This is a genomic window from Corallococcus sp. AS-1-12 (assembly GCF_020036995.1).
GTDB lineage: Bacteria > Myxococcota > Myxococcia > Myxococcales > Myxococcaceae > Corallococcus.
In genome coordinates this window covers 57,320-113,196 of record NZ_JAIQDD010000024.1, presented here as the reverse complement: position 1 = coordinate 113,196, position 55,877 = coordinate 57,320, and the positions used below count along the sequence as shown (strand labels likewise).

Sequence of the window (55,877 nt, the reverse complement as noted above, 5' to 3'; positions counted from 1 at the left end):
CGACGAAGCGGCCGACGACGAAGCGGCTGACGAATCCTCGGACGACGAGGAGTCCGACGAAGCGGCCGACGAGACTTCGGACGACGAAGCGGCTGACGATGCTTCGGACGACGAAGCGGCCGACGAGTCTTCGGACGACGAGGAGTCCGACGACGAATCTTCGGACGACGAGGAGTCCGACGAAGCGGCCGACGAGTCTTCGGACGACGAGGAGTCCGAGGATGAGGGCTCGGAGGACGACGGTTCCGACGCTGCAGGGGCGGCGGATGAAGCCTCCGACGACGAGGACTCTTCCAAGGCGGCGGGTTCGGACGACGAGGACGCGTCGCAGGACTCCGAGGAGGACGACGCATTCGCGGCCGACATCGCAGCGGCGATCGGCTCCGAGGGGCTCCCTGACGACAAGGAAGCCGACGACACCGAGCCCGAAGAAGCCAGGACGGGAGAAGAGGCCACGGGCTCCGAGGAGGACGGCGCGTCCGAAGAAGCAGATGCGCGGGCCGCCGCCTCCAGCGAGGACGAAGCGCAGGAATCGGGCTCCGACGAACCCGAGGAGCAGAACCTGCCCTTCGTGGCGCCTCCGGCCACGAAGGCCCCCGCGCCCCGCAGGCAGGGCCGTGTACTCCGGTCCGCGCCCGAAGATGACGCGCCCCCGGAGTCCCACCGGAGCCGCAAGCCCGCCCCCCGGGCTCCCGCGCGCATGGACCTGTTCGTGCGGCTGAGCCCGGACGGTGACGCCACGCGGGTGGACGTGGAGCGCTTCACGCTGGGACGCGGCCCGCAGTGCAGCCTCGTCGTGAAGTCCGGCAGGGTCTCCCGCGAGCACGCCGTCGTCACGCGCGAGGGTGCGGACTACTTCATCGAGGACCTGGGCTCGTCCAACGGGACGTGGATCAACCACCAGCGCATCAAGCGCCAGAAGATCGCGGACGGGGACACCTTCAACCTGGGGACCGAAGCCGTGTACTTCTCCCTCCAGCCCGCCGGGGACTGACGCGCTCAGGCCTTCCCCGGAGGATTCCGGATGCCCAGGGCGGAGGTGACTCCGCCCAGCACCAGCAGCCCGGCGGAGACGAGCATCGCCCGGTGGAAGCCCGCGACGTCCAGTCGCGGGCCCACGATGAGCCCCGCGAACGCGATGGCGATGAGCCCCGCGACCCGGGCGATGGCGTTGTTGATGGCCGAGCCGATGCCCGCCTGCGCCTTGTGCACGGACCCGAGCACCGCCGCCGTCAACGGCGCCACCGTCGTCGTCAGCCCCAGTCCGAACACGAGCACGCCCGGCAGCATCTGCCTCCAGAAGTCCAGCGGCGTGCCGACGCGGAGCATGAGCAGGAACCCGGCGCCCGCGACACACGGCCCCACCGCCATGAACAGGCGCGGCCCGAACCGGCCCGCGAGCCCACCGAACGTCGACGACAGCAGCAGCATGAGGAGCGTCGTCGGCAACAGCGACAGCCCCGCCAGCGTCGCGCGAAAGCCTCCCACCTGCTGGAGGAACAGCGTGATGAGGAACTCGCTCAGCGCCAGCGCGCCATAGATGAACGTCGTGGCCAGGTTGCCCACCCAGAAGTTCCGCGCCCGGAAGAGCCCCAGGGGCATCATCGGGTGAGGCGAGCGCCGCTCCTGCCAGAGGAACGCGATGAACGCCGGAACGCCCACGCCCAGCGACGCCAGCACCGTGGGATGCGTCCAGCCCACCGTCCCCTGCTCAATCAGCGCGTAGACGGGACCGCCCAATCCCACGCACGCGAGCACGGCCCCCAGCACGTCGACGCGCGCGCCCTCCGGGCGGGTGGGCTCCTCCATGCGCGCGAGCAGCGCCAGCGTCAGCCCGATGGGCAGCACGTTGATGGCGAAGATCCAACGCCAGCCCACCGTGTCCACCAGGAGTCCACCGACCAGCGGCCCCGCGATGAACGCCCCACCCGTCCAGCCGGTCCAGGCGCCAATGGCCTTCGCCTGCTCGGGGCCGGAGAAGAACGACAGGATGAGCGCCAGCGAGCCCGGCACCAGGAGCGCGCCCGTGGCCCCCTGCAGCGCACGCGCGAGCACGAGCACCGCGCCCGTCGGAGCCAGCGCGCACAGCAGCGACGTGGCCCCGAAGCCCAGCAGCCCCAGCCGCAGGATGCGCTTGCGCCCGAACACATCCGACAGGGAGCCCGCGGCCAGCATCAGCGAGCCCAGCGTGATGAGGTAGGCATCCACCACCCACTGCTGGAGGGTGAGCCCACCGCCCAGGTCCCGCACCATCGCGGGCAGCGCGACGTTGATGATCGCCCCGTCCAGGAACGTGACGAGCGAGGCGAGCACGGCGATTCCCAGGACCAGCCGCTGTGGAGGCGTCAAGGTATCCGCCGACTCCTCCCAAGGTGTGCCCCAGCGCCCGGGGAGGTCGGGACGCGCAAGGCCTTGTAACGAGCCACCCGCCGCGCTGTCTGCCCCGGATGCCCTGGACTTGCGGCTCATCAACACTGCCGTCCATGGACGCCAGGAGCCGAGCCCTCCCCCAGGTCGCCTTGACTTACGAATTACGACGATAATATTACATCAAAAATCCAAGGAGCCGCGCATGACCGCCAGCTACATCATCGACGCCGTCCGGACCCCGCGTGGGCGCGGGAAGATGGGCAAGGGGGCCCTGACGGGACTGCATCCGCAGGAGCTGCTCGCCCAGACGCTCAACGCGCTCCAGCGGCGTGGCGGTTGGGATGCCCGGGAGGTGGGCGACGTCATCGCGGGGTGCGTGTCCCAGGTGAACGAGCAGGGCGCGAACATCGCTCGCAACGCGGTGCTCGCGGCGGGGTGGCCGCAGGACGTGTCCGCCGTGTCGCTCAACCGCTTCTGCGGCTCCGGGCTCCAGGCGGTGAACTTCGGCGCCATGGGTGTCGCGTCCGGTGCCATGGACTTCGTGGTGGCGGGCGGCGTGGAGAGCATGTCGCACCTGTCGCTGGGCGCGGACGGCGGCGGCCAGGACGGCGGCAACGTGCGGCTGCGCGAGCGCGTCTACCAGGTGCCCCAGGGCATCAGCGCAGACCTCATCGCGACGCTGGAGGGCATCACCCGCGAGGACGTGGACGCGTGGGCCCTGCGCTCGCAGCGCCAGGCGGCCCGCGCCATCGAGGAGGACCGCTTCGCGAAGGCCCTCTTCGCGGTGAAGGACCCGGCCACCGGCGCCGTGCTGCTGGAGCGCGACGAGTACCCTCGCCCGGACACCACCGCGCAGGGACTGGCCGCGCTCAAGCCCGCGTTCGTCGCCCTGGGCGAGACGGCCGTGGGCCCGAACGGTGAGACGCTGGACGGCATCGCGCTGTCCGCCTACCCGCGGGCGAAGCGCCTCCAGCACGTGCACACCGCGGGCAACTCCAGCGGCATCGTGGACGGGGCCGCCGTGGTGGCGCTGGCGTCGGAGCGCTACGTGAAGGAGAAGGGGCTCAAGCCCCGTGCCCGCATCCGCGCCATGGCCACGCTGGGCACCGAGCCGCTCATCATGCTCACCGCCCCCGCGCCCGTGAGCCAGAAGGCCCTGCGCATGGCCGGGATGAAGGCCGGTGACATCGACCTGTGGGAGATCAACGAGGCCTTCGCCGCCGTCGTGCTCCAGACGACGCGCGCGCTGGGCATCGACCCGGACCGGGTGAACGTCAACGGCGGCGCCATCGCGCTGGGCCACCCGCTGGGCGCCACCGGCGCGATGCTCCTGGGCACCGCCCTGGACGAACTGGAGCGCACGGGCAAGGGGACGGCGCTCATCACCCTGTGCATCGGCGGCGGCCAGGGCATCGCCACCATCATCGAGCGCGTGTAGCGCCCGGCTTGGAATCAGACAGGCGCCCCCTGTCTGATTCCACCCCCTCGGGCCCTTACGGCAGGTACCGCCACGGCGCCGTCACGGCCGGCTGGAAGCAGTGCACGTGGGCCTTGGTGGCGCTGGGGATCTCCTGCACGACGCCAGCGCCGTAGCCCTGCGCGCGGCACCACTGGCTCACCTCCAGGCGCGACCCCGGGGCGGTGTAGTCCCCCAGGCTGGACACCGGCCCCAGGACGGACTTCTCCACGTCCGTCTGGAGCCCGGAGTTGAAGCAGCCCACCCACGGCCGGGACGTCACCTCGAACACCTGCCCCGTCGTCCAGCCCTGGCTGTTGCAGAAGCGGTGCGCCGCCGCGGTGCAGTGGGTGCTCGTCACGCCCCGCTCGTCGGTGCAGCCCGAGTGGATGCGCGCCAGCTCCTCGAACGTCACGGCCACGCTCTCATGCTGGATGGGCGCGCACGCCACCGTCAGGTCCGTGGCCGTGGACGCCACCGGCACGCCCGCCAACGAGATGGGCGGGCGGTTGCTGACGAGCTGGACAATCGTGTCCCAGGTGTTGGTGCTGTTCGCCAGCGCGTCGCCCGCGCCCCGCTGCGCGCAGGCCCGGTGCATCGCGGACAGGCACGCCGCCGAGTTCAGCGCGCCGGTGCCCGTGCACGCGGGCGCCTGGGCGCTCATCACGAACTGGCCCGCGGAGGGCGTGTGCTGGATGGCCTCCTCACGGCAGTTGGCGCCGTGCGCGGTCATGCAGATGCTCCGGTTGGAGCGCGCGTGCGTGAAGATGCGCACCTCGTCGATGGCGCCCCGGAACGAGCCCTCGCCGTTCGCCGGGCAGCGCTGCGTGTCCAGGTTCGCGCCCGCGCCGATGTAGAGCGTCCCCGCGCCCAGCCGGGCCGTCCCCGGCGCGACGGGCAGCGCGCGCTTCGTGGGCACGCCGTTGAGGTACTCCTGGAAGACGCCGGTGGTGCCGTCCCACGTATAGGCCAGGTGGCTCCACTGCCCCACCGGCAGCACCGGGCTGCCGCCCAGCCGCACGCGCTGGCCGTTGACGACCAGGGAGAACTGCACCTGATTGCTGGCCTCGTGGATGATGTCCAGCCCGCCCGCCTTCTGCATCAGGTAGCGGTAGGGATTGCCGGTGGTGCACCCCTGCTGGATGTCCGCGTCCGGCCGCACCGCGAACTCCACCGACAGGCCGCGCACGAACGCGCCCACGCCGGGCACCGTGCCGGACGGGTCCGCCAGGTTCACCGCGAGCGCGCTCCCGCCGGGCACCACCAGCGCCTTGCCCTTGCCGTGCGGCTGCCACAGCGAGTCCGGCGACGAGCGCGTCAGCGCGTTGCCCGGCGAGATGGACGCGCCCCCCACCAGCGTGCCGGTGAAGAAGCGGCCGGACAGGTCCGGCGTGCGCGTCAGGTCATACGCGCCCGCGCGAGTGACCAGCTCGTTCATGGGCAGGAAGAGCAGGTGGAAGGGGTCCATCAGCTCGCCCAGGTCCACCTCGTTGTAGTCCGCGGTGTTGCTGCCGAAGAGGGCCAGCACGTCGTGCGTCTTCGTGACAGGCAGGTAGTGCGCGGCGTTGCTCTGCCCGGGCGGGAAGCTCTGTGACGGCAGGCGCTCCTGCTCGAAGTTCCACATGGGCCCCGAATAGAAGAGGTGCGCGATGTCCATGCGGTCCGTGTTGATGGCCCCGTCGATGTGGTACGCGGTCCAGTTGGTGTCCGCGCCCACCAGGCTCACCGCCTCGCGCCTCGCGCCGTCCGTGTACGTGACGGCGATGTAGAGGAGGTTGCGGCCCTCGTGGTCCACCCACGCGTAGGCGCCGCGCACGAGCGCGCCGGAGGCCGTGTCGCCGAAGTCCTCGCCCGTCGCCGCCTTCAGCCGCTTCCACGCCAGCGGGTAGCGCTTCACGCCCGCGTTCGGGTCGTTGAACATCATCGACAGCGGGCGCGGATTGCTCCAGCCCGTGGCCGCGCACGGCGTGGGGTTGTACGCGTACATCATGTGGTCGATGCCGCCGGTGTTCGCGGGCGCGCCCTGGTAGATGAGCAGCCGGCCGTCGGACGTCATCGTGGGCTCGATGCCGCGAATCGTGGCGCCGGTGACGGTGCGCAGCGTCTCCAGCGGACCGGTGGCGAACGACGCGATGTCCGCCGCCGTCGTGAAGGGCTGGGACACGCGGAGGTCCGTGGTGCGCCGCCGGAAGACGTTGTCCCCGTTGAACATCATCGAGTCGAAGAGGAACGGCTGGTACACCGCCACGCCGCTCGACAGCGCGTAGGGCTGGGCGGGGTTCGTGAAGCAGAACGCCAGCGCGTTCTCCCCGTTGCGCACGGTCGTCGTCTTGCCCGCGGAGAAGGCCCCCGCGAACGACGGCTTGCCGGCCGCGTCGTACGTCACCGCCTCCGGGCGGAACACGCGGGCAATCCACGTGGTCGTCGTGGTCGCGTGGTCCTCGCCGATGTTGCCCACGAAGATGCGCCCGTCCACCGTGGACGAGTGCCCGTTCGCCCCGAAGGGCGTCCCGATGCGCGTGTTCACCAGCGACGGCCGGCCCTCCGCGAACACCCCCACGGGCATGCCCGCGAGCCCCATCCCGAGCATCACACCCATGGCCCCACTAAGTGACTTTTGCATGGAAATAAGGCTAAGCCATTCTACCCTCCCCGGTCTAAGGGGGGCGGGTTCCCGCTCCCTGTCGGGGCCGGACACACCTCTTGAGGAAGACGATGGCGACGAGAGCCGGAGAGACGCTGTGGGCGCTGGCGGCGGTGCTGGGGTTGACGGCCTGTGGTGGGGGCGCCGCGCCCGCGCAGGACGCGACGCTGACGACGCCGGTGGTGGCGGAGCGGGAGCAGTCCGCCACGGCGGCGCCGGTGGGGCAGACGGTGTGGCTGAAGGCGTGCGCGACGCAGAAGTTCGTGTCGGCGGACCGGAACCTGGGGACCACCGCGCCGCTCGTCGCCAACCGGGACAGCGCGCAGGGGTGGGAGCAGTTCCAGGTGGCGGACGCGGGCAATGACTTCATCTCGCTGCGCGTGGTGGAGACGGGCCTGTACGTGTCCGCGGATCCGAACGCGGGCGGCCAGGTGACGGGCTTCCGCACGGCGGTGGGCGACTGGGAGCGCTTCACCTGGGTGCCCTTCCCGGACGGCAGCGTGGGCCTGCGCGCCAAGAGCACCGGGCAGTACGTGTCCGCGGACGTGAACCAGGGCGCCAGCGCACCGCTGTACGCCAACCGCGCCACGGCCGGCTGCTGGGAGTCGTTCTCCTTTGGCGTCGTGGGCGGGGCCGAGGACCGCTGGGTGCAGATCTGGAGCGACGAGTTCGACGGCACCAGCGTCAACACGGCCAACTGGACGCCCAACACGACCGTGCACGTGAACAGCGAGCAGCAGCAGTACACGAACTCCAGCGACAACATCTCCGTGAGCAACGGCACGCTGAAGCTCACCGCGCGCCTGCAGTGGAACAACGGCTACCCGTTCACCTCCGGCCGGCTGGAGAGCGCGGGCAAGCGCGAGTTCAGCCACGGCCGCATCGAGGCGCGCATCAAGCTGCCGGTGGGCGCGGGCCTGTGGCCGGCGTTCTGGATGCTGGGCAATGACATCAACTCCGTGGGCTGGCCCGCGTGCGGGGAGCTCGACATCATGGAGAACGTCGGCTACGGCGACTGGGTGTCCGGGGCGCTGCACGGTCCGGGCTACAGCGGCAACACGCCCATCAACGGCCGCTTCTACCCGTCGTCCAGCGTGAGCAACTGGCACGTGTACCGCACGGAGTACTCGTCCTCGGACATCAAGTGGTACATCGACGGGGTGCTGGTGAAGACCACCACGCGCACCGAGGTGCAGCGCTACGGCGCGTGGGCGTACGACAAGCCCCTCTTCATCATCCTCAACCTCGCGGTGGGCGGCGGCTATCCCTTCGGCGTGAATGGCGCCTCCACGCCGTACTACGGCGTGCCGCAGTCCACGGTGGACCTGGTGCGCAACGCGCCGCAGACCATGGAAGTGGACTGGGTGCGCGCCTACCAGTGGCGGTAGGCTGAAGGGCATGACGCTCCCGCCCCTCCTCCTGCTGGCTGACAGCGCTCCGCTGTTCTGGCGCGTGGAGGGGCGCCCCTTCCTGGACTACGTGCGTGTGCACACCGGCGCGGAGCTGCGCGTGCCGCCGGTGAAGGCCGCGTACCTGGGCGCGTCCAACGGCGACGAGCCGGCGTTCTTCGACATCTTCGTCGCGGCCATGGAGGGCATTGGCATCACGCGCTGCCGGAGCATCCCGGCCGCGCCGTCCGGCGAGGACCTGGCGTGGCTGAAGGACGCCGACGTCATCCTCCTGGCGGGCGGAGACCCGCGCGTGGGCTGGGACGCGTTTCAGGCCCACGGCGTGGACGGCCTCCTGCGCGAGCGGCACCAGGCCGGCGCCGTGCTGATGGGCGTGTCCGCCGGGGCCATGCACCTGGGCCTGGGCGCGTGGTGCGAGGACCTGCCCGGCGAAGGCGAGCCCTTCCCGGTGCTGGGCCTGGTGCCCTACCTCATCGGCGTGCACGAGCCCTCCGAGTGGCCCGGCCTCAAGCTCGCCGTGCGGCGCATGGGGCTGCCCACGCGGGGGCTGGGCATCCCGCGCGGAGGCGGCGTGCTCCTGCACGCGGACGGGAGCGTGGAGCCGGTGCGGCAGACCGTGGTGGACGTGACGGTGGACGTGGAGGGGCGGCTGCACGAATCGCTGCTCATGCCACCGGCCACGCCGTACCGGGGCGAGTCCCCCGAAGCGCCGGTGGACCGGCGGACGCTCCAGTAGCGGGCCCCCTTTCGAGGAACGACGATGGCGACGAGCACGTACAGGGCGGTGACGGCGTGGGCGCTGGTGGCGGGGCTGACGGCGTGCGCGGGGGCGCCGAAGCGCTCGGAAGCGGTGGCGGGCGCGGAGGGCGGCTGGGTCCAGGTGTGGAGTGACGAGTTCGACGGCACGCGGGTGGACCCAAGCAACTGGCGCATCCAGACCGACGTGCACGTGAACAACGAGCAGCAGCAGTACACGGCGTCACCGGACAACGTGTCGGTGAGCGGCGGCACGTTGAAGCTCACGGCGCGGATGCGGACGGCCAACGGGTATCCGTTCACGTCGGGCCGGGTGGAGAGCGCGGGCAAGCGGGAGTTCAAGCACGGCCGCGTCGAGGCGCGCATCAAGCTGCCGGTGGGCGTGGGCCTGTGGCCGGCGTTCTGGATGCTGGGCCATGACATCCACACGGCGGGGTGGCCGGCGTGTGGGGAGCTCGACATCATGGAGAACGTCGGTTACGGCGACTGGGTGTCCGTCGCGTTGCATGGGCCGGGCTACAGCGGCGACACGCCCATCAACGGCCGCTTCTTCCCGCGCACGCCGGTGAGCGACTGGCACGAGTACAGCGTGGAGACCTCCCCGGAGGCCATCCACTGGTACATCGACGGGGAGCGCGTGAAGACGTCCACGCGCGAGGAGGTGGAGCGCCACGGCGCGTGGGCCTACGACAAGCCCCTCTTCATCATCTTCAACTTCGCGGTGGGCGGCGGCTACCCGGAGGGAGTGAACAAGACGAAGGAGCCGTACTTCGGCGTGCCGCAGGCCACCGCGGACCTGCTGCGCGACACGCCGCAGACCATGGAAGTGGACTGGGTGCGCGTCTCACAGAAGCGCTGAGGCCCTCCCTCCAACGGGGGATGGTTCGCACCGCGACCGGGTTCCTAGGGTGTTCCTCCTCGGGAGGAACAAGCCATGGCGGTCACGGTGGTGGTGGTATCGGGGCCCATCGGCGCGGGGAAGACGACCCTCGCGCAGGGGCTCGCGCGGCGGTTCGGCGCGCTGCATCTCCACTCGGAGGATTTCCTGCGGAAGCACGGCGGTGCGGATTCCCGGCGCTCGCACCAGGACCGGAGCCTCGCGCTGGACCGCGAGACGGGTGGGCGCTGGCTGGCGGAGGGAGTGCTCACCGCCCTGCATGCACACGGGCCGGGCGCCTCTGGCCGAACGTCCAGGCTGCTCATCGTGGATGCCGCGAGCAGTGAGGCCCAGTTGGACGGCCTGCGAGGAAGCCCGGGGCTTCGCGTCGTGCACGTCCATCTGGACACGCCCGAGCCGACGCAGGCCTTGCGCTACGCGGAGCGGCGCTCGCGCGCCATGCACGAGCACGAAGCGCCATCCCCTGTCGAAGTGGCCGGGCCCTGCGAGGAACATCGGTGCGCGGCGTATCAGGACAGCTTCGAGGCGGCCTGGGCGCATCCCGCGGAACGCGCGGTGCACGCGCTGGCCTCGGCGGCGGAGCTCGTGGTCGACACGGCGCGGACACCGCCCGACGCGGTGCTCGTGCGGGTGGCCAGCCGGCTCGGTCTTTATGGACGGACGGGTGAACGGCTCGTGGACCTCGTGGTCCCAGGGGCCCATGACGGCGTGGACCCGCGTCCCCTCATGGCGCAGCTCGCGCCTCACTACGCCGTGCTGTTTCGAATGGACGGGCCAGACCCGAGTCCCTCACGCGAGGAACTGGAGGACGCCTTCGCCCGGGGGCACCGCGTGCTGATTGAAAGCGCAGGTCCCTCCGCCAGCGGCTGCATCCAGGCGCTGGGCATCGCGCCGGGGCGGGTGCGGCGGGTCGTCCTGGCGTGCCGCTCGGAAGGCCTCGCGTTCGACTGGGTGCGGCTGCGCGAAGCAGCCACCCTCAACGCCCCCACGGACCTGGCCGTCACACTCACGGGGGAGCTGACCCGGAGCAACTGGAACGCACGGCGCTTCGACCAGCTCACCGACGCGGCCCGTCATCACCTGGAGGAACTCGAGCGCGTCGCGGGTGCCCCCGTGTCCTTCCTCGCCCCCTCGCCCGAGGCGCGCCACCTCATCGAGCGGCGGCCGTGGTGAAGCCGGCGCGCACGAGGCTCCGAAACCTTTTCTGATTCTCCGGGTTGGTGTGTCCGTACAGCAGCACCCGTCCCCGGAGCCCGCGTGCCCCTCCCCTCCCCCACCCCGAGCCGATGGCTGCTGCCCGGGCTGCTGCTGCTCGGGTTCGCGACCCCGGCCGTGGCCATGCCCCCGGGCCCCGGCACCTTCTGCGCCGAGTACCCCACCGCGCCCGCCTGCCAGGGCACCCAGCCCGCCTGCACGTACTGCCATGTGGCCCCGCCCCAGCGGAACGGCTACGGCGCCGCGCTGGAGCCGCACCTCGCCCCCGGCAGGCCGCGCCCGCTCTCCGACGCGGACTTCGCCGCCGCCCTCCCCGCCGCGCTGCGCGCCATCGCCACCGAGGACACCGACGGCGACGGCGCCCCCAACCAGTTCGAGGTCGAGCAGGGCTCGCTGCCCGGTGACGCCACCAGCGTCCCGCCCAGCGGCATCTGCGGCGGCGGAGAGAACCCCCAGTTCAAGGTCTGCCAGTACGACCCGCGCTTCGCGTACCGCCGCATGCTCAGCGACTTCTGCGGCACGTCCCCCACCTACGCCCAGGGGGTCACCTTCCTGGAGTTGGGCAGCGAGGAGAAGCAGCGCGCCTTCATCGACCAGGAGCTGGACCGCTGCCTCCAGTCCGACTTCTGGCGCGGCAAGCACGGGCAGCTCTGGAAGGTGGCCCACCCCAAGATCCGCCCCGTCGGCTCCATCAAGTCCGGCGAGGACGCGGGCATCATCCCGTTGGCGGACTACTACGACGACTACGCCCTCTTCACCTGGTCCCAGACGGACGACCACGACGCGCGCGACGTGCTCACCGCCAGCTTCTACGTGAAGCGCTCGGGCTCGGGCCCCACCACGTACACGGCCACCAACAGCCTGTCCTCCCAGTTCGTGGAGGCCTCGCGCCGCGCCGGCAACATGACGAGCGCGTGGACGCTGACCTCCTTCGTCATGTTCACCGCGCTGCCGCGCAACGCCGCGTCGCAGATGTACCGCGCGTACCTGGGCCTGGACATCGCGAGGCAGGAGGGCCTGCACAGCGTCCCCAACGAGCCGCGCGACTACGACGCCAAGGGCGTCCAGGCACCCCAATGCGCCGCGTGCCACGCGACGTTGGATCCGCTGTCGTACCCGTACCGCAACTACAACGGCCTGGGCGGGCAGCCCAACCGCTACATCCCCAACCGGCTGGAGCTGCTGTTCCCCAACGAAGTGGCCACGCTGAAGAACACGCCCGAGCAGGGCGTCATCCTGGGCCAGCCCGTGAACAACCTCACGGAGTGGGCCCGGGTCGCCGCCAACAGCGACGCCTTCGCCATCTCCACCGTCACGGACTACTGGAAGCTGCTCGTCGGCCACGCGCCCCTGCCGGAGGAGAACGAGGAGTTCGTCCGCACCTGGCAGGCCTTCCGCACGACGCACGCGTACCGCGTGCAGAAGATGCTTCACGACCTCATCCGCACGGAGGCCTACGGTGCGCCCTGAACGCCTGCTGTTGACCTGTCTCTTGCTCACGGGCTGCTCCGACAAGATTCCCACCGCCGTCGACCTGGGACCGGACGCGAACCCCGGGGTGACGCCTGGATGGGACGGCGGCGTCGCGAAGTCCCAGAAGGGAAACCTGCGCTTCAAGGGCCCCGAGCGCCTGTCGCTCGACCTGGCCCAGGCGCTGGAGCTGCCCGCGTCTTCCGTGTGCAACGAGCTGGGCCAGTACCCCTGCCAGACCGTGCACGGCGTGGCGCTGGGCGGCGTGGACCCCTACCAGCACAGCGTCTACGAGACCGCCCCCGTCACGGGCGCCACCACGCCCATCGCCGTGGAGCGCACCGTGCTCTCCGCCTGCAACGCGCGCATCGCGCTGGACGTGAACACGCCCGCCGCCGGGGTGGTGTTCAAGGACGTGGTCCTCACCACGGACGGCAAGCTGGCGGACGCCGCGAGCCCTGCGGTCGCCACGGCGGTGACCTCCCTGGTGCGCCGCGCGTGGCTGCGGGACCCGACCCGGGACGAGCGGGACACGCTGGTGCGCCTTTACGACGAGGTGCAGGCCACGGGCGCCGCCACGCCGGGTGTCGCGTGGATGCAGGCCGTGTGTCTCGCCGTCTTCTCTTCCGCCGAAGCCGTCTTCTACTGAGGAACCCTCCCCATGACCCTCAAGACCACGGGCCGGCTGTCGCGCCGGGAGTTGCTGCGGGCACTGTCACTCTGCGCGGCGGGCACCACGCTCGCGCCCTTCCTCTCCGGCTGCCGGGACTCGCTCCAGACGCCCGAGTCCCTGGAGAAGCTGGGCCGCAAGCGCGACGCGCTCGACGGCAAGCCGAAGTTCCTCATCGTCATCGGGGCGGCGGGGGGCGCGTCCATCGTGGACAGCTTCCTCGCGGTCCGCCAGTCCGAGTCCGCCAACGCCGCCGCGCTCAACACGTTCCCGGACGCGCAGGTGCAGGGCGTGACGGACAGTCCCTTCCGCGCGGTGAAGTACAGCAACTCGCGCCTGGGCAGCATCAACATCCCGGTCAACACCGACCAGTTGGCGTTCGTGAAGAAGCACGCGAGCGAGATGCTCGTGGCCACCTCCGTGGGCACGTCCGTGAACCACGGCATCGCGCAGAAGCGCTCGCTGACCGGCAACGGCGCGTGGCGGGGCCGCACGCTCCAGGAGGCCGTCGCGCTCCAGTGGGGAGGAGGCATGCCGCTGCCCAACGTCAACATGGGCACGGGCGGCTACGCCGAGCGAGGCACCGACGACAGCCTGCCCCTGTCCTGCTTCGGCGAGCCCGTGGTCAACCCGTCCCTGTGGCCCCTGGGCCTGGATGGCTCGCGAGGCATCGCCGGAGCGCCGTCGAAGGACGTCCTCACGCTGGCGCGGAGCACGCGGGACGCCCTGGACCAGAAGTCCATCTTCGGCCGCACCTTCCAGGACAGCGGCGCGCTGAGGCGCTGGAGCGAACAGCGAGGCGTGCAGCAGCCGAAGCTGGAGGCGATGGACCTCATCACGAAGCTCAACATCCTCCCGGACCTGCCCTCCATTCCGCTGACGAAATACGGGCTGGAGAGCTCGCCGGACGGGGCGCGGCTGCGCGAGGTGTTCCCCGGCTTCTTCACGGACCCCGTGCAGGGTCAGGCGGCGCTCGCGTTCCTGCTGCTCAAGTACCGGGTGTCCGTGTCGGTGACATTGGGGCCGGACTTCAACGTCGCGGTGGGCGGGCCCAACGGCATCGCCAATCCGCCGCTCGCGTTCGACATCAGCCACAACGACCACCGGGGAGGACAGGCCTTCATGTGGGCGCGCATCCTGTCCACGGTGGACTCGTTGATCACGCTGCTCAAGGCGGAGCCGTTCGACGCGGGCTCGGGTGAATCCATGTGGGACCGCACGCTCATCTACGTGGCCACGGAGTTCGGCCGCACGCGCCCGCGCCCCTCCGGCGCCACGGAGTTCGGTTCGGGCCACGACCTCAACAATGGCTTCCTGTTGCTGTCGCCCATGGTGAAGGGAAACACCGTGCTGGGAGGCGTGGATCCAAACACCACCCTCACCTACGGCTTCGACGCACGCACCGGCGCCCCCCAGCCAGGCAAGGTGACGTCCAACGAGCCGGACATCTTCTCCGGCGTCCTCACCGCCATGGGCGCGGACCTGAGCGGCAGCGGTCTACCGGACGCGAGCGCCTTCAAGCGGGGATGAAGCCTCCAGCCGCGCCTTGCACCAGAACTTGTCCGACTGTCGGACAGGCTTTCGGCGCCTCGTCCGCGGATAGGGGGCCTACGGCGCGCTCAGCCGCCCTCAGTGGTTGTTCAATGAACACCTGCACTGTTAGGTTGTCCATGCGATGCGAATCCCACTATCCTTCCGGACCGGCCTGCTCAGCCTGTTTGTGGCCACCGCTGCAGTAGCCCGAGACGGCGAACCGGTCATTCGGCCCCTGCTGATCTCAGAGCATCCGAGCGACGCCACCCACCGGGTCTATGTGCGGGGACAGGTGGTCACGACGCTGCGGTTCGAGAAGGCCGTGGATACCAACAGGACGAAGCTGCTCGGGTGGGAGGGGCGCCTCGAACCATTGGCGGTGGTCCGCAACAAAGTCGTCCTGGAGCCGATCCATGACCTCGCAGACGACGAAGGCATTCCCCTGATCGTGACGCTGGTGGATGGGACGGAGGTGGCGTTCCTCCTGCGTCACCCGGGTTGGAAGCAATCAGACGGTGCGGACCAGCAGGTCGACGTGTTCAAGGATCCAGAAAGCTACGCGAGCATGCACGCGGCGCTGCTCCGAGCGCTCAAGGAGAATTCCGCGCTGACCGAGGAGAATGAACGCTATCGAAAGGAAGAGGTCTCCGAAGACCACGCGCTCGCGGCGCTGCTGGCTTCAGAGGCCATCGCGCAGACCCCGTTCAAGCTCGCGGACCGCTTTTCCGGCAAGGATGACGAGAGCGAGGTGGATGCGCAGGTGTTCCAGGGGAAAGGAAAGGTCGCGGTCGTCTTCAAGGTCAAGAACACCCATTCTCAAAAGCCCTGGAGCCTGAAGTCGGCACGTCTGGTGACCAAAGACGGCGGTCATGCTCGAGCGGTCGCGATTCGCGTCACGACACGCGAAATCACGCTCGGAGGCTCCGGCGTGGTGGCTGCTGTCGTGGACAACAGTGCCTTCAAGAATGAAGGCGTGTTGACGAGCCTTTTCCTTGAGCTCTACCGGCAGGACGGTTTGAGGCAGGCGATCGTCCAGCTAGATCCATCGCTCCTGACGAGATAAGAGCGCGAGTCATGGCATCCCGCACGTTCACGCGCTTGGCCTGCGCGGTCCTGCTCCTGACGGCACCTAACTGCGCGGCCACCGCGACGGGCAAGGTGGCCCTGCGTTCCGACGGCACGCCGGGACCCGAGGAATGTCCCGAAGAAGCGCGCAAGGCGATGAAGTACCTGCGGCTGTTCGTGGGGGACTCCGCCTGGGTTCAACTCGACGCGAACCAGTCCCGCGCCTATCCCATCACCCTGTACGCGGGTCCCATCGAAAGCGTCCTCGAAGACAACCTGGGCCCGCTTGACGCACCTGCCCGACTCTACGGCCGGGTCTGGGCAGACGGGCCGCAGGCCGTGGTCCGGTACTACGCCGCCCAACCCCTGGATGGAGGAGATCAGGTCCCCATCTGCGCAGTCGCGAGACTCGGGCTCGGACAACTCCGGAAGATGCCGGAGTCCAAGCCTGGAACCGCGGTGCTCGGTTCCCCCAGAGCAGGCGTCTACATCGTGAACGAGTTCCGATAAGGCCTTCCAGCAATACCAGGACGCATTCAGCCTCGATGGACCTTTCCTCGTGGGATAGGACGAGCACATGAAGCTCACCGTTCACAAGCTCGGTCGGATCACGGACGCCGAACTCGACATCCGGCCGCTGACGGTTTTCAGCGGGCACAACGGAACGAACAAGACCTGGTTGACATGGGCACTGTTCGAACTGCTGTGGCCTGTGTCCACAGGCTTGAACACCATGGGCATCCAGGCTGCCAGCACGACCGATCCGCTCTACTCCAGAGTTCGTGAACGCATTCAACCTCTCTTCGAAGCCTCAAGCCAGGGAACATCCAAGGCGGCTGTGACGCTGGGTGTCGACGAACTGGGCGTCTGGCCGGAAGGAACATTCGGGCCTTTGATGGACCAGGATCAGCTTGCATCGCTTCTTGGCGAGAGCGCGGGCATTGCTCCGGATGCCCGAGTCGAGCTTTCGTTAGGCATCCAGGAACTGCAAGCGCGGCACGACGCTGTGGTGGCTGAACTCGAACCCGAGTCGGGCCTGCTCAGCATCACGTCGTTCTGGACCTTCACCGACAATCTCAAGAAGGCAATCAAGCGTACCCAAACCAATACGCACTGGGACGAGGACACGCTCACAAACGCCTGTGCATGGCCACTCAGGCAGCTCTTGTTTAACGTGCTCTGCTTTCCTGCGGAGCGAGCCGGGCTCTTACTGGCTGCTGAAGGGGGGGATGACGATCTGGAGCTCCCGCATCCCATGACGGACTTCCTGGGCGTTATGCGGCGAATGCGCGGAGCGTCGCGGAGGGAGTCCGTCCTCAAAGAAGTCCTATTGCCGTTCCTCGCTCCCATTACCGGGGGCAACATCCATCTCACGGGAGATAGAGGTGAGGAGCGTCTTGTGTTGGAGGTCGGCGCCAGCCAGGAGCTTCCCATCTCCGTGGCATCCTCCCTCTCCCGGTCCCTGGCTGGGCTTGCGCACTACATCCGGTCCCTCGCATCGCCCGGAGACGTCCTCCTCATCGACGAGTTGGAGATGAATGCCCATCCCGTTGCACAACTCGCGCTCGTCGAGTTGATGGCGGTCATGGTCAACCACGGGATCCGAATCATCTTTACAACCCACAGTCCCTACGTCATCGATCACCTCAACAACCTGCTTGAGGCGGGGCGCGCTCCCGAAGCACAGCAAGCGAGACTCGCCAATGAGTTCCGACTCAAGACACGCGATGCGTTCCTGCCAGCGGACAAGGTCGCGGTCTACGCCTTCGAGACAACATCCGATGACGCTGAGGTGAAGGTCACGAACGCGATGGATCCCGGGACCGGTCTCATCACGAAGAGCACCTTCGCGCCCGTGACCCAGCGGCTCAGCCAGATCTTCAATGCCGCGCTCGACGCAACAGAGGGGGGCGAATGAGTACGACGGCGGGGGGCGCTTTTGATCGGCTCCTTTGGAACGGACTGCAGCCCGGTGACTACTCGCTCTCGGAAAGCGATGTCGGCGCGAAGCTCTCTCCCGAGGGGCAAGAGGCGGTGCTCCTGTTCCAGTTGGACGATCCGCACGACGAACTCCGCCACCAAGAACCGGATGGGACGTCAATCTGTGATGGGATGTTCTTCTACCGGCGCAAGCTGCGAGCCCAGCCTTGGCTCTTGTTCTTCGAACTCAAGCGCGGCAGCTACTTCAGCAAAGCCGTTGAGCAGCTCACCGCAGGGATTCTTCTGACCGCCAAGAACCTCCATTCTCGGTGCGCTCTTGATCGAATTCATGCGGTGGTCGTGTCAGGTGTCGAGTCGCCTCCCGACCAGCAAGTCCTCCAGAAGCAGTTCCGCGCGGAACTCAGCAAGCACAAGATTCGGGCCAGCCTCGGGTTCGTGACGTGTCCCCTCAAGGGGATCGCGGATCTCCGTGAGGAGCTACTGTCCAGGGTACGAGCCGTCAGTTAACTCCTACCATCCGTGATTCGAGCCGGGCGGGCCCCTTGGGAAACCTGTCCGACTGTCGGACAGGTTCCGGCGCTTCGTCCGCAGATGGCGGGCTCCAGCCCGTATCAGCCGCCGTAGCAGTTCAGGGTCGAACCGCCACAGTAGCTGGAGCCGGAGTTGCTCCAGGAGCCCGCCGAGTTGGTGCAGATCTGGTTCTGCCGGCGCTCCAGCGTCGGCGTGCAGCAGCCCACCTTGATGGTGCGCGTCTGACCGGGGATGCAACTGGCCTGCGCGGACACCTCCTGCGTGTCCTCCTGCGCCGGCGCGCCCTCCTCCGGCGCCTCCACGCCACAGCCCACGGTTCCCAGCAGGCAGCCCACCAGCAACAGTCCCCGCTTCAGCGTCTTCATGTGTCGCTCCCGGTTGTCGTGATTCACGGCGGCCCGGGACGCTATCAGGGAGTTCCTTCTTCACCAGGATGAACGGGATTGCCTGAGCCCGGCAGTCGGGCCCACAACACCGTGGCGTTGGGCCGGGCTGGCTCCGGGGTGATGCCCAGCTTCTTGAAGTCCTTCGAGTAGCGCGAGCCCTTCAGCACCACCAGCCGGCGTGCCACACGCCGGGCCTCGTCCACCGTCTCGCGCGTCAGCGGCGAGTAGTCAGCGTGGCGGCGCAGCGCTTCGAACGCGGCGGAGGACTTGCGCTCGCGCTCGAACATCGGGTCGAAGAGCACCACGTCGAACGCGCCGTCCGGCAGCGTGCGCAGCCGCGCCGCCGCGTCCGCGTGCACCACATCCACCGCGCAGGAGGCCGGGTGGCGCGGCAGCCCCGCGAGCCCGTGACGCACCAGCAGGTAGAGCGCCGGACTCTTCTCCAACGCGGTGACGTGGCCGCCAGGCCCCACCAGCCTCGCCGCCACCTGCGCATCCGCGCCCAGCCCCAGCGTGCAGTCCAGCACGCGCTCTCCTTCGCGCAGCCCCGCGACGCGCAGGAGCTGGTCCTCCTTCACGCCCGCGTCCAACTGCTTCACGCGCAGGTGCGCCAGGCCCGGTGAGAAGCGCAGCGTCCCTTCCGCGTCCACCAACGACACCGCCGTGGATTCGAAGACGACGAGCGCGTCCGCCGTGTCGGTGAGCAGCTTCTTCAGGGGCAGCTTGTGGTGACGCTCCACATACGGAACGCCCACCTCCTCCGCCGCGCACCGCGCACGGTGTGCGAGCTGTGCGTCCACCCGGTCCGACGTGGTGACCACCAACGGCTGGCGGGGGAAAGACAGGGTTCCAGACGGAAGGGGCATGGGGCGGCACAGCCTACCCCGCGCGCAAGCCGTCCCTCCGGGGACATGCCCCTGTCCACCGCCCGTCACCCCACCCGCCCCCGGGACACATGGCCCCGCCCGGCCCCCCTTCTTACTTCTTCGACACCGCGCGGGGATGTCATGGAAACCGCGTTCATATGGCCTTGCCGGTTCAGGGCCGTGAATCGTGAATGAAGAGGGGGATGGACATGAGACACCCACGAATGGCCCATGCGGGCGTGATGCTGTTCAGCGTCGCGGTGCTGGTCGCCATGGCGCTGCCGCGGATGGCGGCCAGCCCGGCCCGGCCTCTGCTGGACGCGCCTCGCGCCTCTCCCACGGGGATGGGGCCGCGCGCCGTGGCGCTGGGAGACTTCGACGAGGACGGGCACCTGGACGTCATCACGGCCAACCACACCGCGGGCACCGTGTCCGTGCTCCACAGCCTGGGGGACGGGACGTTCGCGCCCGGCCTGGAGCGGCCCACCGGCGCGCTGCCCGGCGCGGTCGCGGTGGGGGACTTCGACGGGGATGGCCACCTGGACGCGGTCACCAGCCACTTCGGGGGCACGGTGTCCGTGCTGCTGGGGCGCGGGGATGGGACGTTCGGGGCGCGGACCGACCACTCGGTGGGCGCGGAGCCCTCGGCCGTGGACGTGGGCGACCTGGACGGCGACGGCCGCCTGGACGTGGTGACGGCCAACGCGCTCGATGACTCCGTGTCGGTGCTGCTGAACCGGGGCTTTGGACAGTTCGTGTCCCAGAAGGACGTGACCACCGGCACCAACCCCTTCGCCGTGAAGGTGGGGGACGTCAACCACGACGGGAAGATGGACCTCATCACCGCGAACTTCGTGGACACGGTGTCGGTGCTGCTCGGCAACGGGGACGGGACGTTCCAGCAGCGCATGGACTTCGCCACGGGCAACGCGCCCTACTCCGTCGCGGTGGCGGACGTGGACGGCGACGGGAAGATGGACCTCGTCACCGCGAACTTCCGGGGCCAGAGCGTGTCCGTGCTGCATGGCACCGGCACCGGCGCGTTCCCTTCGCGCGCGGACTTCCCGGTGAAGGGCGGGCCGTACTTCGTCGCGCCCGGCGACTTCAACGGCGACGAGATGCTGGACCTCATCACCGCGAACTTCAACGAGGACACCGTGTCCCTGCTGCCCGGGCAGGGCCACGGCGCCTTCGGCGCGCCCACGCGCCTGCCCACCGGCGAGGGCCCCGCGGCGGTCGCGGTGGGTCTGCTCGACGGTGACCTGAAGCCGGACGTCGTCACCGCCAACACCCGGAGCCATGACGTGTCCGTGCTGCGCGCCGCCGCCTCGGCGGACGTGGAGGTGACGCTCACCGCCGTCCCCAGGCCGGGGGTGTCCGTGCCGCGCATCGACTACACGCTCACCGTCACGCAGCACGGGCCGGATCCGCTGACCCGGGCCGTCATCACCGTGGCGCTGCCCCCGGGCCTCCTGGCCAGCACCCGGGACTGCCTCATGGTCGCCGGCACGCTCCAGTGCGAGGTGGGACCGATGGCCGTGGGCGACACCGCCCTCCTGCGCTTCAGCGCACCGCTGCCGCGCTCCAGCGTGGGCCTGTCCTACCGCATCACCGCCACGCGGACGCTCAGCGTCCCCGCCGACCCTCACTCCGCCAACGACGCCGCGAGCCAGGACTACGTGTCCCTGGGAGGGCTCGCCGCGACGTGGTGGTAGCGGTCCGGATAGAGCGCTTCAGCGCGAGCGCTTCAGCTTGGACCACATGAGCCCGACGAAGGTGTCGGGGGCGGGCTCCGCGGTCATCAGCTCCTCGTCTTCGTGACCGCGCACGGGTTGCGGCAGGGGCTTGGGGGCCACGGGAAACGGCAGGGGCTCACTGGTGTTCAGCCCCTGCGCGTGGCGCTCCATCACCTCCGCGAAGGAGCGCTGGGGCGCGCTGCGCTCCGCCACCGGCGCGGCGCCCTCCACGCCCTGGAGGGCCCGGATGCGAAGGATGACGTTGGCGCCCTCCGCGCGCGAGATGCCCGTCACCCGCCCGATTGGACCTCGCGGCCCGCGTGCCCGGCTCATCGGCTCCCTCCCGGTCCGTGCCTGAAACCGTAGCCCTTCCAGCCCCCCGCCGGCCACTGCCCGTCCCTCCAGCGCGCCACGGAGAGGCCCGCCCGGCTGGCAGGTCTGCATCCCTCCGCTGTAACCGCGCTCGGGCGTCGCGCGTACGTTGAGGTGGCGCCCACTCTTCTGACGGCGCCCGGAGGCTTCACGACCCATGTCGTCCGCCCGAGCAGTGTCATCTTCCCCCCGCCTGTCGCTGGCGCGCCGGCTGTGGCCCGCCGTGCTGGTGCTGGCCACCGCCCTGAGCGCGTGCACCGAGGCGCGTGGCGCCCCGCCCGGCGGCAAGCCCGCGGCCACCGCGTCCGCGCCCGTGCAGGACGGCCGCGCGTACACGAAGCCGTCCGACGCGGAGCTGAAGCGCACCCTGTCCCCCCTGGCCTACCAGGTGACGCAGCACGAGGCCACCGAGCCTCCCTTCCGCAACGCGTACTGGAACAACCACGAGGAGGGGCTCTACGTCGACGTCGTCAGCGGCGAGCCGCTGTTCTCCTCGCGCGACAAGTTCGAGTCCGGCACCGGCTGGCCCAGCTTCACCCGCCCCCTGGACAAGGCCCACGTGGTGGAGAAGCGCGACAGCACCCTGGGCATGGAGCGCGTGGAGGTGCGCTCGAAGGACGGCGACTCGCACCTGGGCCACGTCTTCGAGGACGGCCCCGAGCCCACCGGCCTGCGCTACTGCATCAACTCCGCGTCGCTGCGCTTCATCCCCGTGAACGAGCTGGCCGCGAAGGGCTACGGCGCGTGGCTGCCCGCCTTCGGCCGCGCGGCCCCGAGCGAGCCCCAGGGCGCGCTCGCCCCCGCCGCGGGCGCCACCGTGCTGGCGAAGGCCACGGCCCCCACGCAGGCCTCGCGCGAGACGGCGTACCTGGCGGGCGGGTGCTTCTGGGGCATGGAGGACATCCTCCGCAAGATTCCGGGCGTCATCGACACGGAGGTCGGCTACACGGGCGGCGCGAAGAAGGGCGCTACCTACGAGGACGTGCACACCGGGGAGACGGGGCACGCGGAGGCCGTGCGCGTCGTCTTCAACCCGAAGCTGCTGACGTACGAGGCGCTGCTGGAGCAGTGGTTCTTCCGCATGCACGACCCGACGACGCTCAACCGCCAGGGCAACGACGTGGGCTCGCAGTACCGCTCCGCCATCTTCTACCTGTCGGACGAACAGCGCCGGACCGCGGAGGCGGTGAAGGCCCGCGTGGACAAGTCCGGCAGGTGGCCCCGGCCCGTCGTCACGCAAATCACCGCCGCCGGCGAGTGGGTGCCCGCCGAGGGCTACCACCAGGACTACCTGGTGAAGAACCCCGGCGGCTACACCTGCCACTACCTGCGCGACTGACGGCGCGCCCTCACGCGGCGCGGTCGTGCACCTCGAACGTCATGCCCGCCTTGCGCAGGCGATCCACCAGCACCATGCCCATGGCGGACGCGGGGGTGAGCACGCCACCCCGCTTGGGAATGGTGTCGAAGGCGAGGCACAGCGCGGACTCCGCCAGCATGCGCGCCGTGGCCGCGTAGCCCGGGTCCCCCTTCGCCGCGACCTTCCCCTCCACCTTCACGCGCTGGCCGCTCTTGGGCGAGTGGCCCTCGCCCAGGAGCCGCACCTCGAAGTGGCCGCGCTCGCGCACGGTGGCGGACGGGCCCTCGCCCGGCGCGGGCAGCACGTGCTTCTCCAGGAGCTCCCGCACGGGGTCCACGTTCGACAGGACCATGAAGCCGCCCAGCCCCGCGGTGGTCGCCGCGGCGAGCGCCAGCCCCCGGGGCCCGGGGCCGAAGTCGGAGACCTCCGAGTAGAAGAAGTCCCGGCCCCACGGGTAGCCCAACAGCGCGTTGGAGCGGCGCACGACGCGCGTGTTGACGGAGGCCATCACGAAGGGCGCGGTCCACGTGCCCGTGTCCGGGCTCTTCTTCACCGTGGCCAGGTCGCGCTCCTCCTTCGTGCCCCGGGAGGGCTCCGGGTCCAGCGCGTGGGCGCTGGTCAGCACCTTCTTGAGGGCCGGCTCGGCCTTCACCGCCGCCAGGGTGTCCATCATGCTGGCGATGGTGCCGCCGCTGAAGCCGCCGCGCATGCGCGTCAGGTGGAAGCGCACCTGGTCGCAGTGGCCGCCGTGCTTCTCCCGCATGTAGTCCTGGACCATCAGCGTGCCCAGGTCGGAGGGGATGGAGTCGAAGCCGCAGGTGTGCACGATGCGGGCGCCCGTCTCGCGCGCCCGCGCGTCGTGGGCGTCGATGGTCTTGCGCATCCACTGCACCTCGCCCGTCAGGTCACAGTAGTCCGTGCCGGCGCGGACGCAGGCGGCGACCAGCTCGTTGCCGTAGCGCGCGTAGGGGCCCACCGTGGAGATGATGACGCGCGTGCGCGCCACCATCGCGTCCAGCGAGGCCGCGTCCTTCGCGTCCGCGAGCACCACCGGCAGGTCCGCGAACTCCGGCCGCACCGTCGCCAGCTCCGAGCGGACCTGCGAAAGCTTGCCCTCATCCCGCCCGGCGAGGGCCCACTTCGCGCGGTGCGCGTCCTGGTTGCGCGCCAGGTACTCCGCCACCAGGCGGCCGGTGAATCCCGTGGCACCCCACAGGATGATGTCGAACGCGGGCTTCTTGTCGTGGGCCATGGGGCGGCGCGTAGCCGGACCCTCCATGTGCGCGCAAGCGCGATTCCACGCTGCGTGAACGCCCTGTGCAGGGCGCCACATCCCGGGACGTCAGGCGCGCAGGCGCAGCCGGAGGGGCCCGCGCGCGGTGGACGGGTCCACCACCCGGCCCCCCTGGACGATGTCCAGCACGCCCCGCGCGACGAGCCTGCGCGCCGCCTCGCGCACGGGCTCCATGCACGCGCGCCAGTCCTCCCCACCCGACGCCCAGGCGACCTCCGAGGGGCACACGGTGGCGCCGCCCGCCCGCTGGGAGAGCAGCTCCAGGATGCGCGCCTCCCAGGGGGAGTCCCGCGCCTGGGTCCGCTTCCCCCGGCACGCGTCCGAGCAGTAGCGCACCTGTTCCCAGTCGCGCGCCCACTTGCGGCGCCAGGTGATGTCCCGGCCGCAGACGGCGCAGGGCTTGGGGGGCGGGGGCGAGGCCATGTGCCCCCATCGATGCGTCCCGCCCCGCCGGATTTCAACCCCGACCGACGCCAGCGCTCGCGCACCCGGAGGATTCAGCCCAGCGCCGCCTCCACCTCCAGGGCGCGGTGCGCGTACGTGTGCTCGGCCAGCACGCGCCGGAGCGCGGCCTGTCCCATGCGCCGCGCATCCTCCGGGGTGAGGCGCCGCAGGTGCTCGGTGACCTCTTCACCGGAGCGGGCCACCAGCACCTCGCGGCCGGGCTCCAGGAACTGCTCCACCCCCTCGAAAGCGTCGGTGATGAGACAGGCCCCCGCGCCCGCGGCCTCGAACACGCGCGGGGCCGGTGAGAAGCCGAAGCGCGCCATGCTGTCGCGGTGGAGGTTGAGCACCGCGCGCGCCGAGCAGTTCAGCGCGTTGTGGTCCTGCGTGTAGACGTGGCCCAGGCGCCCGACGTTGGCGGGCACGACGCGCTCCTCCCAGCCGTTGCCGCCCAGGAGCATGCGCGAGCGGGGCAGCGCCTCCGCGACCTTGAAGAAGCAGGCCTCCACGCGCGCCTCGCGATCCGGCAGCCGGTGGCCCAGGAAGGCCAGGTCACAGGCGAAGCGCGCCTCGGGCGCCGCGGGGTGGTGCGTGTCCGGGTCCACCGCGGGGGGGATGGACACGCAGTGCCTGGCTCCCAGCTCGCGGTACGCGTTCACCACCGGCGCGCCGCCGCCGGACGTGAGGATGTGGTCGAAGCGCGGGATGCACTGGCGGAAGAGGTGGTGGGCGTCCTTCGCCACGCGCTCCAGCGTGGCGGGCGCGCTCAAGTCCCAGAACACCACCTGCGTGCCGGAGCGGCGCAGCTCCAGCACGCGCGAATCCAGGTACGCGTCGAGCGCGCCCACGTCACTGGCCTTCACCACGACGTCCACGCCGAAGGCGTCATCCAGGCACTCGTCCACCGAGCCCAGGTTGTTGGAGTAGACGACGACGCGGGCCCAGTCCGGCGCCTGGAGGTCGCGGTGCTGCTGCCAGCCGGAGACGTCCGGTTCATAGACAGTGACCTGGTGGCCACGCGCGTGAAGGGCGCGGAGCAGGCCGCGGTAGCAGGTGGCCGCGCCGTTCCACCAGGTGGACACGACGCTGGCACCGAAGAAGGCGATGCGCAGGCCATGGCTCATGCGAGGACTCCTTCCGAGGACAGCGGATGGAGGGCGGCGCCAGACATCCCCAGCTCCTGACAGATGACGAGCAACGCCTCCACCCGGTGCGCGCAGGTGTGCCGTGACAATACCGTGCGCAGGCCTGCTTCCGCGAAGGCGTGCCGCATCTGCGCGTCCGAGACCAGCGCGGACAGGTGGCGCCGCATCTCGGCGCCGTCCCGGGCGACGAGGTAGTCCCGGCCCGCGGTGAAGAGCCCATCCGAGTCCTCCCAGGGGGACGACACCAGCGGGATGCCGCACGCCAGCGCTTCGAAGGGGCGGATGGTGGGGATGCCGGGCAGCAGCGTGGCGTAGGGCCGCCGGGGGATGTGCACGGTGACGCGCGCCTGGGAGAAGGCCAGGGGCACGCGGTGGTTGGGCAGCCAGCCGGCGTACTCGATGCCGGCTTCGAAGAGGGCGCGCAGGACTGGGGCCGGGTAGCGCACGCCGTGCACCCGCGCGGAGAGGCCCAGCTCGTGCACCGGCTCCACCAGGAACTCCTGCAGCTCCTGCGTGCGCTCGTCATCCCCCCCGTTGCCAATCCAGACCAGGTCCCGCACCTCGCGGTTGCGCGGACGCGGGTGGAACACGCGCACGTCCGCGGCTTCATGCCAGGTCCATGCGCGCTGGGCCCAGCCCTTCTCCAGGTAGAGGTCGCGCAGCACGTCCCCGGAGGCGAGCACGCCGTCGTAGCGGGACAGCGCGTAGCGGGCCATCGACCCGGGCGCGCTGACACCGCGGTGCCAGGTGTCGTGGAAGAGGAGGCGGAAGCGGCCGCCGTCACGCCGCTTCGCGCCGATGCGGCGCACCAGGTCCGGCGGCGTCCAGGCGTGCACCAGCACCAGGTCCGCGTCATCGAGCACGGTCTCCAGGTCCAGCGCTTCGGGCGCGTAGCGCTCCGGACGCACGTGCGGGTAGAGGGCGCGGACCTCGTTGAGCACGGCCACGCCGTGGGGCTCCTCCAGCAGACACTGGAAGCTGCGCGAGTCCTCGGGTTCGAACACGCGCACGGAGTGGCCTCGCGCGGCCAGCTCCGTCACCACGCCGCGCAGGAAGTGGGCGTCTCCATGGTTCCAGTCCGACAGCAGGGAGTGACAGAAGAGGATGACACGCATGGATGGACGGCTCCTCGGGCCCACACCGCCGCGTCCATGGGCCCGGTCGGGAAAACGGTAAACACCCCGCCGTCCGGTTCACCCCTCCCTGATGGCTTGTCTGGGCGCCAGCCTTCGCGCCGCCACCTCCCCACCCTCCAGGGCCCCTTGCCCATGAAGTACGAAGGGCTTCGTTGACATCTACGAAATCGTTCGTATAACTATCCGTAGGAAGCGGTGAGGAGAGAGGAAGCCATGAGCCGAGGAAAGCTGCCGCGACCCACGGATGCCGAGCTGGCCATCCTGCGGGTGCTGTGGGACGGGGGCGCGCGCACGGTGCGCGAGGTCCACGAGACGCTCCAGGACGGGAGCGGCTACACCACCGTCCTGAAGACGATGCAGATCATGACGGAGAAGGGGCTGGTGACGCGGGACGAGTCCCAGCGCGCGCACGTCTACAGCGCCCGGCTCCCCCGGGAGAGCACCCAGCAGCAGTTGGTCACCGACCTGGTGGACCGCGTGTTCGGCGGTTCGCCGGCGCGGCTCGCCCTTCAGGCCCTGTCCACGAAGAAGACGTCCCCGGAGGAGCTGGCGGAGCTGCGCCAGTTGCTGGATTCGCTGGAGAAGGAGTCGGGGTCATGAACGGTCTCATTTTGGAAGCGGTGGGTTGGGGGCTCGTGCACCTGGTGTGGCAGGGCGCGTTCGTGGCGGTGGCCCTGGCGCTGGCGCTCCGGTGGGTGGGGCGGCGTTCCGCGAACCTGCGCTACGCGCTGGCGTGCGGCGCGCTGGGCATCATGCTGGCGCTGCCGGTGGCCACCGCGTGGCGGCATGCCTCGCGCGCGACGGAGCTCCGTCCGGCGCGCACGGCGGTCGTCCCGCGGCCCGTGGCGCCCATGCCGGTCCCGGTGTCCGCCGCCGTGGCGCGGCTGCCCGCGTCGCGTCCCCTGCCCGTGAAGGAGGCCGCGAGGCTGCCCCGGCTGGACGAACTGTTCCAGCAGGTGGGCGAGCACCTGCCGTGGCTGGTGCTCGCGTGGGGGCTGGGCGTGGCGACGTCGTCGCTGCGGCTGCTCAAGGGCTGGATGGGGCTGCGCCGGCAGGTGGACGAGGCGGTGCACGCGTCATGGGAATGGCAGCGGCGGCTGGAGGTGCTGGCGCGGCGGATGAACCTCACGCGTCCGGTGCGCCTGCTGGTGTCGTCGAAGCTGGACGTGCCGTCCACGCTGGGCTGGCTGAAGCCGGTGGTGCTGGTCCCCACGGCCACGCTCACCGGGCTGGCCGTGCGCGAGCTGGAGCTGGTGCTGGCCCACGAGCTGGCCCACATCCACCGTCACGACTTCGCGGTGAACGTGGTGCAGACGCTGGTGGAGACGCTGCTCTTCTACCACCCGGCCGTGTGGTGGATGTCCCAGGTCATCCGCGTGGAGCGCGAGAACTGCTGTGACGACCTCGCGGTGCGGCAGGGCCCCGGCGCCCTCCCCTACGCCCGAGCGCTCACCGCCCTGGAGGCGCTGCGGTTGCAGGGCATGGACGCCAGCGGGCCCGCGATGTCCGCGCTGGGCGGTTCGCTGAAGGACCGCGTGCGGCGGTTGGTGGTGACGCCCGCGTCGCGGTGCTCGTCGCGCTGGGCGGCGGGGGTGTCCATCGTCACGCTGGCCAGCAGCCTGGCGCTGGCGGTGCCGCTGACGGCGCTCGCCGTGCAGCACCCCGCGAAGGTGCCGGAGTCGAAGGCCCTGGCGTCTCCTGCCGCGAGCGCCGCCGTGGCACCAGCCCCGCTCGCGGTCCCCCAGCCGATGCCGCTCCCGGTCCTCGCGGCGCCCCCTGCTCCGCCCCCGGCGCCCGCTCCGGTCATCGCGCCGGTTCCGACCCCCGGGCCCTCCTCGAAGGAGGCGGCTCGCGCGGCGAGGAAGGCGTCGGACGATGCCGACGAGAAGACCCGCGTGGGTGTGGATCCGTTGAGCGTGGACCAGCTCGTCGCGCTGAAGATCGCGGGCGTCACGCCGGAGGTCGTCGAGCGCATCTCCGCCATGGGCTACGAGCCCACCGTGAACACGCTGGTGGGCTTCCAGCATGCCGGCGTCACTCCGGACTACGTGAAGTCCATGACGGACCGCTTCGGCCGGTCCATCTCCGCCGAACAGCTCATGGCCCTGAAACACCTGGGCGTCACGCCGGAGTGGCTGAAGCAGATGGCCGCCCTGGGCTTCGACACGGTGGACTCCGACGACCTGCTGTCCGCGAAGGCGCTGGGCATCAACGCCGCGTGGCTCAACGAACTGAAGGCCGCGGGCTTCGGGAAGCTGAGCCTGGATGAAGCCGTGCAGCTCCGTGCGCTGGGTGTCGACGCCAGCTACCTGCGCGAGCTGGAAGGCGCGGGCGTCAAGCCCACCACCGTGGATGAGCTGGTGCGCCTGCGCACCGGCGGCGTGGACGCGGACTTCATCCGCCGCATGCAGAAGCCCCGGAAGTAACCCCTCCCTTCCCCTCCCAAGCGGCCCCACCGCGCGCGCCTTCCCGGGCGCGCGGGAGGGCCGCGCCTTGCCCGAAAAGGAGTCGCCGTCATGACGTCTCGCCTGTCTCCGTGGCTCACCCTGGTCTTGATGCTCTTCACCCTTCCCGTCCTCGCCGCTGACGCACAACGCACCGGCACGTGGGGGGCGTCCGTGAAGGAGCAGCAGTTGCATCTGTCATTGCAGCCCAAGGACAGACCGGATTCGCACCACGGCTTCTCCGCGCCGCTCGCCGACTTCCAGGGGCTGTCCACCGCGGACGGCAGCAGCGCCCCCTTCAAGCTGGTCCGCGAAGCGGGCACGTTCGACTTCGAGGGCCGCTTCAAGGACGAACAGGGCGTGGGCACCTGGCGCTTCACCTCCGACGCGAGCTTCACGAAGAAGCTCGGGGAGCTGGGCATTCCCAAGCCAGACGCGGACCAGCAATTCCTCCTGGCCATCCTGAACGTCGGCCCGAAACGCGTCCAGGCGCTCGCGGCCGTGGGCCAGAAGGTGACCACGGTGGAAGAGCTGGTCCAGGTGGGCATCTTCAACGTCACCCCGGAATACGTCCGGACCATGGCCGCGGAGGGCTACCCGAAGCTGACGCACGAGCAGCTCGTGAGCTGCCGCATCCACAACGTCACGCCGGAGCGCATCCAGGGCCTCGCGGCGCTGGGGTTCAAGGGCCTGCCCCTGGACTCACTCCTGTCCATGAGCATCCACGGCGTGACGCCGGACTTCATCCGCGAGATGCGCGGCCTGGGCTTCAAGGACCTGAGCGCGGAGGAGCTGGTGTCCATGCGCATCCACGGCGTCACCGCCGCCTTCGTGAAGGAGATGCGCGACGCGGGCTACGAGAACGCCACCGCGCAAGACTTCGTCTCCATGCGCATCCACGGAATCGACTCCGTCTTCGTCCGCTCCCTGTCCAAGAAGCGCAAGTAGCCAGGCGCGGTGTCCTGGTCTCCCCTCCATCATCCGGCGCCACCGCGTGGACCGCGTCCATCGACTCCGTGAAGGTCTGGAAGCCGGGCCCGGGCATGAGCGGGCAGTAGGCCTTCTGTCCTGACGCGGACGGCGCACGTAAGGCCGTCCGCGCCTTTCACTCCGTCGTACCTTCCTCATGCTTTTCGGTGTATCCCTGGCTCCCCCCTCAACGGGCTTCCCCCCTGCCCGGCCCATCAGGAGCGCAGCCATGCATCACAGCCGACTCAGCACGTTCGTCATCGACTGCAAGGTCGAGGACCTCGAAGCCGCCACCCGCTTCTGGAGCGCGGCGCTGGGACGGAAGGCTAAGCCGGTGGATCCGGACTCGCCCCACTACCGCGAGCTGGAGGCGACGGACGCCGAGCCCTCGCTGCTCCTCCAGCAGGTGGAGCACGAGAGCCGCATCCACCTGGACATCGAGTCGGATGACCTGGACGCGGAGCTGGAGCGGCTGGAGGCCCTGGGCGCGAAGCGCGTCGCCTACGTGAAGCGCTGGTGGGTGATGGAGGCCCCCACGGGCCACCGCTTCTGCATCGTCCGCCCGCAGCGCGGTCCCCTGGAGGGCCGCGCCAACGTGTGGGACGGCGAGGGCCGCTAGAGGCGCCCGCCCTCGCCCGGGCCCAGCGCGGCCTGGAGCAGGTCCAGGAGCCCCGGCCACTCCTCGGCGGACAGCCACAGCCCCTCCGGCGCGTGCTCCACGGTCATCCGCAGGGAGGAGGACTCGAAGAGGCGCGCCGCCAGGGCGCCCTCCTTCGGCAGCGCCCCCTCCACCCGGAGCACCTGCCCGTCCCAGGCCAACCCCGGCGGCAGCAGCTTGCGCGCCAGGGCCTGGAGCGCGGCCCTCCCAGCCCCCGTGCGCAGCGCGCCCATCAGCAGGGACGAGGCGCCGGGGGACTCCTCCAGCTCCACCCGGCCCGGCGTGGCCAGCCACAGCGTGTAGCGCCCCCCGGCCAGCTCCACGCGCTGGGGGGTGGCCTCCACCCGCAGCTTCCAGCCGCGCACGTCCAGCCGCAGGTCGTACACGGACGGGGTGGTGTCCCAGGCGCGCAGGGTGAACCCCTTCACGCGGCCCAGCACGCCCCTGGACAGCGCCTCCACCCGCGCGTGCGACAGGCGCACCCGCCGCCCGGCCACGTCCACCGCCACCTGGTTGGACAGCCCCGCGGGCAGGGCCTTCGCCCACGCGACCACTCCGTCCAGCATTCCCGTCCACGGCTGCCCCGCCATCGTGCGTCACTCCCTGGGGGCCCGGCCGGGGCACCCGTCCAGCGCACAATGGGGGACGCGGGCCCCCCGTGCAAAGCGCACGCGCGGTGCTACGGTGCGCCCCGTGCCCCAGAGCGAGTCGCTGTCAGAGCGGGTGGAGCGGTTGGAGCTGCCCTTCAACGAGTACGGGGTCGACCCGTACGGCATCTCCAAGAAGCACCTGAAGCTGGCGCTGGAGTTCTTCGCCTTCCTCTACCGGAACTACTTCCGGGTGCGCTGCACCGGCGTGCAGCACATCCCCAAGAGGGGCCGGGGCATGCTGGTGGGCAACCACTCCGGCGGCGTCGCGGTGGACGGGATGATGGTGCTCACCTCCACCCTGCTGGAGATGGACCCGCCCCGGCTGGCGCAGGGCATGGTGGAGCGCTTCATCCACAAGTTCCCCGTGGCCTCGCTGTGGGCCAGCCGCACCGGCCAGTTCACCGGCCTGCCCGAGCACGCCGTGCGCCTCCTGGAGGACGACCGGCTGCTGATGATTTTCCCGGAGGGCGCCCGGGGCACCGCGAAGCTCTACCCGGACCGCTACTCGCTGGTGGACTTCGGCACGGGGTTCATCCGGCTGGCGCTCCAGACGCGCTCGCCCATCATCCCCTTCGCCTTCCTGGGCGGCGGCGCGGCCATCCCCACGGTCACCAACGCGTACGCGCTGGGCAAGCTCCTGGGCATCCCGTACGTCCCGCTGACGCCGTACCTGCTGCCGCTGCCCCTGCCGGTGGGGCTGGAGATCCACTACGGCGAGCCGCTCGTCTTCGAGGGCACGGGCGACGAGGAGGACCACGTCATCCAGGGCTACGTGGACCAGGTGAAGGCGAGCATCCAGCGGCTCATCGAAGACAACCGCGCCGAGCGCAACCTGCGCCGGGCCCGGAGGCTGTTGCCATGAGGGTGTTGATCGCGGGCATCTCCGGCGGCATCGCGCGCAGGCTGGCGCTCAAGCTTCGGGACAGCGGCCATGAGGTCGCGGGCATCGACGTGCGCCCGTGGCGGGACGCGCCCAAGGGCATCGACATCCACCCGGTGGACATCCGCAAGCGCGCCGCCGAGGACGTCTTCCGCCGCTGGAAGCCGGAGGCCGTCATCCACATGGCCACGGTGACGGCGTTCACCGTGCAGGGCCACGAGCGCGGCCGCATCAACCTGGACGGCACCAAGGCGCTCTTCGACCACTGCGCGGCGCACGGCGTGAAGCAGGTGCTCTTCGTGGGCAGGCACACGTTCTACGGCGCGGCGCCGGACTCGCCGCTGTACCACAGCGAGGACGAGCCCCCTCGCGCGCTGGAGGCCATCCCGGAGCTGGCGGACCTGGTGGCCGCGGACCTGTACGCGGCGACGGCGCTGTGGCGCCTGCCGGACGTCACCACCGCGGTGCTGCGGCTCGTGTACACGCTGGGCACGCCGGGCACGGGCACGCTCGCGAACCTCCTGCGCGGCAAGCGCGTGCCCATGGTGCTGGGCTACGACCCGCTCTTCCACGTGCTCCAGGAGGAGGACGTGGTGACGGCGCTGCAGTTGGCGCTGGAGAAGCAGGTGCGCGGCATCTTCAACGTCGCGGGGCCCGCGCCCATGCCGCTGTCGGTCATCATCAAGGGCACGGGCCGCACGCCGGTGCCGCTGCCGTCGCCGGTGCTGTCGCTGCTCCTGGGCCGGGCGGGCTTCCCCCGGCTGTCCGTGGGGGCCACGGACCACCTGCGCTACCCCATCGTGGTGGACAACAAGCGCTTCCTGGAGGCCACGGGCTTCCACGCCGCCTACGACGAGGGCCGCATCCTGCGCGCGTACGCGGACGCGCTCCCGGTGGACCGGGCGGGTCATGGCGGCTGAGAGCGTGGCCGGCGCCTCCGCCGCCACGCCGGGCCTGCAGCGCCGGGTGGAGGCGGTGGTGTTCCTCACCGTGTTCCTGGACCTGGTGGGCTTCGGCATCGTCATCCCGATGCTGCCCTTCTACGTGCAGTCCATGGGCGGCTCGGCGCGCACGGTGGGCATCCTGCTGGGGTGCTTCAGCTTCACGCAGTTGCTCGCCACGCCGCTGCTCGGGCGCTACTCGGACCGGCACGGGCGGCGGTCGGTCATCCTGCTGAGCCTGCTGGCGAACGCGGTGGCGATGGCGCTGTTCGCGCTGGCCAGCCACCAGCGGCTGCTGCCGCTCCTGTTCGCGTCGCGCATCCTGGCGGGGGCCACGTCCGGCAACATCGCCGCGTGTCAGGCGGCGCTCGCGGACGTGACGACGAAGGAGACGCGCGCGAAGGCCATGGGGCGCATCGGCGCGGGCATCGGCCTGGGCATGGTGCTGGGGCCCACGCTGGGCGGCCTGTTCTCCGGCCTGGGGCCGTGGGTGCCGCCGCTGCTCGCCGGAGCCCTGGCGCTGGTGGGCTTCGCGGGCGCGCTCCTCGCGATGCCGGAGACGCACCCGGTGGAGAAGCGCGTGGCGGCGAAAGCCCAGACGCGCGGGTCCGCGCTGCGGGACGCGCCCCAGCGCAAGGCCCTGGGGATGGTGCTGGGGTTGTTCTTCGCGGTGTTCCTGTCCATGACCACGCTCCAGGTGGCGTTCGCGCTGCTGGTGCAGGCGCGGCTGGGCTGGGGCTCCAAGGAGGTGGGCTACACCTTCGCGGTGGTGGGGGGCCTGGGCATGGTCATCCAGGGCGGGCTGATTGGCCCGCTGTCGCGCGCGGCGGGTGAGTTCCGGCTGCTCATCTGCGGAGCGCTCCTGCTCGCGGGCGGCATGGCGGGGCTCGCGGTGTCTCACCAGGCGCTCGCGATGATGGCCTCCGTGGTGCTGGTGGGCGTGGGGACGGGCTTCCTGCAGCCCTTGATTTCCAGCCAGGCCTCCCAGGTCGCCCCGCCGTCCCAACAGGGCGCCGTGCTGGGTCTGGCGCAGTCGTGCGGTGGGCTGGCCCGCACGGTGGGTCCGGTGGCGAGTGGCTGGATGTATGCGTCATGGAGCACCCAGGCCCCCTTCCTGACGGGCATGGTGTCGGCGCTCGCGGCGGCGGTGCTAGGCGTGCTCCTCCATCGGGAAACCGGCGGCGACGCGGGGCGCTAAAGCCTTTCAGACCCACCCGGGTCCCTGCCTTCCCGGCAACGCCATACCTCCTTTGGGGGGCTTGTCTTCACCCGACCCGTGGGAGCAGTCTTTTGCTCACGAGGGGGCGGTGAGGCCATCACTCCCGGGGGGTAGTGCTTGCCATTGGCGGGAGAAGTCGCGCTGCTGGATGCGTTGGACCGTCAGGCCCGGCGCCGGGCGGAAGGCATCGCGACCCTGAGCGTGTTGGAGGGACCGGAGGCCCTGGGGGGGACCCTCTGGAGTCAGTGGGCGGCGCGGCACGGGCTGACGGTGGTGGAGGTGTCCGGGGAGGACCCGCACGAGGCGGCGCTGGGGTGGGCCCGGGCGCTGGCGGCGACGCGGGACCTGGGAGCGGACGCGGAGGCGCTGGCGACGTTCAGCCTGACGGCGGCGAATCCCAGACACACGCCGGTGTTCCGGGGAAAGACAGCCCATGAGCGGCGCGTGTTGCTGGACGCGCTGCCGCCGCCCGCGGTGCTGGCGGACGCCACGTGGGCGCTGTGCCGGGAGCTGGTGATTGGCCGTGAGGCGGTGGAGCCAGGAACGCTCCCGGAGGCCGTGCGCACGGCGTTCGCGAGGAACCCGGGCGCGGGGCTGCGCGCGTTGCACGCGCTGGTGCCGCCCGGGCAGGCCCCCGTGGTGCGAGTGGCGGTGGGGGAGGCGCCATCGTGCCGGGGGCTCCAGGTGGCGGGGGCGTTGAGCAGCGCGGTGCCGGCGCTCGCGGTGGCGTGCGTGGTGTCCAGCGAGGCACTGGGGGCGTTCCTGGCGGGCGGGGAGACGCGGCTGAAGGCGCTGGTGCGCGAGGGCCTGCTGGAGGTGCCGGAGGAGCCCTCCGAGACCGCGAGCGCGGTGGCGACGCTCCGGAGGCTGGAGCGCGCGGGGGCACCCGAGCAGCAGCGGGTGAGCGCCGCCGAGGTGGCGCTGGCGGTGCTGACGGGCGCGGGCGAGGCGGGCGCGGACCGGGCGCGGAGCAAGGCGGAGGCGTACCTGCGCGACCGGCTGGAGGAGCACCCGCGCACGGCGGGCCTCTTCGAGCTCAACGCCCGGCTGCGCCCCGAAGACAGGCGCAGTTGGGAGGTGGACCTGCTGTGCCGCTCGCTGCGCATCGCGGTGGAGATCGACGGCTACCACCACTTCCAGGATCCGGAGCGGTTCCGCCGCGACCGGCGCAAGGACCTGGACCTGCAGCGCGAGGGCTACTGGGTGTACCGGCTGCTCGCGACGGACGTGCTGTCCCGGTTGGAACACATCCTCCACACCCTCGACACGTTGATTGAAGCCCGCGGGCACGCGCCTGGCGGGCGGGAGCCACGACATGGACACCGACACTCCTGATACCCGGATTCAGGGCTTGGCCCTGGCCTGGCTGGCGACGCGCTCGGAGAAGAAGGCCGGCACGCGCAACGAGCTGGCGAAGACGCTGCACGCGTTCGTGGAGCACCGCTGGAGCCGGGGCGAATGGACCGGCCGGTTCGACGCGCTGCTGACGGAGCTGCTGGAGGACAAGCTCGTGGAGGCCCGGGGCCGTTCGGGGCTGGCGTTGACGGGGGCGGGCCGTCAGCAGGCGTTGAAGTTCCTGCGGGTGGACTCGCCCAAGGGGCTCACGTGGAAGCGCGTGAAGCAGCAGCACCTGCTGGCGAAGGGGCTGGGCCTGCCGGGCTCCAAGTCCGCGCTGGGGCGCTTGTCGGACGCGGACGGCGTGCGGGCGCTGGTGATCAAGCGGGCGCACCAGGTGGAGGGGCCGGAGACGCCGACGCTGGCGCAGGTGCGAGACCGCCTGCTGTGGCGGCAACTGGGCGTGGAGACGGACGAGGCGTTCACGCTGCGCGCGGTGCAGGCGCACCTGCTGGGCAAGCTGCTGGACCAGGAGGTCCGCGACCCGAAGCGCGGCGTGGAGCAGTTGGCCGCCCGCGCGGTGGGGGCGCCGCGGGTGGACGCGGAGGTGGTGCGGATGGCGGCGCTGCGGCAGTGGGTGCTGGCGGAGGCGGACAAGGTCTCCGCGCCCAGGCCGAAGCCCGTGGAGGCGCCCGTGCAGCCACTGCCCACGGATACCGCGTCGTTCGCCACGCGGGTGCTGGACGCGGCGAGGGGCATCCCTCCCTCGGGCCGCTTCGGGGACAACAAGGTCTTCATCTCCCACGTGTGGAAGGCGTTGCAGCCCGAGTGGGCGGACCGCCCGGCGTTCAACGAGGCCCTGCTCGCGGCCAACCGCGCACGCCAGTTGTCGCTGGGGCGCGCGGACCTGTTGTCGGCGATGAAACCCCAGGACATCACCGAGTCCGAAGTGAACTCGTACGGCGCCACCTTCCACTTCGTCGTCCTCTAGCCACCCTCTCGTTCAGGAGCCTCCCCATGTCCAAAGACGCCCGCCTGCAAGCGTTCCTGTCCGATGGCCCCGAGGTCTTCAACAGCGTCCAGCAAGGCCAGACCCTGTGGAAGCGGGATCCTTTCGACGTGCCCTCCATCAACGCCCCCGCGCGCGCGGCGTTCGAGCGGCTCGTGAAACGCGCCACCGCGCGGACGCCCCCGGAGGACGGGAGGATCCTCCTCCTGAAAGGGGACTCCGGCAGCGGCAAGACGCACCTGGTGCGCGCCTTCCGCAACAGCGTTCACGAGAACGACAGGGGTTACGTCGGCTATCTGCCCATGACCGTGGATGTGGCGCAATACGACCGCTACATCCTGTCGGAGGTCATCGACTCGCTGGAGAAGCCCTATGACCACGGGCGCGTCGAAGACTCGGGGTTGATGCTGCTGTCCGAAGCGGTCTTGAAGCGTTGCACGAACATCTTCGCGGCCAACATCCCCGGGGAGGACGTGCTGGATGACGACTCCCTGCACGGCAACATCCGCGCCGTGGCGGACGACCTGCACGCGGATCCGGTGTTCCGGCAGATTGACGTCAACCTGCTGCGTGCCCTGCTCTGCCTCCAGCGCCGAGAAGCCCGAATCCACCACCGCATCGTCCAGTGGCTGCGCTGCGAGGAGATGTCGCCGGAAGACCGGGCCATCATCGGGAACCTGGTCCCGCGCAACACCGAGGAGTCCCCCAACCGGATGCTCATCCAACTGGGGCAGCTCATGGGGATCTTCGGAAAGGCGATGGTCCTCTGCGTCGACCAGGTGGAGGACATGAACGACTTCGAGCGGAAGCCACAGATGGAGCACTCCTTCCGCCGCGCCATGAGCACCCTGGTGTCAGTGGCCGCCGAGGTGCCATCCGCCATCGTGGTGGTCTGCTGCCTCTCCGACTTCTGGACGGCGATGCGCGAAAAGCTCACCCGGTCGATGAACGACCGCATCGAGCGCAATCCCGACCCCGTGGACCTGGAGCTCAACGTCACCGCGCAGACGGGGCGGGACATCGCGGCCCGCCGGCTGAAGTCCCTGTATGAACAGCAGGACATCGCGTTCAACCCGGCCCAGCCCACCTACCCCATTCCGCCCCAGGGCTTCGAACTGCTGAGCGGACAGCGGACGCGCGACATCCTGAACGCCTGCCACCGCTACCGGGAGCAGGCCATCCAGGACGGCAAGCTGCCGGCGGCGTTCCCCCTGCCGGAGAAGAAGCAGCCTCCCGCGAAGGGAGTCACCGTCATCACGCAGACGCCCCCTGCGCCGGACCTGGATCAGGCCTGGACGGACTTCAAGGCCCGGTTCAAGGAGCGTGTGCCGGAAGAGGACGCGGAGATCGCGGCCCTGCTCGACTGGGGCATCCAGGTGAGCGCGGAGGAGCTGGGAGGCGCCACCCGCTTCCGGGTGGAGCCCCTCGGGGACGACGCGCTCGACGTCACGCTCCAGCCGGGGAACACCCACCTCTACGTCGCGATCTGCAACACCACCTCCCGGGGTGGACACCTGGCGAGGCGGATGGAGAGCGCCATCAGGGCCGCGAAGAAGAGCCTGCCGGTGCTCGTGCGCTCCACGGAGTTCCCCGGGGGCCTGGGCACGCTGGTGGCGGACCAGACCGCGGTGCTCCACCGCAAGGGCGGCAGACGCGCGGTGGTCGGCCCCAGCGACCTGCGGGAGCTGCTCGCGCTGAAGGCGTTCCGCAAGCAGCACGACGAAGCCGCGTTCCTCGGCTGGAGCCGCGTGGCCCGCCCCGTGACGCGGCTCCAGGGCATCACGGACCTGCTGGCCCTGGAGAAGTACACGCCTTCCACCACGGTGGCCGTGGCGTCCGCCACGCCCGTGCCCAGCAAGGCTGGCACTTCAAGAGAGGCCTCCGTGACGGACGGGGTCAACGAATGGGAGGTCACTCCCGCGGGCCCCATCCTGCCGCACACGCCAGAGGAGCCCACCCCCACGGCCGTCGCGGAAGAAGCGCCCAGGCCCCCGAAGAAGGGCGAAGGGACCAAGGCGCCGAAGAAGGAGGAAGGCCCCAAGGGCCAGATGCGCGTGGGCGTCTCCGAAGGCGTCTTCACCAACACCGTCTACGTTCAGGCGGATGAGCTGAACAAGCACAGCGCCTTCCTCGGGGGTCCTGGCAGCGGCAAGACGACGCTCGCCCTGAACCTCATCGAGCAGTTGGTGATTCAAGGCGTCCCCGCCATCCTCGTGGACCGCAAGGGCGACCTCGCCGCGTATGCGCGCGACGAGTCGTGGGAGGAGGAGCTGGACGACCCGATGATGGTCGAGCGCCGCAAGCTGCTGCGGGAGCGCGTGGACGTGGCGCTCTACACGCCGGGCCGCTCGGACGGACGCCCGCTGTCGATTCCGGTGGTGCCCCGGGGGCTCGACAAGCTCTCGCCCGAGGAGCGCGACCAGATCCTCCAGCAGGCGGCGGACGCCCTCTCCACCATGCTGGAGTACAAGAGCAGCCAGAAGGACAAGGCCGCGAAGGCCCTGCTGGCCCTGGCGCTGCGCCTGCTGGTGCAACGCCCGTCCGGCAAGGAGATCACCCTGGACCTCATCCAGCGCTTCGTCGCCGCGCAGGACATGACGCTCGTCCAGGAGGCGCATGGGCTGGATGACAAGGTCTTCATCAAGCTGGCCCAGGACCTGGCGACGCTGCGGCTCAACGCGCAGAGCCTGCTCTCCAACACCGGGGAGAAGCTCGACATGAACGAGCTGCTGGGGCTGGGGGCCGCGAAGGTGCCGGGCAAGACGCGGCTCACCATCATCAGCACCAAGTTCCTGGGCGGACTGCACAGCTCGCTGTTCTGGGTGTCACAACTGCTGGTGGAGGCCAACCGCTGGGCCAGCCAGCACCCGTCGCCCAGGCTCCAGGCGGTCCTCCTCTTCGACGAGGCGGACATCTACCTGCCCGCGGTGGGCATCCCCGCCACGAAGCAGCCCATGGAGAACCTGCTCCGGCGAGCGCGTTCGGCCGGCGTCGGCGTGATGCTCGCGACGCAGAGCCCCGGCGACCTGGACTACAAGTGCCGCGACAACGTGCGCGCCTGGTTCGCGGGCCGGGTGAAGGAGGAGACCGCGCTCCGCAAGCTCAAGCCCATGTTCTCGGAGGCGCGCGTGGACGCTTCGGTTCGCCTCCCGGCGCAGAAGACAGGTCAATTCCATGTCCTGCGTGAAGGTCAGGTGGAACAGCTCAAGGCGGACCGGAACATCATCAAGACAGAGCAACTGTCCGAGGAGGAAATCCTCCAGCTCGCGCACCGCTCCGGGGAGCAGGGCATCCGCAACGCGGGGTGAGTCCACCCGGGTCGTGCATCCAACACACCCCAGGCATTTGAGAGCCTTTGCGCCCACCCACGGACCTTCGCGCGCGCCAACGTGCCACCATCGCCAGGCAGCTCCCCCTCTCTCCTGGAGACACCATGCGCCGTTCATTGATGCTGGGTCTTGCCGTCGTCGGACTTCAGTTTGGCTGTGGAATGGATGAAGCCGAGCAGCGCGCGGCCTCGGAGCCGGAGAGGCGCGTGGACGCGCTCTACCGCTGCACGACCGACTCCTTGACCATCTATTACAGCGACGCCACGTACACGACGCAGGTCGGCTCGGATCGGTGCTTCTGCGGCAGGGCTCCCTTGCGAACGGGCCAGATGACCGAGTACGCGCTCACGGGATTCAGTGAGGACTGCCCCGGGTTCGCGCCGGCGGCCCAGTAACCCTCCGGCACCGAAGCCCGCGGGCAGGGGGGCGCTCCCCTCCCGCGGGCGCAACCGGCCCCCGAGCAGAGCACCGTCCCCGCGAGGCTTCTCGCGGCAGTGACTCCCATACTTCCTCCAAGTGTCTTTCATGGAGGGATGGGAGGAATGGCCGTACGACAGGGCCAGGACTGGACCTCGCGCAGGCGCCCCACGCCCGAGGGTGCCTCGTCCATCCAGGCCCTCGACGCCCTGGAGCGCATCTCGGACGCGGTCTTCGCGCTCGACCGCTCCTGGCGCTTCACCTACCTCAACGCGAGCAGCGAGTGGCTGCTGCGCCGCCCGCGAGAGGAGCTCCTCGGGCGCAACGTGTGGGACGAGTTCCCCGAGGCGCGCGGCTCCGTGTTCGAGCAGGAGCACCAGCGGGCGCTCACGCAGCAGGTCCACGTCGCGTTCGAGGCCTACTACGCCCCCCACGATGCCTGGCTGGACGTGCGCGCGTACCCCTCCTCGGGAGGCCTCACCGTCACCTTCCGGGATGTCAGCGCCCGCGTCCGCGCCGAGCATGCGCGGCACGAGTCGGAGAAGTTCCTGCGCGCCACGCTCGACTCGCTGTCCACGCACATCGCCATCCTGGATGGCCAGGGCGCCATCCTCGCCGTCAACGCCGCCTGGAGGCGCTTCGCGCGCGACAACGGCTGTCAGGACGCGGACCGCCGCTGCGGCGTGGGCGCGAACTACCTGCGGGTGACGGAGGCCGCGCGCGGCGCGAACGCCAGGGAGGCGGCCTCCGTGGCCCAGGGCATCCGCGACATCCTCGCGGGCCACCGCGAGTCGTTCCTCCTGGACTACCCGTGCCACGAGCCCGGAGGAGGCAAGCGGCGCTGGTTCCTGCTGCGCGCCACGCGCTTCATCGGGTCAGGCCCCATGCGCGTGGTGGTGGCCCACGAGGACATCACCGCCCGCCACGAAGCCGACGAGGCGCGCAACCGGCTGGCCCGGGAGGAGGCCGCCCGCGAGGAGGCGGAGGCCGCGCGCGAACGGATGAACGCGGTGCTCGAGCGCATCACCGACGGCTTCGCCGCGTTCGACCGGGACGGGCGCTTCACCTATGTGAACCGGCCCGCCGAGGCCCACTTCGGCCTCCAGCGCGAGGTGCTGCTGGGCCGGCGGCTGGAGGACGTCTTCTCCATCGACCACGGCCCGGCCATGGAGGCCCTGGTGCGCCGGGCCTCCGCGGCGCAGCACCCCGTGGAGGAGGAGCAGCCCTCGGTCGTGGACAACCGCTGGCTGCGCGTCGTGGCGTACCCGTCCCCGGAGGGGCTCTGCGTCTACTTCCGCGACATCACGGAGAAGCGGCGCGTGGAGCTGTGGGGCCGCTTCCTCTCCGACATGGGCGCCGCCAGCACGCGCTCCCTGGACTGCGGGGAGGTGGTCCGCACCGTGGTGACGCTCGCGGTGCCCACGCTCGCGGACGGCTGCGCCATCGCCACGCGGGGCGGCTGCCCGGAAGAGGGCCCCTCCACCGAGGTCACCGCCGTGACGCCCGAACTGGCGGACGCGCTGCGAGCGGCGTGCGTCCCCGGGGCCCCAAGCGCCCTGGGACGGACCGTGGCGCGGGCGGTGCACACGGGGGCCGGCGTGCTGCTGTCAGGGCCCGCCGCGGACAGCCCCGGCGTGGAGTCCGCGGTGGCCGTGCCGCTGGCCTTCCAGGGCCACTCCCTGGGGGAGCTGCTGCTGGTGTCCACGCACACGGGCCTGCGCTACGGCCAGGAGAGCCTCCCCCTGGTGGAGGAGCTGGCGCGGCGGACCGCGCTGGCGCTGGAGAACGCGCGGCTGTACCGCACCGCGAAGCAGGCCGTCGCCGCGAGAGACGAGACGCTGGGCATCGTCTCCCATGACCTGCGCGCGCCGCTGAACACCATCTCCCTGCTGTCCCGCTCCGCGGAGCGCAGCCTGAGCCGGACGCACGAAGAGGCGAGCGCCACGGAGGCCCTGCGCAAGGTCCGCCTCGTGGTGGGCAACATGGAGGGGCTCATCGACGACCTGCTGGAGGTGGCGCGGGTGGAGTCGGGGCACACGCTGCTGGACCTGGAGCCGCTGGACGTGCCCCCGCTGCTCCACCAGGTGCAGGCCCTGAACGAGCTCCTGGCGGCGGACAAGGCGCTGCGGCTCGACGTGGAGACCGGGCCGGACCTCCCCCGGGTGCGCGCGGACCGGGCGCGCCTGGTGCGCATCTTCCAGAACCTGGTGGGCAACGCCATCCGCTTCACCCCGGCCGGGGGCCGCATCCTGCTGAAGGCCGAGCGCCAGGGGGAGCAGGTGTGCTTCCGCGTGGTGGACTCGGGGCCGGGCATCGACCCGCGGTCGCTGCCCCACGTGTTCGACCGCTTCTGGCAGGCCATCCACACGCGCAAGGCAGGCGCCGGGTTGGGGCTCGCCATCGTCAAGGGGCTGGTGGAGGCCCACGGCGGCCGGGTCTGGGTGGAGAGCCAGCCGGGCCACGGCGCCGCGTTCTTCTTCACGCTGCCCGGCACCCCGTGACGCCCCTCCCCGGGCGCGGGCCCGGGTCTAGTATGGGGCCATGCACTTCGACGGCGCCCTGCCCGCCTCCCGCCAGGCCTGAACATGTTCTCCACCGTCTCCGTCGATGGCGTCGTCCAGCGCTGGGAGGACCTGCGCCTGCACGACTTCTCCCAGGGCTTCTTCTTCGGCGCGGGCTTCTTCACCACCTTCCGCATCGACGCGGGGCAGCCGAGGTTCCTCGCGCGGCACCTGTCCCGCCTGCGCGGGAGCCTGGACGCGTTCCCCACCGCCGTGCGCGCCCCGGCCCCCGCGCTCCTGCGCGAGGACGCCGTGCGGGAGGCCCTGGGCCGCTGCCTCGCCGCGGAGCCGGCGATGGGGCCCCGCTTCACCGGCGTGGGCAAGCTCGCGGTCAGCGACGGCCACGTGCTGTGCACCTTCCGTCCGTTCCCCGCGGAGCTGGAAGCCCTGCACCGGCAGGGCCGCGAGCTGGAAGGCGTGGAGGCCAGGGCCTACCGGCGCGCGGAGCGCACGGTGAACCACAAGGGCCTCTCGTACTTCCGCCAGCACGCGCTGCTGCCGTGGCTGCCCGTGCTCACCAACGAGGCGGAGGAGGTCTGCGAGCTGCCCACCGCCAACCTCTTCGTGCAGGTGGACGGCGCGCTCGTCACCCCGCCGCTGTCCGCGCCGTGCCTGCCGGGCATCTCCCGCGCGGTGCTGCTGGCCATGGCGTCCGTGGAGGGCCTGCCGGTGGTGGAGCGCGTGCTGCCGCTGGCGGACCTGGCCCGGGCGCAGGCGTGCTTCTACAGCAACGCGGTGGCGCTGGCCGTGGGCGTCCCCCGGCTGCTGGGCCGGGAGCTCCCGGACAGCCTGCGGCTCGCGGAGCGGGCCCGCGCCGCGCTCGAGGCCCGGGCCATTCGCGAGGGCTGAGCCCGTGGCACACTTGGCGGCCATGACGACCCGCTCGCTCATCATGGTCCCCCGCTGGGCTGGAAGCCCCGACACGGACTTCTACCCCTGGCTCACCGCGAAGCTGCGCACGCCGCCCCTCTTCGACACCGTCCGCGCGCTGGACATGCCCACACCGGGCGCGCCCACCGTGGACGGCTGGGTGTCCACGCTCGCCAGGGAAGCGGGCCCCGTACCCGCGCCCTCCACCGTGTTCCTGGGCCACAGCGTCGGCTGTCAGGCCGTGATGCGCTACCTGTCCGCGCTGCTTCCGGGCCACACCGTGGAGGGCGCCATCTTCGTCGCGGGCTGGTTCGAGGTCGACACGCCCTGGGACACGCTGCGGCCGTGGCTGGACACGCCCATGGACTTCGAGCGGATCCGCGCCGCGCTCCGCCGCTGCGTCGTGCTGCTGTCGGACTCCGACCCCTTCACGTCCGACTTCCGCCGCAACACGCGCCTCTTCGAGGAGCGGCTGGGCGCGGAGGTGCGCCTCGTCCCCGGGGGACGGCACTTCAACAACCCCCAGGAGCCCGCCGTGCTGGCCGCGCTCCAGGAGCGCTTCGGGGCGCGCTGAGCCGCCGGCGCCAGGGCCTGCGACGCCTCGAAGGAGCTTTCGCGGGGGCCGGGAGCCATTAACCTGGGGGACATGTCCGCTCCCTTCGTCTCCCGTGTCCCCTTCGAGGCCGCCCACCCGAAGACCCTGGCCGTGTACTGCTCGGACGGGCGCTTCACCGAGGCCGTGGAGGACCTGGCCCGCCACCTGGGCCACCCGCGCATCGACACGCTCACGATTCCTGGCGGCCCCGCGCTCCTCAACCGCTGGGCGTCGGACTACCTGGAGAGCGAGGGCTTCACGAAGGCCGCCCGCTTCCTCATCGAGGGTCATCACATCGAGGACGTGCTGCTGCTGGCGCACGCGGGGTGCGGCTACTACCACGCGAAGCACAGCGCGCTGGGGCCGGACATCGCGGTGGAGCAGCAGTTGAAGGACCTGCACTTCGGCGCGAAGGAGCTCCAGACGGCGTACCCGCACCTGCGCATCCACCTCTACTACGTGCGCCCCCACGGGAAGACCCTCGAGTTCGAGCCCATCCCCCGCGAGGGCTGAGCCCGAAGCGACAGGCGTCCGCCGACCTGATACGGGACGCCCGTGAAGACACCCAACGCAGGCAGGGCGCTCCTGGCGTTGTCCCTGGGAGGCTTTGGCATCGGGACGACCGAGTTCGCCACCATGGGCATCCTCCCGAGGATCGCGAGCGGGCTCGGGACGACGATTCCCCGGAGCGGACACGTCATCACCGCCTATGCGCTGGGCGTGGTCGTGGGGGCGCCGCTGGTCGCCATCGTGACGGCGCGGATGTCGCGCCGGGCGCTGCTGCGGGTGTTGATGGTGGCGTTCACGCTGGGCAACACGGCCTCGGCGCTGGCGCCCACGATTGAAACGCTCATCGCGGCCCGGTTCATCGCGGGCCTGCCGCACGGGGCCTACTTCGGCGTGGGCTCCGTCGTGGGCGCGGAGCTGCTGGGGCCCGGGCGCAAGGGGCGCGCGGCGGCGCTGATCATGGCCGGACTGACGGTCGCCAACATCGTCGGCGTCCCGGCGGCGACGTTCCTGGGGCAGCAGGTGGGCTGGCGCAGCACGTTCCTGCTGGTCGGTGCCATCGGGCTGGTGACGCTCGTGGCCCACTGGCTGTGGGTGCCGCACGTGGCGACGCTGGGAGGCAGCAGCATCCGGCGGGAGCTGTCCGCGCTGAAAGAGCCGCAGGTGTGGTGGACGTCGCTGGTGGGCGCGGTGGGCTTCGGAGGGCTGTTCGCGGTCTACAGCTACATCGCGCCGACGCTGACGCTCGTGTCGGGGCTGCCCGAGTCGGCGCTGCCGTGGGTGCTCGCGCTGTTCGGCGTGGGCATGACGGTGGGGGCGATGCTGGGCGGACGTCTGACGGACCATTCCGTGTCGCTCGCGATGTGGGTGGGGTTCGGCGCGACGACGCTGGTGATGGGCCTGTTCGCGCTCACGGCGCGGTCGCCGTGGGCAGCGGTCCCGCTGGTGTTCCTCATTGGCATCGCGGCGCAGTTCCTCGCGCCGGCGGTGCAGGTGCGGCTCATGGAGGCCTCGCCCGGTGCGCCCTCCCTGGCCGCGTCGATGTCCCACTCCGCCCTGAACATCGCCAACGCCGCGGGAGCGTGGCTGGGCGGCCTGGTCATCGCGGCGGGGTATGGCTACCTCGCGCCGGCCTGGGCCGCCGTCGCGCTCACGCTGCTCGGAGCCGCCCTCTTCGCGGTCGCGAACCGCGCCAGCGGCCGTCCCGCGCCGGCACAACCCGAGCACGCATAGGCATTCGAAGCGGCGAGGCAGGCGCGAGGAAAGAAGCTCTGAGCGCCCGCACCGCGTGGTTGGGGTACCTGTTGGATGAAGCCGTCCGCATGGCGGAGCGCGCGGGCTTGATTCGACTTCAAGACTCGCCTTTGCGCGTGCGCTCACTTCTGGCCCAGGTGGCGGATGTGGGCCCGCGTCATGACACCTGCGAAGTGCAGCAACGGGTGCTCCAATCCCAGCACCGCCACTCTTCGAGCATCATCCTCGCCGATGCTGGAGATGACTCCACCCGGACGCTTCGGCGCTGCCGCACCCATCGGTTGCGTCCAATCAGCCGAGTGAAGCTCCCGCCCCCTTCGCGCGTGCAGAACCGCGAGCGTCGGAGCTTGCTGCTGCACCTTCCCAGGCGCCTGTACGCCCGGCGTTGGCAGGCCGAGAGCTTCTTCTCCAGCCTCAAGCGGCGCTTCGGTGACGTGCTCGCGGGGCGTACCTGGCGGCAACGCGTCCGCGAAACACTCCTGCACGGCGTGCTGCACAACTGTGCACTCCGCAAGGTCGCCTGAGGATCTCAACAGAGCAAGCGCCCCTCACCGGATGCCGCTTCCTGGCCCCACGCCGGAGCATGCCGAGCACCGAAGAGGCGCTCAGCGCGGCCCACCCTCACGGGTCGCTACGTCTTGGAGCCCGCTCCGCATCGCATCCAGCAATGACGGCGGATCGCCCACGCGGAAGGCCTGGAGCCCCGCTTCGAAGTCGGCGCGAGCACCCGCGGCATCACCGCGCTGGAGCCGGAGCACGCCCCGCTCATGGAGCAGCTCGGGGTCCACCGCTTCGCCCTGCTGGGATGCGAGTGCTTCGGTCAGGTCCTGCTCCGCGGCCTCCGTCCGCCCCGCGCGGGTGCGGCTCCGGGCCCGCTGCTGGAGCAGCCACGGGTTGCCCCGGTCCTCCGCCAGGGCCGCCGTCCAGTCCGCCTCCGCCTCCGCGAACCGGCCCAGCGCTTCGAGCGACTGCGCGCGCTTCATGTGCAGCACCAGCGCCTTGCGGAACCCCGCGGCCTCCACCTGCGTGAAGCCCTCCACCGCCTCCGCGTGCCTGCCCAGCCGGGCGAGCGTGAGCGCCCGGTGGTAGCGCGTGGCCACGTGGCCGGGCGCCAGCTCCAGCACGCGGTCGAACCAGGGCAGCGCCTCCGCCGGCTGGCCGCCCCACACCCCGAGCGTCAGCCCCACCTCCACCAGCACCCGCACCTGCGTCGGATGCGCCTCCGCCAGCGTCCGCGCCAGCGCGAGCGCCGACGTGTAACGGCCTCCCCGGCGCAGGCGGTCCACCTCGCGCAGGGGCTCGGAGAGTTCCGGGGGCCACGCCTGTCGTCCGTTGCGTTCCATGTGGGTGGGGGCGGTCGCCCGGCATTTCGCAGGCACGTCCCGGGGTGTCAAGGTGGCGACTTGACCCGGGAGCCCGGTCGCGCGAAGAGCGCTGGCATGAAGCCCTGGGAAACAGTGGAGCGAGCGCAGATGCCGGACGTGGGTGAGGTCGTGCTCGCCCGGCGGGACGAAGAGTACGTGCTGCGAGTGCGCGGCCAGACGTTGATGTCCAGCCGCCAGCATGGTTCGGAGATGGCCATGGCCGAGGCCGGCTGCGCGAACCTCACGCCGGACGCGCCCGCCCGGGTGCTCGTGGGCGGCCTGGGCTTCGGCTTCACGGTCCGCGCCGTGCTCGACCGCCTGGGTCCGGGCGCCCGCGTCGTCGTCGCGGAGCTGATGTCCCCGGTCGTGGAGTGGAACCGGGGCGTGCTCGCGCCGCTGGCGAAGGCCCCGCTGGAGGACCCGCGCGTCACCGTGGTGGAGGGTGACGTGGGCAAGGTGATGCGCAGGCAGCAGGGCGCCTTCGACGCCATCCTGCTCGACGTGGACAACGGCCCGAAGGCCCTGACCCACCCGGACAACGACAGCCTCTACGACCTCACCGGCGTGTCGCACGCCTTCAACTCCCTGCGTTCCAACGGAACGCTGGTGGTGTGGAGCGCCGGTCCCTCGCCCGCGTACGTGAAGCTGTTGGAAGAGGTGGGCTTCTCCGTCCAGCTCCTCCACCCCGCGGCGCACGGCACCAAGGGGACGCGGCACACCCTCTTCGTCGCCCGGCGCGTGCCCAAGGCGAAGTCGCAGTCGTCGTCCAGGCCGCCGTCCCGGCGCTGAGCTCCACGAGCATTCTTCCCCTCCGGAGGTGGCAGCCCATGCGCTGTGTCCGTCTGTTCCTGCTCGCGGTCCTCCTCGTCAGCGGCGTGGGCCATGCCGCTGAAACGGAGCCGATGCCTCCGCACGCGACGTTCACGCTGCCGTCGAAGAAGCTCCGGGAAACGCGGCGCATCAACGTCTATACGCCGCCCGGCTACGACGCGGCGAAGGGCGTGCGCTACCCCGTCCTCTACATGCCCGACGGCGGCGAACAGGAGGACTTCCCGCACGTCGCCACCACGGTGGACACCGCCATCCGCGCCGGGGAGATGCGGCCCGTCATCCTGGTCGGCATCGAGAACACCGAACGGCGCCGGGACATGACCGGCCCCACGCAGGTCGAGGAGGACAAGAAGATCGCCCCGCGCGTCGGCGGCTCCGCGGCCTTCCGCGCCTTCCTGCGCGACGAACTGATGCCCCACGTCCGCCGCAAGTACCGCGTCACCGACGAGACGGCCATCATCGGCGAGTCGCTCGCGGGGCTGTTCATCATGGAGACGTTCTTCCTCCAGCCCGGGATGTTCAGCACCGCCATCGCGCTGAGCCCCAGCCTCTGGTGGAACAACGAAGAATGCGTGCGCAAGGCCGGAGAGCGGCTCAAGGCGAGGCCGAACCTGAAGGCCACGCTCTACATCGCGTCGGCCGGAGACGACGTCGCCTCCGAGGCCGGACGCCTGGCCGAAGTGCTCCGAGCGAACGCGCCCACGGGATTGCAGTGGAAGTACGAACCCCGGCCCGACCTGCTCCACGCCAACATCTACCGTTCCCTGGAGGCGACGGTGCTGCGGGAAGCCTTCGCACCCGCCTCCACCAAGGTCCTCCCTTGAGCGTGGAGCCAGAAGCGAGGGCCCTCCAGTTGGAACACCAGAGGATGCAGGGGCAGTCGCCCTTCACGAAGCAGGCAGGCCCAGCGAAGCGGCGATGAAGCGCCAGAGGCGAGCAGTCCACCGGCCCAGGAGCCCCCAGCCATCAGGGAACGGGCGGCCGTCCGAGTGCACTGCCACGTGAAGGAAGCCGTGGGAGCCCCGGGAAGGAACCTCGGGCAAGAGCTGCTCCTCCGACGAACCCAAGGCGCCCGAACTGGTATGACAAGCGGACGCGTTGCCAGGGGCCGCGCGCATTGAATCCCCGGCGCATGCCCCACCTGGCTCGCGGGTTTGCTCCACACGAAAGCCGTGCTTCTGGAGGCAGGGGACACCCTCGAGCACCACACTGCTCTCGACAGACGACACGGGCCAGCCAGGGCCACGCTCCTCAACACAGGGATGCGCCTCCGGAGCATCGACCTGCGCGGTGGCCACCCCAGGGGTGTCGGAAAAGTCCTCCTGGGCGCATGCGGCTTCGGGGGATGCAGATACCTGAGGAGCAGGAGCAAAGGCATTCAGCACGAGTTCATCGCAAGCCTTCATCAGCGCCGGCAGCTCGTGCTGAAGCGCCCGCACGTTCCGCTCCGAGAGGGCCTCCCTCGCACAGGTGGCCCACGCGCGCAGCGCTTCTCCGCCCAGCAGCGGCAGCAGTGGGCCGGCGCCGCCAAGGAATGCCCGTTGCAAGGATTGGACAAGGAGCACGTGCCCGGGACGCGCCGCCACGCGCGCCGCCTCCCGAAGCAACTCGAATTCCAAGTGGGCGCAAGGTGCCCCCGGCTCCCAGCGCCCCGCGTTCCAAAGCCCGAAACACGTGCTCCCCAGCCGGTCCAGGTCGCGGTCCGAAGCCTTCGAACAGCAGTCGACGAGCAGCTCCACCAACACCTGCCGCTTGAGGCTGAAGTAGCCCTCCAGAAGCCACCGGGCCTGCGGGGAGCGCGCGTCATGCAGCGCCAGCCCCAGGTTCTCCAGCGTCAGCGATTCATCCAGGGCCACCGCGCGAGTCTTTCGCCCTGGGCGCTGCACCACCAGTCCCCGCGCCGCCAGCCGCCGCAGTGCCTCGCGGATGGTGCCCCGGCACACCTCATAGCGACGCGCCAGCTTCGCTTCGGAGCCGAATTGTCCGCTCGGGTGCAGCCGTCCCAGTGCGATATCGCGCTCGATTTGCGCTTCCACATACGCCACGAGTCCTCCCCGTCCCATCCCCATCCCCTCCTCGTTTCAGCATCGCCATCCAACCACAGGGGTCTGACATGGACGCGAAACCTCATTGTCCGCGCCCCCTGCCGGAAGGAGGCCCCCGCCGGGCGCGCTTCCGGAAAACCTGTCCGACTGTCGGACAGGTTTTCATCGCTCGGGCCCGGCGGGGGGCCTCGGCCCGTGCTTTCTCTTCGCGTCCGAGCACGGATACGGCCATGGCCAACTCTCAAGGTTTGGGCTTCAGGTGGCGCAGCTCTGTCTGACTGTCGGACAGGTTTTCGGCGAGCGTGCTCGGAGGGCGGCGCAGCCTCTGGCGCTCAGTCGTTTGGAAACCCGTGCTCGCTGAGCTTCGTGCTGGCGACAGTCCTGGCGGACATTGAGCAGGTGATGGGTGTCTCCCGGCGCCCTGGGTCAAGGCCCCTCCGCTACGGCACGAGCCGCGCGGGGCCCGTGCGCACCGCCTCCGGAGGCCGCATCATCCCGGCCGCCACGCGCAGACCCAGCCAGCGCGGCGTGAAGCGCGTCAGGTTGGCCTGCAGCCAGTTGCGCCATCCCGGCACCACCGACGCCCGGCCCTGGTCCAGGGCCTTGAGCGCACTCAGCACCACCTCCTCCGCTGTCGCCATGGGACCGACGGCGGCCTGCTGGGTGCCCACCACGTCGAAGAACGCCGTCTTCACGGGCCCAGGGCACAGGGCGGTCACTCGCACGCCGCGCTCGCGCGTCTCCTCCGACAGGGCCTCCGTGAAGGACAGCACGAACGCCTTCGTGGCCGCGTAGATGGCCATGTACGGCACCGGCTGGAAGCCCGCGATGGAGGCCACGTTGAGGATTCCGCCCACGCCGCGCGCGAGCATGTCCGGCAGGAACAGGTGGCTGGTGTCCACCAGCGACGTGACGTTGAGCATCACCTGTTCGTGCTGCCGTGCGAACGGCGCCGCGTCGAAGGCACCGTGCGTGGCGAAGCCCGCGTTGTTCACCAGCAGGTCCACGCGCAGCCCCTTCTCCTGGCAGCGCGCGTGCAGTTCGCGGCCCGCGCCCTCGCGGCCCAGGTCCAACGCGATGACCTCCACCTGGATGTGATGGGCCTGCGTCAGCTCCGCCGCCAGCGCGCGCATCCGGTCCTCGGAGCGGGCCACCAGGATGAGGTCCATTCCTCGCGCCGCCAGCTCGCGGGCGAACACCACCCCCAGGCCGGACGACGCGCCCGTCACGAGCGCGCGGTGGCCCGCGTAGGGGAAGGCCTTGCCCTTCAGGGTGGCCGGGGAGACAGACGAACGAACAGGGGACTGGGACGAGGTCGTTTGCATGAGGTTAGAATGTGAGCGGTCGCTCACGTTCTCAACTCGCGTGGTGCTCACATTCCCTCAAGGAGGCCTCATGCCCCGCCGTCCCCCGCCTTCCCGTCGCAGGGCGCCTCGCCAGGAGCGGGCGCAGGCCACGGTTGACGCCATCCTCACCGCGACTGCTCGCGTTCTGCTCAGGGATGGCTACGAGGCCGCGAGCACCAACCGCATCGCGCAGGAGGCGGGGGTGAGCGTGGGCTCGCTCTACCAGTATTTTCCCAGCAAGGAGGGGCTGGTGACGGCGCTGATGGAGCAGCACCGCGCGCGGTCACTGGCGGACTTCGAGGCCGGGCTGGTGCCGCTCGCCGGGCAGCCGCTTCCGGTGGCGATGCGCGCGCTCATCCGGCAGGTGCTCGCGGTGAAGCGGGAGAACCCTCGCCTGCATCAGGCGCTGCATGAACTGATGCCGCGGATGCGGCAGTGGGGCCTGTCGGATGCGTACACGCAGCGGCTGCACCGGCTGGTGCGGGCGTTCCTCGCGCCCCGCTTCGAGGACCTGCGCCCCCGGAACCTGGACATGGCGGTCTTCATCCTGGTGAACGCGGTGGAGGCGCTGTGCCACACGGCGCTGACGGACCGGCCGGACTACGTGGAGGACGACGCGTTCGTGGATGAAATCGCCGCGCTCGCGGTCGGCTACCTGCGTCCGGAGCCGGCCCTGGCGCGTCCCCGGCGAGCGACGCGGGAGCGCGTGGCCCGCGTGTGAAGGGCACAACGTCCTTCCGCGAGGAGGGTCCGACGCGTGACCTTGGAGGGGCGTTCGCGCGCGTGGACGCCCTCCTCGCGGGAGGAAGGCCGCGGGTCAGGGCGGCGCGGGTGCGCGGCCCAGGGGAATCACCAGCGGTCCGGGCTGGTCCGGCCGCGACACCACCTCGACTTGCACTCCGAAGGTGCCAGCGATGAGGCCGGGAGTCAGCACGCTCGAAGGCGTGCCCGTCTCCACGCACCGGCCCTGGTCCAGCACCGCGATGCGGTCCGCGTACCGCGCGGCCAGGTTCAGGTCATGCAGCACCGCGAGCACGGCGCCGCCGTCCTGCGCGAACGTTCGGGCGCACTCCAGCACCAGGTGCTGGTGGGAAAGGTCCAGGCTCGCCGTCGGTTCGTCCAGCAGCAGGTAGCGGTGGCCTCGGGCGGGAGGCGTCCACAGTTGGGCCAGCACGCGGGCCAGTTGCACGCGTTGCCGCTCGCCACCGGAGAGCGTGGTGTACGCGCGCGAGGCCAGGTGCTGCGTGTCGGTGGCATCCAGCGCCGCTCGGGCGATGTCCAGGTCGGACGTGTCGCCGCCACGCCGGGCATGCGGGCTGCGGCCCAGTGCCGCCACCTCCAGCGCGGTGAAGCCGAAACCCAGTGAGGACTCCTGCGGCAGCACGCCCAGGCGCTGCGCACGGTCCAGAGCGGGCCACTGGTGCAGCGCGCGGCCCTCCAGGTACACGTCGCCAGTCTTGCAGCGAAGCTCGCCCGACAGCGCCGCGACGAGGGACGACTTGCCCGCGCCGTTGGGACCCACCACGGCGAGCACCTCGCCGGGCCGGACCTCCAGCGACAGCGGACCGGCCACCCTGCCCCGCCCGCGCCAGACCTCAATGCCGCGAGCTTCCAGGCTCATGCCGCTCCCTCGCGAGCAGGCAACGCGATGACGCCATCCACCGGCGGTGTGGCGGTGCGGCCCGCTTCATTTGCCTCACGGTTCATACAACCTCCTCGTGCGCAGGCAGCACGGTGGCACCATCGCCCGGCGGCAGGCGCGGTGCGGAGGTGCGGCCCACTTCATGAGCCTCGCGGCTCATGCCGCCTCCTCGCGAGCAGGCAGCGCGGTGACGCCATCCACCCGCGGCGTGGCGGTGCGGCCCGCTTCATTTGCCTCGCGGCTCATGCCGCCCCCTTGCGCGCGAGCAGCCCGATGAAGGCCGGCACTCCCAGCACCGACGTGAGCGCGCCCACTGGCAGCTCCGACGGCGAGACCAACGTGCGCGAGAGCAAATCCGCCGCGAGCAGCAGCGATGCCCCTGACAGCGCGGACGCGGCCAGCAGCCGCCGGTGGTCCGGACCTAGCGCGATTCGCAGCAGCGCCGGCACCAACAGGCCCACGAAACCAATCATCCCGCAGAACGACACCGCGGCTCCCACTCCCAGCGCGGCGGCGAGGATGAGCTTGCGCTTGAGCCGCTCCACGTCCACCCCCAGGTGCCACGCCTCACGCTCGCCCAGGAGCATCAGGTTGAGCGCCCGGGCCTCACTCAAGAGCACCGCCAGCGTCATGACCAGCGGGAGCGCCGCGGCGCCCACGGTCTCCCACGACGCTCCTCCCAGACTGCCCAGGCTCCAGAACGTGATGGTGCGCAACTGCGCGTCCGAGGCGCTGTGTGTGAGCAGCCCCATGCCCGCGAACGCACCCGCGCTCACCGCCACGCCCGCCAGCAGCACGCGCGGCGTGTCCGTGCGCCCTCCTCCCGTGCCCAGCCGCAACGCGAGCACCGTCGCCGACAGCGCGCCCAGGAAGGCCGCTCCCGGCACCATCAACATCCGGAACGGCCCCACGTGCGCGGCCAGCGTCACGTCCAGCACGATGGCCAGCACCGCGCCCAGCGCCGCCCCGCTGGACGTTCCCAGCAGGCCGGGCTCCACCAACGGATTGCGGAAGAGGGCCTGCAGCGCGGCGCCCGTCGTCGCCAGCACCCCGCCCACCATCACAGCCATCAGCACGCGCGGCAGGCGCAAGGTGAGCAACACCACGCGCTGCGTGGTGTCCAGCCGGTGGGAGGCCTCGCCCAGGCCCAGCGCCTCCCAGAGACTTCCGAGGATGGCGGACGGCGGCACCGTCAGGGAGCCCACCGCCAGCGCCGCCAGGACCATCCACGCCAGCAGCAGCCCCAACGTCACCCAGGGCCCCGCGCCCGGCAGCCGGGAAGACACCGGACGCGACGCGGGCATGGCCTCCGACGCGCTCATTTGCCGCCACCCTTCGCCGAAGCCGGGGCCACCGCGTCCTGCACGCGGGCCACCGCCTGGCCCAGGTGGGGCCCCAGCCCCATGAAGTCCACGTCCTCCACGGTGACGAGCTTCCAGCCCTTCACCTGCGACAGCCCGGGCAGCTTCGCCAGCCCCTCCGCGCCCCCCACCGCCGACACCGAGCCCTCGGGCAGCAGCACGAACTCCGGCGCCGCCGCCACCACGGCCTCCGCGCCCAGCGGCTTGTAGCCTGACAGCGAGTCCGCCGCGTTCACCGCGCCCGTCAGGCGGATGAGCGTGTCCGCCACGGTGTCCGAGCCCGCCACCATCATCGTGCCCGCGCCACGCGCGTAGATGGCGAGGATGCGCGGCGGCTTCGCGCCCTTCACCCGCGCAGCGCGCTCCGCCGCCTTCGCCAGGTCCTGGTCCAGCTTCGCCACCAGCGCCCTGCCCCGCTCCGGCGTCCCCAGCCGCTCCGCGATGCCCTGGATGCGCGCACGCGCGCCCTCCACCGTGGGAGCGTTGAAGAACGTCTCCACCGCCATGCCCGCCTGCTTGAGCTGCTCCAGCACCGGCGGAGGCCCGGCCTCCGCGGAGCCCAGCAACAGGCCCGCGCCCAGCGACAGCACCCCTTCCGCGGACAGCGCGCGCTGATAGCCCACCGTGCGCACCCGCGACGCCTCCGGCAGCGCCGCGCTGGAGTCGTCCACGCCCACCACCCGGTCGCCCGCCCCCAGCGCGAACACCGTCTGCGTGATGGCCGGTCCAATGGTGATGAGCTTCGCCACGGGAGGCGCCGCGTGCGACGACAGCGCGAACAGGGCCGTGACGAGGCCCCACTTCGAGGCCGTCCGTCTCATGACGCCACCTCCACCGCGGGCAGTGTCTGGACCAGCTCCTCCATCAGCGCCCGCCAGGCCGGGGACTCCCGTTCGCCCGGCTTCCGCTTGCCGAAGAACAGCGCGATGTTCTCCCCCGCCTTGTCGAACAGC

The 55,877-nt window shown here is 70.8% G+C and carries 52 protein-coding genes (2 of these 52 running past the window's edge); 35 read left to right on the top strand and 17 right to left on the bottom strand.

All coding sequences use genetic code 11. From position 1 onward, the window contains the following. A protein-coding gene (locus K8556_RS29400) for an FHA domain-containing protein (protein WP_223743438.1) crosses the window boundary here: on the top strand, positions 1-994 show its 3' portion. The gene continues 521 nt to the left of window position 1, outside the view; the window shows 994 of its 1,515 coding nt (coding positions 522-1,515); its start codon lies beyond the left edge, outside the window; its stop codon occupies positions 992-994. 5 nt (positions 995-999) lie between these two features. On the opposite strand, the gene K8556_RS29395 is transcribed toward K8556_RS29400, so the two are convergent. Beyond that, positions 1,000-2,349, bottom strand: a complete 1,350-nt coding sequence (locus K8556_RS29395; RefSeq protein ID WP_223743437.1) for an MFS transporter — start codon at positions 2,347-2,349, stop codon at positions 1,000-1,002. Between the two features lie 223 nt (positions 2,350-2,572). Between K8556_RS29395 and K8556_RS29390 the strand changes: the two genes are divergently transcribed. After that, positions 2,573-3,808: an acetyl-CoA C-acetyltransferase gene (locus tag K8556_RS29390; RefSeq protein ID WP_223743436.1), complete on the top strand. Its 1,236-nt coding sequence runs from the start codon at positions 2,573-2,575 to the stop codon at positions 3,806-3,808. Between the two features lie 55 nt (positions 3,809-3,863). Here K8556_RS29390 and K8556_RS29385 read toward each other — a convergent pair whose 3' ends face one another. After that, positions 3,864-6,425, bottom strand: a complete 2,562-nt coding sequence (locus tag K8556_RS29385; RefSeq protein ID WP_223743435.1) for a LamG domain-containing protein — start codon at positions 6,423-6,425, stop codon at positions 3,864-3,866. Positions 6,426-6,541: 116 nt separating this feature from the next. Between K8556_RS29385 and K8556_RS29380 the strand changes: the two genes are divergently transcribed. From K8556_RS29380 to K8556_RS29330, 11 genes are all read left to right on the top strand, one after another. Then, on the top strand, positions 6,542-7,858 hold the full coding sequence (locus K8556_RS29380; RefSeq protein ID WP_223743434.1) for a family 16 glycosylhydrolase: 1,317 nt from the start codon (positions 6,542-6,544) through the stop codon (positions 7,856-7,858). Between the two features lie 10 nt (positions 7,859-7,868). Further along, on the top strand, positions 7,869-8,615 hold the full coding sequence (locus K8556_RS29375; protein WP_223743433.1) for a Type 1 glutamine amidotransferase-like domain-containing protein: 747 nt from the start codon (positions 7,869-7,871) through the stop codon (positions 8,613-8,615). 24 nt (positions 8,616-8,639) lie between these two features. After that, complete coding sequence (locus K8556_RS29370) at positions 8,640-9,494, top strand: family 16 glycosylhydrolase (RefSeq protein WP_223743432.1); 855 nt, start codon at positions 8,640-8,642, stop codon at positions 9,492-9,494. A 75-nt stretch (positions 9,495-9,569) separates the two neighbouring features. Beyond that, complete coding sequence (locus K8556_RS29365) at positions 9,570-10,706, top strand: AAA family ATPase (RefSeq protein ID WP_223743431.1); 1,137 nt, start codon at positions 9,570-9,572, stop codon at positions 10,704-10,706. An 84-nt stretch (positions 10,707-10,790) separates the two neighbouring features. After that, positions 10,791-12,218 (top strand): hypothetical protein, encoded by a 1,428-nt coding sequence (locus tag K8556_RS29360; protein WP_223743430.1) that lies wholly within the window; start codon positions 10,791-10,793, stop codon positions 12,216-12,218. Continuing rightward, positions 12,208-12,867: a hypothetical protein gene (locus tag K8556_RS29355; RefSeq protein ID WP_223743429.1), complete on the top strand. Its 660-nt coding sequence runs from the start codon at positions 12,208-12,210 to the stop codon at positions 12,865-12,867. Before K8556_RS29360 ends, K8556_RS29355 begins: the two co-directional genes overlap by 11 nt. 12 nt (positions 12,868-12,879) lie before the next feature. Continuing rightward, positions 12,880-14,418 carry a hypothetical protein gene (locus K8556_RS29350; RefSeq protein WP_223743428.1) on the top strand — a complete coding sequence of 513 codons (1,539 nt, stop codon included), beginning with the start codon at positions 12,880-12,882 and terminating at the stop codon, positions 14,416-14,418. Positions 14,419-14,563: 145 nt separating this feature from the next. Further along, entirely contained in the window at positions 14,564-15,484 is a 921-nt protein-coding gene (locus K8556_RS29345; protein WP_223743427.1) for a DUF2381 family protein, read from the top strand. A gap of 11 nt (positions 15,485-15,495) precedes the next feature. Then, complete coding sequence (locus K8556_RS29340; RefSeq protein ID WP_223743426.1) at positions 15,496-15,996, top strand: hypothetical protein; 501 nt, start codon at positions 15,496-15,498, stop codon at positions 15,994-15,996. A 67-nt stretch (positions 15,997-16,063) separates the two neighbouring features. Further along, positions 16,064-17,404: an AAA family ATPase gene (locus tag K8556_RS29335; protein ID WP_223743425.1), complete on the top strand. Its 1,341-nt coding sequence runs from the start codon at positions 16,064-16,066 to the stop codon at positions 17,402-17,404. Beyond that, on the top strand, positions 17,401-17,934 hold the full coding sequence (locus K8556_RS29330; protein ID WP_223743424.1) for a hypothetical protein: 534 nt from the start codon (positions 17,401-17,403) through the stop codon (positions 17,932-17,934). Before K8556_RS29335 ends, K8556_RS29330 begins: the two co-directional genes overlap by 4 nt. 104 nt (positions 17,935-18,038) lie before the next feature. On the opposite strand, the gene K8556_RS29325 is transcribed toward K8556_RS29330, so the two are convergent. Continuing rightward, positions 18,039-18,323: a hypothetical protein gene (locus K8556_RS29325; protein WP_223743423.1), complete on the bottom strand. Its 285-nt coding sequence runs from the start codon at positions 18,321-18,323 to the stop codon at positions 18,039-18,041. A 44-nt stretch (positions 18,324-18,367) separates the two neighbouring features. Beyond that, complete coding sequence (locus K8556_RS29320; protein ID WP_223743422.1) at positions 18,368-19,084, bottom strand: class I SAM-dependent methyltransferase; 717 nt, start codon at positions 19,082-19,084, stop codon at positions 18,368-18,370. Positions 19,085-19,419: 335 nt separating this feature from the next. Here K8556_RS29320 and K8556_RS29315 point away from each other — a divergent pair, with 335 nt between their 5' ends. Next, entirely contained in the window at positions 19,420-20,925 is a 1,506-nt protein-coding gene (locus K8556_RS29315; protein ID WP_223743421.1) for an FG-GAP-like repeat-containing protein, read from the top strand. An 18-nt stretch (positions 20,926-20,943) separates the two neighbouring features. Here K8556_RS29315 and K8556_RS29310 read toward each other — a convergent pair whose 3' ends face one another. Beyond that, on the bottom strand, positions 20,944-21,279 hold the full coding sequence (locus K8556_RS29310; RefSeq protein WP_223743420.1) for a hypothetical protein: 336 nt from the start codon (positions 21,277-21,279) through the stop codon (positions 20,944-20,946). Positions 21,280-21,475: 196 nt separating this feature from the next. On the opposite strand from K8556_RS29310, the gene K8556_RS29305 reads away from it, so the two are divergent. Beyond that, entirely contained in the window at positions 21,476-22,657 is a 1,182-nt protein-coding gene (locus tag K8556_RS29305) for a bifunctional methionine sulfoxide reductase B/A protein (RefSeq protein WP_223743419.1), read from the top strand. Between the two features lie 10 nt (positions 22,658-22,667). Here K8556_RS29305 and K8556_RS29300 read toward each other — a convergent pair whose 3' ends face one another. From K8556_RS29300 to K8556_RS29285, 4 genes are all read right to left on the bottom strand, one after another. Then, positions 22,668-23,930: a trans-acting enoyl reductase family protein gene (locus K8556_RS29300; RefSeq protein ID WP_223743418.1), complete on the bottom strand. Its 1,263-nt coding sequence runs from the start codon at positions 23,928-23,930 to the stop codon at positions 22,668-22,670. 90 nt (positions 23,931-24,020) lie between these two features. Next, on the bottom strand, positions 24,021-24,395 hold the full coding sequence (locus tag K8556_RS29295; protein WP_223743417.1) for a DUF2256 and DUF3253 domain-containing protein: 375 nt from the start codon (positions 24,393-24,395) through the stop codon (positions 24,021-24,023). Positions 24,396-24,469: 74 nt separating this feature from the next. Continuing rightward, complete coding sequence (locus tag K8556_RS29290; protein WP_223743416.1) at positions 24,470-25,540, bottom strand: glycosyltransferase; 1,071 nt, start codon at positions 25,538-25,540, stop codon at positions 24,470-24,472. Continuing rightward, positions 25,537-26,676, bottom strand: coding sequence for a glycosyltransferase (locus K8556_RS29285; RefSeq protein ID WP_223743415.1), 1,140 nt, complete (start codon positions 26,674-26,676; stop codon positions 25,537-25,539). Before K8556_RS29285 ends, K8556_RS29290 begins: the two co-directional genes overlap by 4 nt. 234 nt (positions 26,677-26,910) lie before the next feature. Here K8556_RS29285 and K8556_RS29280 point away from each other — a divergent pair, with 234 nt between their 5' ends. The 4 genes from K8556_RS29280 to K8556_RS29265 all read left to right on the top strand — a co-directional run bounded on the left by K8556_RS29280 (position 26,911) and on the right by K8556_RS29265 (position 30,729). Continuing rightward, positions 26,911-27,297 (top strand): BlaI/MecI/CopY family transcriptional regulator, encoded by a 387-nt coding sequence (locus K8556_RS29280; protein WP_223743414.1) that lies wholly within the window; start codon positions 26,911-26,913, stop codon positions 27,295-27,297. Beyond that, the gene (locus tag K8556_RS29275) at positions 27,294-29,123 is read left to right on the top strand and encodes a M56 family metallopeptidase (RefSeq protein WP_223743413.1); all 1,830 of its coding nucleotides are present in this window, start codon (positions 27,294-27,296) and stop codon (positions 29,121-29,123) included. The genes K8556_RS29280 and K8556_RS29275 overlap by 4 nt, the downstream gene beginning before the upstream one ends. A 90-nt stretch (positions 29,124-29,213) precedes the next feature. Continuing rightward, positions 29,214-30,089, top strand: coding sequence for a 4-hydroxy-3-methylbut-2-enyl diphosphate reductase (locus tag K8556_RS29270; RefSeq protein WP_223743412.1), 876 nt, complete (start codon positions 29,214-29,216; stop codon positions 30,087-30,089). Positions 30,090-30,339: 250 nt separating this feature from the next. Beyond that, on the top strand, positions 30,340-30,729 hold the full coding sequence (locus K8556_RS29265) for a VOC family protein (protein WP_223743411.1): 390 nt from the start codon (positions 30,340-30,342) through the stop codon (positions 30,727-30,729). Here K8556_RS29265 and K8556_RS29260 read toward each other — a convergent pair. Beyond that, positions 30,726-31,334, bottom strand: a complete 609-nt coding sequence (locus K8556_RS29260) for a hypothetical protein (RefSeq protein ID WP_223743410.1) — start codon at positions 31,332-31,334, stop codon at positions 30,726-30,728. The genes K8556_RS29265 and K8556_RS29260 overlap by 4 nt on opposite strands. A gap of 118 nt (positions 31,335-31,452) precedes the next feature. Here K8556_RS29260 and K8556_RS29255 point away from each other — a divergent pair, with 118 nt between their 5' ends. The 13 genes from K8556_RS29255 to K8556_RS29195 all read left to right on the top strand — a co-directional run bounded on the left by K8556_RS29255 (position 31,453) and on the right by K8556_RS29195 (position 46,859). After that, the gene (locus K8556_RS29255; RefSeq protein WP_370639983.1) at positions 31,453-32,280 is read left to right on the top strand and encodes a lysophospholipid acyltransferase family protein; all 828 of its coding nucleotides are present in this window, start codon (positions 31,453-31,455) and stop codon (positions 32,278-32,280) included. After that, on the top strand, positions 32,277-33,218 hold the full coding sequence (locus K8556_RS29250) for an NAD-dependent epimerase/dehydratase family protein (RefSeq protein ID WP_223743408.1): 942 nt from the start codon (positions 32,277-32,279) through the stop codon (positions 33,216-33,218). The genes K8556_RS29255 and K8556_RS29250 overlap by 4 nt, the downstream gene beginning before the upstream one ends. Continuing rightward, positions 33,208-34,437 carry an MFS transporter gene (locus K8556_RS29245; protein ID WP_223743407.1) on the top strand — a complete coding sequence of 410 codons (1,230 nt, stop codon included), beginning with the start codon at positions 33,208-33,210 and terminating at the stop codon, positions 34,435-34,437. The genes K8556_RS29250 and K8556_RS29245 overlap by 11 nt, the downstream gene beginning before the upstream one ends. Before the next feature lie 144 nt (positions 34,438-34,581). Further along, positions 34,582-35,793: an endonuclease domain-containing protein gene (locus K8556_RS29240; RefSeq protein ID WP_223743406.1), complete on the top strand. Its 1,212-nt coding sequence runs from the start codon at positions 34,582-34,584 to the stop codon at positions 35,791-35,793. Continuing rightward, positions 35,774-36,784, top strand: coding sequence for a hypothetical protein (locus tag K8556_RS29235; RefSeq protein ID WP_223743405.1), 1,011 nt, complete (start codon positions 35,774-35,776; stop codon positions 36,782-36,784). The genes K8556_RS29240 and K8556_RS29235 overlap by 20 nt, the downstream gene beginning before the upstream one ends. Positions 36,785-36,810: 26 nt before the next feature. Continuing rightward, on the top strand, positions 36,811-40,110 hold the full coding sequence (locus K8556_RS29230; RefSeq protein WP_223743404.1) for an ATP-binding protein: 3,300 nt from the start codon (positions 36,811-36,813) through the stop codon (positions 40,108-40,110). Between the two features lie 125 nt (positions 40,111-40,235). Further along, complete coding sequence (locus tag K8556_RS29225; RefSeq protein ID WP_223743403.1) at positions 40,236-40,526, top strand: hypothetical protein; 291 nt, start codon at positions 40,236-40,238, stop codon at positions 40,524-40,526. 147 nt (positions 40,527-40,673) lie between these two features. Continuing rightward, on the top strand, positions 40,674-43,049 hold the full coding sequence (locus K8556_RS29220; protein ID WP_223743402.1) for a PAS domain-containing protein: 2,376 nt from the start codon (positions 40,674-40,676) through the stop codon (positions 43,047-43,049). An 84-nt stretch (positions 43,050-43,133) separates the two neighbouring features. After that, positions 43,134-43,958, top strand: coding sequence for an aminotransferase class IV (locus K8556_RS29215; protein ID WP_223743401.1), 825 nt, complete (start codon positions 43,134-43,136; stop codon positions 43,956-43,958). A gap of 22 nt (positions 43,959-43,980) precedes the next feature. After that, positions 43,981-44,553 (top strand): alpha/beta hydrolase, encoded by a 573-nt coding sequence (locus K8556_RS29210; RefSeq protein ID WP_223743400.1) that lies wholly within the window; start codon positions 43,981-43,983, stop codon positions 44,551-44,553. A gap of 72 nt (positions 44,554-44,625) precedes the next feature. After that, on the top strand, positions 44,626-45,087 hold the full coding sequence (locus tag K8556_RS29205) for a carbonic anhydrase (RefSeq protein ID WP_223743399.1): 462 nt from the start codon (positions 44,626-44,628) through the stop codon (positions 45,085-45,087). Positions 45,088-45,129: 42 nt separating this feature from the next. Then, a complete protein-coding gene (locus K8556_RS29200) occupies positions 45,130-46,314 on the top strand; it encodes an MFS transporter (protein ID WP_223743398.1) in 1,185 nt (394 codons plus the stop codon). A gap of 71 nt (positions 46,315-46,385) precedes the next feature. Then, positions 46,386-46,859, top strand: a complete 474-nt coding sequence (locus tag K8556_RS29195; RefSeq protein ID WP_223743397.1) for a transposase — start codon at positions 46,386-46,388, stop codon at positions 46,857-46,859. 81 nt (positions 46,860-46,940) lie between these two features. Here the strand turns inward: K8556_RS29195 and K8556_RS29190 are convergent, their stop codons facing one another. Continuing rightward, positions 46,941-47,678 carry a tetratricopeptide repeat protein gene (locus K8556_RS29190; protein WP_223743396.1) on the bottom strand — a complete coding sequence of 246 codons (738 nt, stop codon included), beginning with the start codon at positions 47,676-47,678 and terminating at the stop codon, positions 46,941-46,943. A gap of 96 nt (positions 47,679-47,774) precedes the next feature. Here K8556_RS29190 and K8556_RS29185 point away from each other — a divergent pair, with 96 nt between their 5' ends. After that, on the top strand, positions 47,775-48,488 hold the full coding sequence (locus K8556_RS29185; RefSeq protein WP_223743395.1) for a hypothetical protein: 714 nt from the start codon (positions 47,775-47,777) through the stop codon (positions 48,486-48,488). Between the two features lie 38 nt (positions 48,489-48,526). Beyond that, complete coding sequence (locus K8556_RS29180; protein WP_223743394.1) at positions 48,527-49,354, top strand: alpha/beta hydrolase; 828 nt, start codon at positions 48,527-48,529, stop codon at positions 49,352-49,354. A gap of 63 nt (positions 49,355-49,417) precedes the next feature. On the opposite strand, the gene K8556_RS29175 is transcribed toward K8556_RS29180, so the two are convergent. Together K8556_RS29175 and K8556_RS29170 are read right to left on the bottom strand one after the other, a co-directional pair. Next, on the bottom strand, positions 49,418-50,599 hold the full coding sequence (locus tag K8556_RS29175; RefSeq protein ID WP_223743393.1) for a FadR/GntR family transcriptional regulator: 1,182 nt from the start codon (positions 50,597-50,599) through the stop codon (positions 49,418-49,420). A gap of 416 nt (positions 50,600-51,015) precedes the next feature. Continuing rightward, the gene (locus K8556_RS29170) at positions 51,016-51,900 is read right to left on the bottom strand and encodes an SDR family oxidoreductase (RefSeq protein ID WP_223743392.1); all 885 of its coding nucleotides are present in this window, start codon (positions 51,898-51,900) and stop codon (positions 51,016-51,018) included. 70 nt (positions 51,901-51,970) lie between these two features. Here K8556_RS29170 and K8556_RS29165 point away from each other — a divergent pair, with 70 nt between their 5' ends. Continuing rightward, positions 51,971-52,642: a TetR/AcrR family transcriptional regulator gene (locus K8556_RS29165; protein ID WP_223743391.1), complete on the top strand. Its 672-nt coding sequence runs from the start codon at positions 51,971-51,973 to the stop codon at positions 52,640-52,642. A 96-nt stretch (positions 52,643-52,738) separates the two neighbouring features. Here the strand turns inward: K8556_RS29165 and K8556_RS29160 are convergent, their stop codons facing one another. The 4 genes from K8556_RS29160 to K8556_RS29145 form a co-directional block, all read right to left on the bottom strand. Beyond that, complete coding sequence (locus K8556_RS29160; RefSeq protein ID WP_223743390.1) at positions 52,739-53,542, bottom strand: heme ABC transporter ATP-binding protein; 804 nt, start codon at positions 53,540-53,542, stop codon at positions 52,739-52,741. A 263-nt stretch (positions 53,543-53,805) separates the two neighbouring features. Next, positions 53,806-54,885 carry an iron ABC transporter permease gene (locus K8556_RS29155; protein WP_223743389.1) on the bottom strand — a complete coding sequence of 360 codons (1,080 nt, stop codon included), beginning with the start codon at positions 54,883-54,885 and terminating at the stop codon, positions 53,806-53,808. Further along, complete coding sequence (locus K8556_RS29150; RefSeq protein ID WP_223743388.1) at positions 54,882-55,745, bottom strand: hemin ABC transporter substrate-binding protein; 864 nt, start codon at positions 55,743-55,745, stop codon at positions 54,882-54,884. The genes K8556_RS29155 and K8556_RS29150 overlap by 4 nt, the downstream gene beginning before the upstream one ends. After that, positions 55,742-55,877 carry the 3' end of a hemin-degrading factor gene (locus K8556_RS29145; RefSeq protein ID WP_223743459.1) on the bottom strand. 947 nt of this gene lie beyond the right edge of the window, so only the last 136 of its 1,083 coding nucleotides appear in the window; its start codon lies beyond the right edge, outside the window — the gene reads right to left on this strand; the stop codon is at positions 55,742-55,744. The genes K8556_RS29150 and K8556_RS29145 overlap by 4 nt, the downstream gene beginning before the upstream one ends.

What these genes read in the sequence shown, in the direction of transcription:
- K8556_RS29390 (WP_223743436.1), top strand. Translation starts at nt 2,573, where the DNA reads ATGACCGCCAGCTACATCATCGACGCCGTCCGGACCCCGCGTGGGCGC.
- K8556_RS29385 (WP_223743435.1), bottom strand. Translation starts at nt 6,425, where the DNA reads ATGGGTGTGATGCTCGGGATGGGGCTCGCGGGCATGCCCGTGGGGGTG.
- K8556_RS29380 (WP_223743434.1), top strand. Translation starts at nt 6,542, where the DNA reads ATGGCGACGAGAGCCGGAGAGACGCTGTGGGCGCTGGCGGCGGTGCTG.
- K8556_RS29375 (WP_223743433.1), top strand. Translation starts at nt 7,869, where the DNA reads ATGACGCTCCCGCCCCTCCTCCTGCTGGCTGACAGCGCTCCGCTGTTC.
- K8556_RS29370 (WP_223743432.1), top strand. Translation starts at nt 8,640, where the DNA reads ATGGCGACGAGCACGTACAGGGCGGTGACGGCGTGGGCGCTGGTGGCG.
- K8556_RS29365 (WP_223743431.1), top strand. Translation starts at nt 9,570, where the DNA reads ATGGCGGTCACGGTGGTGGTGGTATCGGGGCCCATCGGCGCGGGGAAG.
- K8556_RS29350 (WP_223743428.1), top strand. Translation starts at nt 12,880, where the DNA reads ATGACCCTCAAGACCACGGGCCGGCTGTCGCGCCGGGAGTTGCTGCGG.
- K8556_RS29345 (WP_223743427.1), top strand. Translation starts at nt 14,564, where the DNA reads ATGCGAATCCCACTATCCTTCCGGACCGGCCTGCTCAGCCTGTTTGTG.
- K8556_RS29340 (WP_223743426.1), top strand. Translation starts at nt 15,496, where the DNA reads ATGGCATCCCGCACGTTCACGCGCTTGGCCTGCGCGGTCCTGCTCCTG.
- K8556_RS29335 (WP_223743425.1), top strand. Translation starts at nt 16,064, where the DNA reads ATGAAGCTCACCGTTCACAAGCTCGGTCGGATCACGGACGCCGAACTC.
- K8556_RS29330 (WP_223743424.1), top strand. Translation starts at nt 17,401, where the DNA reads ATGAGTACGACGGCGGGGGGCGCTTTTGATCGGCTCCTTTGGAACGGA.
- K8556_RS29325 (WP_223743423.1), bottom strand. Translation starts at nt 18,323, where the DNA reads ATGAAGACGCTGAAGCGGGGACTGTTGCTGGTGGGCTGCCTGCTGGGA.
- K8556_RS29315 (WP_223743421.1), top strand. Translation starts at nt 19,420, where the DNA reads ATGAGACACCCACGAATGGCCCATGCGGGCGTGATGCTGTTCAGCGTC.
- K8556_RS29310 (WP_223743420.1), bottom strand. Translation starts at nt 21,279, where the DNA reads ATGAGCCGGGCACGCGGGCCGCGAGGTCCAATCGGGCGGGTGACGGGC.
- K8556_RS29305 (WP_223743419.1), top strand. Translation starts at nt 21,476, where the DNA reads ATGTCGTCCGCCCGAGCAGTGTCATCTTCCCCCCGCCTGTCGCTGGCG.
- K8556_RS29300 (WP_223743418.1), bottom strand. Translation starts at nt 23,930, where the DNA reads ATGGCCCACGACAAGAAGCCCGCGTTCGACATCATCCTGTGGGGTGCC.
- K8556_RS29295 (WP_223743417.1), bottom strand. Translation starts at nt 24,395, where the DNA reads ATGGCCTCGCCCCCGCCCCCCAAGCCCTGCGCCGTCTGCGGCCGGGAC.
- K8556_RS29290 (WP_223743416.1), bottom strand. Translation starts at nt 25,540, where the DNA reads ATGAGCCATGGCCTGCGCATCGCCTTCTTCGGTGCCAGCGTCGTGTCC.
- K8556_RS29285 (WP_223743415.1), bottom strand. Translation starts at nt 26,676, where the DNA reads ATGCGTGTCATCCTCTTCTGTCACTCCCTGCTGTCGGACTGGAACCAT.
- K8556_RS29280 (WP_223743414.1), top strand. Translation starts at nt 26,911, where the DNA reads ATGAGCCGAGGAAAGCTGCCGCGACCCACGGATGCCGAGCTGGCCATC.
- K8556_RS29275 (WP_223743413.1), top strand. Translation starts at nt 27,294, where the DNA reads ATGAACGGTCTCATTTTGGAAGCGGTGGGTTGGGGGCTCGTGCACCTG.
- K8556_RS29270 (WP_223743412.1), top strand. Translation starts at nt 29,214, where the DNA reads ATGACGTCTCGCCTGTCTCCGTGGCTCACCCTGGTCTTGATGCTCTTC.
- K8556_RS29265 (WP_223743411.1), top strand. Translation starts at nt 30,340, where the DNA reads ATGCATCACAGCCGACTCAGCACGTTCGTCATCGACTGCAAGGTCGAG.
- K8556_RS29260 (WP_223743410.1), bottom strand. Translation starts at nt 31,334, where the DNA reads ATGCTGGACGGAGTGGTCGCGTGGGCGAAGGCCCTGCCCGCGGGGCTG.
- K8556_RS29250 (WP_223743408.1), top strand. Translation starts at nt 32,277, where the DNA reads ATGAGGGTGTTGATCGCGGGCATCTCCGGCGGCATCGCGCGCAGGCTG.
- K8556_RS29245 (WP_223743407.1), top strand. Translation starts at nt 33,208, where the DNA reads ATGGCGGCTGAGAGCGTGGCCGGCGCCTCCGCCGCCACGCCGGGCCTG.
- K8556_RS29235 (WP_223743405.1), top strand. Translation starts at nt 35,774, where the DNA reads ATGGACACCGACACTCCTGATACCCGGATTCAGGGCTTGGCCCTGGCC.
- K8556_RS29230 (WP_223743404.1), top strand. Translation starts at nt 36,811, where the DNA reads ATGTCCAAAGACGCCCGCCTGCAAGCGTTCCTGTCCGATGGCCCCGAG.
- K8556_RS29225 (WP_223743403.1), top strand. Translation starts at nt 40,236, where the DNA reads ATGCGCCGTTCATTGATGCTGGGTCTTGCCGTCGTCGGACTTCAGTTT.
- K8556_RS29220 (WP_223743402.1), top strand. Translation starts at nt 40,674, where the DNA reads ATGGCCGTACGACAGGGCCAGGACTGGACCTCGCGCAGGCGCCCCACG.
- K8556_RS29215 (WP_223743401.1), top strand. Translation starts at nt 43,134, where the DNA reads ATGTTCTCCACCGTCTCCGTCGATGGCGTCGTCCAGCGCTGGGAGGAC.
- K8556_RS29210 (WP_223743400.1), top strand. Translation starts at nt 43,981, where the DNA reads ATGACGACCCGCTCGCTCATCATGGTCCCCCGCTGGGCTGGAAGCCCC.
- K8556_RS29205 (WP_223743399.1), top strand. Translation starts at nt 44,626, where the DNA reads ATGTCCGCTCCCTTCGTCTCCCGTGTCCCCTTCGAGGCCGCCCACCCG.
- K8556_RS29190 (WP_223743396.1), bottom strand. Translation starts at nt 47,678, where the DNA reads ATGGAACGCAACGGACGACAGGCGTGGCCCCCGGAACTCTCCGAGCCC.
- K8556_RS29185 (WP_223743395.1), top strand. Translation starts at nt 47,775, where the DNA reads ATGAAGCCCTGGGAAACAGTGGAGCGAGCGCAGATGCCGGACGTGGGT.
- K8556_RS29180 (WP_223743394.1), top strand. Translation starts at nt 48,527, where the DNA reads ATGCGCTGTGTCCGTCTGTTCCTGCTCGCGGTCCTCCTCGTCAGCGGC.
- K8556_RS29175 (WP_223743393.1), bottom strand. Translation starts at nt 50,599, where the DNA reads ATGGGGATGGGACGGGGAGGACTCGTGGCGTATGTGGAAGCGCAAATC.
- K8556_RS29170 (WP_223743392.1), bottom strand. Translation starts at nt 51,900, where the DNA reads ATGCAAACGACCTCGTCCCAGTCCCCTGTTCGTTCGTCTGTCTCCCCG.
- K8556_RS29165 (WP_223743391.1), top strand. Translation starts at nt 51,971, where the DNA reads ATGCCCCGCCGTCCCCCGCCTTCCCGTCGCAGGGCGCCTCGCCAGGAG.
- K8556_RS29160 (WP_223743390.1), bottom strand. Translation starts at nt 53,542, where the DNA reads ATGAGCCTGGAAGCTCGCGGCATTGAGGTCTGGCGCGGGCGGGGCAGG.
- K8556_RS29155 (WP_223743389.1), bottom strand. Translation starts at nt 54,885, where the DNA reads ATGAGCGCGTCGGAGGCCATGCCCGCGTCGCGTCCGGTGTCTTCCCGG.
- K8556_RS29150 (WP_223743388.1), bottom strand. Translation starts at nt 55,745, where the DNA reads ATGAGACGGACGGCCTCGAAGTGGGGCCTCGTCACGGCCCTGTTCGCG.